Here is a 56,508-nt window from a genome sequence, read left to right on the forward strand (position 1 = left end):
AATCCGGCACACCGGCAGACAAGCAGGTCGAGGAGGTGGTTCCACTTCCCGAACTCGCTGCGGCATAATCAAAACCAGCTGACCCGCACGGTGTCGAGAAACTCCACCACTCAGCGGGACGTGACCATGACCCCTATGCGTTGCGAAGCTCATGGCACACCGCGAAAAGGACTTCGAGTTCGTTCGAGCACTGGTGGACGCCCGGCTGATTGACCCAGTAGTTCTGCAGCAGCGGCTGGCATCGATCGACTTGGCCCTTGTCCAGAGCGATCAGGACATCGATGTGCTGGACTACCGGCAACGGAACGCCATTGCCTGGGCAGCCGCCCTGACGAGCTGAAAATAAGGGCATATCTGACGCCTCAAGCGGTGCATTGCGTTGGAATAATGTCCAGAATCGATTTACTGACAGGTGCTGCGGATCATCTCAGATCTCAAGCTGACAGTCCGCAACCAACGCAAGCACGTTCATCGGCTCGAGAACGGTCGAAACAGGCCAAAGCATCAGGAAATGATGACAGCCACTCGGGACAAACGGCGCGATGCCACCTGTTGCGGCTCTGCCGGCGCAGGGCGTCAGACCCATCGACCGGGCACGGGGCGAGTCTTCCCATGTCGGACGGCTCCAACGTCAGGTTGGGGTGTACTCATCCACTTCACGTCACGCCGGGAGGACCGGGCGTGCTGAGCACCCGCACAGCAAGCCGCCCATTCCTGGTCTCAGGGTGTGCCGCGGACGGCGCGGAGCTGCCATCCGTCGCGCTGATGGAACACCTGCCTGCCCGTCCCGTAGCTCAGGCGTAGCCACACGACCTGTCGGTCAGACGTGAAGTCGTCGACTACACCGCGCGAGACTATAAGGTCGCTATCCAGCACCTCGATAAGTTGCCCATGCCTTAGTTCGGACCATCCGAGGGTATTGGAGGTTTCTGGTGCTTCGGGCCAGCCCATAATTCCTTTCCAAGCATCTGCTGCGGACCTTTCACCGACCAGCTGGTTACGGGTAAATACGCCATGATCTGCTCGGCCCACAGCCGATGCGGGATTCGCACGCGTTCCATAGTGGAAAGTATGTGAAGCGGTCCGTAAAGGCTTCGTTTGTTAGTTTGGGGTGTACCTAGCCCTGCCGGGTGACGAGATATACGACGCGCGGCCACCTTTAGTCATGGTCTGCGGTAGCCAGGGCGGGCCGTCTGGGGATTGGTACACCCCGTCGTCTATGCCTATGCCGCTTGCGCGAGGGCTTCCTCAACGATGTGTTCGGCGATGGCGAGGGAAGCCGTGGCCCCGGGGGAGGGTGCGTTGCGGACCTGAACGAGCCGGCCTGTGGAGCGGATGACGAAGTCGTCTACCAGGCTTCCGTCCGCGTTGAGGGCCTGCGCGCGGATTCCGCGCACTCCCTTGACCACGTCCGCTGCTTCGATGGCCGGCACGAATTTGCGGGCTTCCTCGACGAAGGCATTCTTGCTGACCGCTGTGCGGACCTGCTGGAGGGTCGCGGGAATGTTCTCGGCAGCGAACTTCCAGAAGCCCGGGTAGGTCAGCGTGTCCGCGAGGTCGCGGAGGTTGGGTGCGTTGTTCCGGTAGTTTTCGCGGGCTAGGGACAGGAAGGCGTTGGGGCCGAGCATGACTGCGCCGTCCACGCGTTTGGTCAGGTGTACACCGAGGAAGGGGTACTGGGGGTCCGGGACGGGGTAGATGAGCCCGTTGACCAGTGAGGAGCGCTCGGGCCGGAGCAGGAAGTAGTCGCCGTAGAACGGCACGATCTGGGGCCCGTCGTCTTTCTTCCGGGCGGTTCCTGTCCGGTCAGTGACTGCGTTGGCGAGCCTGTCAGACTGCAGGCCTGCGCACGTGATGACGAGGTCGAAGGCCTCTGAGTCGAAGCCGGTTCCGGAAACGCGGACCTCGGATTCGGTCACGTCCAACCCCGTTACCATAGCGCCGAGGCGTATCTGACCGCCGCCGGCTTCGACGTCCTTACCGAGTGACCGGGTCAGTGCGGGGTAGTCGATGATTGCCGTGTGTGGTGAGTGCAGGGCCGCGATGCCTCCGGTGCAGGCGGGTTCCAGCTCGCGCAGGCGGTCCCGGTCAATAATGGAGACGTCCGGGACGCCGTTGGCCTTGGCCCGTTCGAAGATGTTGTGAAGCCGGTCGAGCTCGAGGCTGTTGTGCGCTACGACAACCTTTCCGCATTCGTCGTAGGCGATGTTGTTCTCGGTGGCGTATTCGGCCAGCAGTTCAACCCCGCGGCGGCATAGCCGGGCTTTGAGAGAGCCGGGTTCGTAGTAGAGGCCTGCGTGGACGACGCCGGAGTTGTGGCCGGTCTGGTGTCCGGCCAGGTCGGACTCTTTCTCAATGAGGGTGATTTGGGCGCCGTCGACCATCCGGGAGAGTTGCCGGGCGACTGCGGTGCCGATGATTCCGCCGCCGATCACTGCGATTCGATTCGTTGTCATTACTTTTCTTCCGTTGCTGAAATGATGGTGAAGTGAAAAAACTGAGCCGTGGTATGTCCCTTACCGATCAAGCCGTGGAGCTTTTTCGTGAAGCGATCACTTCCGGCGAGCTGGTTGCAGGTGAAACGTATTCAGCCAACAGCCTGGGTGAGCGCATCGGCGTCTCCAGAACCCCGGCCCGCGAGGCCCTGCTTCAGCTGGCACGGGCGGGAATGATCCGGATTGACAAGAACAAGGGGGCCACGATCCTTGCGACCACACTCACGGATCTGGTGGAGGTCTTCCAGATCCGGCTGATGCTTGAAGTGCCCGCGGCGGCCAAGGTCGCCCGGACGGTTTCCGAGGCCGGAATGAGCCGCATCCTCGAGTGTTTCGCCCATATGCAGGCCGCAGCGGACGAGGATGACGCTGAGGCAACCCTTCGGGCCGACCGCGATTTCCACCTGCAGATTATGGAGAATGCGGGCAACACGAAGCTGGTCGATGTCCTTGAAAACCTCCGCAATCTGGTGCTGACGAGGGGGGTGGGTACCGCTCCGGCCGCACGATCCTGCCAGGACGTCGTTGATGACCACCTTGACATTGTCGAAGCGATCTCAGCGCATGACGGACCGGCCGCTGCAGGGGCGATGCGCCGCCACATCGTCAATACGGCAGAGCTGCTGATCGCGCAGGAGGCCGGGGACAACGGGGAGTTCGACGCCGACGCCGTCACCGAGGCCCTGCGCTGGCCCAACGACTATTCCTGAGCCGCTGTGAGGATCAGGGCTTGAGGACTGCCTTGGTGCACTGTCCCGCGGCGACGGTGTCCATTGCCTCATTGACGTCCTCGAGGGCGAAGACGGTCAACAGGGCGCCCAGATCATGCCGCTTGCGGAGCTGGGGCAGCGACTCCACATATTTCACGTAGTGGGCTTCGGCGAAGCCCCAGGAGCCGAAGATCTTGAGCTGCTTTTTGGTGATGTAGTGCGGGTTGATGGGTGTAGCCCCGTGGTCGGTGTACTGTCCCAGAATCAGGACCTGTCCGTTGGGGCGGGCAAGGTCGAGGCTTTCGGCCACCGCCGCCGGCACCCCTGCGCATTCGATAACGACGTCCGCGCCCCGTTCCTGCGCGGTCATCTGGCGAAGCTTCTCCAAACGTGCAGCGGGGTCCGTGTAGATGCCCATGTCGATAACCTCGTCGCAGGCGCCGATCTCAAGGGCGAGTTCGAGGCGGGACGCCGGTGCGCCGAGGAGGATGACCTGGTCCGCGCCCATTTGTTTGGCGTAGATTGCTGCGGCTAGTCCAACGGGGCCGCTGCCCTGCACTGCTACGGTGTCTCCCGGATGGATCGTAAGGTTTTCCAGCATCCCGTGCAGAGCGGTGGGGCCGGCGCAGCCCAGAGCGATCACTTCCTCGAAGGTCACGTCGTCGGGGATCCGGATGATCGCCGTGCCGGCTTCGAGGGCGATCTGGCCCGCCATCCCGCCGAGCAAATGCGGGGCCTCGCTGCTGGTCCGGTTGATGCCGTAGATTTTGCGGGATTTGCAGAGGGTGCGTTCTTTTAGGACGAGGCACTCATGGCACCGGCCGCAGGGAATGTTGTTGGACCAGACAACTCTGTCGCCCACGCGGAGCGGCGCACCATTGATGTCGGTGGACGGTGCCGGATCGAGAGCTGCGATCGTGCCGACTGCTTCGTGGCCCATGACGATGGGCATGGGAACAGAGAGATTCCCTGTTTTTAAGTGGATGTCGGTGCCGCAGATGCCCGCGTAGGCCACCGTGACCACGGCGCCTCCTGTAGACGGGGCAGGTGCAGGGAATTCCTGGATTTCCAGCGGCTTGTTCACAGCCGTGAGGACAGCGGCCTTGATGAGCTCGGTCACGAGATTTTCCTTTTCAGATCTTTTAGGTGTGCGTGAGTTCTTCGACCTTGGGGGCCGTGGCAGCTTTGCGTTCCTTGCCGAGGGTGATCGCGAGCAGCCCGATGAGGGCAGCCCCGGCGATGTAGAGCGCTATACCCCAGGACGCGCCTGTTTCGGTGTAAAGCAGGGCGGCCAGGAAGGGGGCCGGCGCCGAGGTGATGATTCCGCCGATCTGGTAGGCCAGTGAGGCACCTGTGAAGCGGACTTCCGGCTCGAAAAGCTCGGGGATGAAGCTGGCGATAACGGAGTATGCCATGGCGTGGGCCACGGGTAGGGCGAGGACCATGGCCAGGACGATCAGGAGTGTCTCGCCCGTGTCGACCAGCAGGAATACCGGGTAGGCCAGGACGGCGACGGCCAGGGCGCCGGCCTGGAGGATCTTCTTCTTGCCGAGCCTGTCCGCCACTGTAGCGACCAGGGGGATGGTGAAGACCTGGATAAAGGCGGCGAAGATAACGGAGAGGAAGATGACGTCCCGGCTGACCCCGACGACTCCGGGGCCGTAGCTGAGCATGTAGACCGAACAGATGTAGAAGATGATGTTCGGCGAGGCCATGGCCAGAGAGCCGAGGATGAGCGGCTTTTTGGCGCTCCGGAATACTTCGAGGACAGGCACCCGGACGTCTTTCTCGTCCGACTTCATCTTGAGGAACTCCGGCGATTCGGAGACGCGCAGCCGGATGAAGAGTCCCACCACGATCAACAGCGCAGAGAGTAGGAATGGGATGCGCCAGCCCCAGGTGTTGAAGAACTCCGGCGGGGTCTTCTGCATGAGGAAGAAGATGCCGCTGGAGAGCACGAGGGCCGCAGGTACGCCGCACTGGGTCCATGAAGCGTAAAAGGCGCGACGGTTTGCGGGAGCGTGTTCGAGTGCCATGAGCACCGCGCCGCCCCATTCACCGCCGACGGCAAGGCCCTGCAGGAAGCGCAGGGCGACGAGGATGATCGGCGCAGCGATGCCGATCGCGTCGTAGTTCGGGAGGAGGCCGACGATAAACGTTGATGCACCCATCATCAAGAGGGACCACACCAGCATTTTCTTGCGACTGTACTTGTCGCCGAAATGCCCGAAGATCGCGCCGCCGAACGGACGGGCAATGAAAGCGACAGCGAACGTGGCAAGGGACGCGAGGGTGGCCGCTGCCGGGTCGAGCGTGGGAAAAAACTGGTTGTTCAGGACCAGTACGGCGGCTGTGCCGAAGATGTAGTAGTCGTACCACTCAATGGTGGTGCCGATCATCGAAGCCGCTGCCACTCTCCGGGGAATAGCGCTGGCTGAACTTGTCTTGGTACTCATGGAGGCCCCGTTGCCTTTCGGTGCTGGAAAGTTAATTACCTCACACAGAATGACTGCATGTAACATGTAAGTCAACCGCAGCAGCATATTTTGGTGGCTGTGCGCCTTCAATTTGCAGACTTGACACCTTCAACAGGAGCAGAGGAATCACATGGTTGAGATCCCAAGCACCACCAAGCTCACCGCCGATCACGGTACTTTCAGCATCCCCACAGGCCTCTTCCTCAATGGAGAGTGGCGGCCCGCGCAGGACGAGGCACACATCCCGGTGGTGAACCCGGCCACCGGCGAAGAGTTCGCAGCCGTCTCGGACGCCTCACTCAAAGACGCGGCAGAGGCCCTCGACGCCGCCTCCGCGGCGCAGGAGGCGTGGGGACTGACCAAGCCGCGCGTTCGGGCCGAGCTCCTGCGTATGGCCTTTGACGCCGTCATCGCCCGCACGGAAGATTTCGCATGGACGATGGCGACCGAAATGGGCAAACCCTTGGCTGAGGCCAGAGGCGAAGTGGCGTACGCGGCAGAGTTTCTCCGCTGGTTTTCCGAACAGGTGCCGTCCCAGACCGGCAATTACGGGCCCGCGCCTGATGGTGATTACCGGATAATAACGACTTACCAGCCAGTGGGTCCGTCGTTGCTGATCACGCCGTGGAATTTCCCTCTCGCCATGGGAACCCGGAAAGTCGGAGCGGCCCTGGCTGCCGGCTGCACTGTGATCATCAAGCCGGCATCCCAGACCCCGCTGACGATGCACCTCTTCGTGGAGGTCCTGCGTTCGGTCGGTATCCCTGATGGCGTCGTCAACCTCGTCACCACCAGCAAGTCAGGGGCACAGTCTGCGGCCTTGATGAGCGACCGGCGCCTGCGCAAGGTTAGCTTTACGGGCTCCACCGGAGTCGGTACGGCGCTGTTGAAGCAGGCGGCGGACAACGTCATGGCATCCTCCATGGAGCTGGGCGGCAACGGGCCATTCCTGGTCCTCTCGGACGCCGACGTCGAGGCAGCCGCGGAGGGGGCGGTCACCGCGAAGTTCCGCAATGCTGGCCAGGCCTGTGTCGCGGCCAACCGGATCATCGTTCACAAGGACGTGCTGCCTGCCTTCCGGGAAAGCTTCCTGAAGCGTGTGGCCGAACTGCGTGTCGGCGCCGGCACGGCCGCCGGAACCATCGTGGGTCCGCTCGTCGACGGCAAGCAGCGGGACTCCGTGCTGGAACTCCTGGAAACGGCCAAGGGTGAGGGGGCAAATGTTCTCGCGGGCGGCCATGCGATCGAAGGGGAAGGCTTCTTTATGGAGCCCACCGTCATCGACGGGGTGGCCCCGGGCTCCACGATCGCGCGAGCGGAAATCTTTGGTCCCGTCGCTGTTCTCTATGCGGCCGAGTCCGACGACGATGCCATCGACATGGCGAACGACACCGAGTACGGGCTCGTGGCTTACCTTTACACCCAGAATCTCAGCAAGGCGATGCGGGCGGCCGAGCGCTTGGAGGCAGGAATGGTGGGCATTAACCGCGCGATTATTTCGGAGGCGGCCTCACCGTTTGGCGGTATCAAGTCATCAGGTCTTGGCCGCGAAGGTGGACCTACAGGGATCGAGGAATACCAGGACATGAAGTACATCGCCCTGACCCTCTAACACCACGGAGACAAGCCACGTGAACCCTTCACGACGCACCCCTGCATTGCCTAGGGCACGGCGGGCCTCCTAGTGGATCTCGGCATTCAGGGCAAGACAGCCTTCGTGGCGGCATCTACCGGAGGCCTGGGATTGGCCGTCGCCTCGGCACTGGCCGCCGAAGGCGCGAACCTGGTCATCACGGGCCGACGCGGCGAGGAGGCCACAAGGATCGCCGCAGAGTTACCATCTGCAGCGATCGGCGTTGAAACCGACCTATGCACGCAGGAGGGCCTCACCGCAGCTGTAACCGCCGCCAACGCGCGCTTTGGGTCCGTTGACATCCTCGTGCTCAACGGACCCGGGCCGGCACCGGGAACAGCGGCCGGCCTCAGCAGTGAAGATATGTCCTCCGCGTTTGAACTCTTGCTTCGGCCCCAGCACGCACTCGTAAGCAGCTTTCTGCCCGGAATGAGAAAACGTCGTTGGGGCCGGATTTTGGCAATAGGCTCAAGCGGTGTGGCCGCACCGCTGCCGAATCTGGCGCTATCCAACACCGGCCGTGCCGCCCTGGCCGGATACCTGAAAACGCTCGCGGCCGAGGTGGCATCGGACGACGTCACAGTCAACATGCTGCTTCCCGGGCGAATCGCGACAGAGCGAACCCGGGGCCTTGACCTTGCCGCAGCCCGACGACGCGGAGTCACGGTTGACATGATCGAAGCAGAATCCCGGACGTCCATTCCGGCGGGGCGTTACGGAAACACCGAGGAATTCGCAGCAACGGCCGCGTTTCTGTGCAGTGGCCTGGCCTCCTACGTGACGGGCACAGCGCTCCGCTGCGACGGGGGCTGGTCCGGACCCTCTGACTCCCGGCTGGGGAGCCTTAGCTGAAGGCCTCTGAATTGAGGGCAGAGAGAGACCATATCGGCAGATTTCGCATCCCCTGGCTACCGGGCAACGGGCCACTGGGCAAGCAAGGGGCTAAGCGATAAACACGAATTTCAGTCTCTCCCTCTGCATCAGTCGGATTTTTAGGGTAGGCAGCCGTTAGCTCTCAGGAGGGACACGTCGCGGACGGCACCCTTGTCCGCGGAGGTGGCCATGGCGGCGTAGGCGCGCAGCGCGGCAGAGACGTGGCGGTCCCTGTCCTTGGGCTTGTAGCCGCCGTTGATCAGCAGCTTCTCGCGGCGTTCGGCGAGGAGCTCCTCGGAGACCTCCAGCTGCAGGGAGCGCTGGCTGATGTTGATGCTGATGATGTCGCCGTCCTCCACCAGGGCGATGGTTCCGCCGGAGGCAGCCTCGGGCGAGATGTGCCCGATGGACAGGCCGGAGGTGCCGCCGGAGAAGCGGCCGTCCGTGATGAGCGCGCACTTCTTGCCCAGGCCGCGGCCCTTGAGGAACGACGTCGGGTACAGCATTTCCTGCATGCCGGGACCGCCCTTGGGGCCTTCGTAGCGGATGACCACCACGTCGCCTTCCTTGATCTGCTTGTTCAGGATCTTCTCCACGGCTTCGTCCTGGGATTCGCACACAACGGCCGGGGCCGAGAAGGTCCAGATGGATTCGTCCACGCCGGCGGTCTTCACCACGGCGCCGTCCACTGCCACGTTGCCGCGCAGCACGGCCAGGCCGCCGTCCTTGGAGAAGGCGTGCTCCACCGAGCGGATGCAGCCTTCTGCGGCGTCGGTGTCCAGGGAGGTCCACTCGTTCGACTGTGAGAACGCGGTGGAGGAGCGGACGCCGCCCGGGGCTGCGTGCCACAGGGCCTGTGCCTCTTCGGTGGCCTTGCCGCCGCGGATGTCCCAGTCGTCCAGCCAGCCGTCCAGGTCGGTGGAGTGCACGGAGTGGACGTTCTTGTGCAGGAGGCCGCCGCGGTTCAGCTCGCCCAGCAGCGCGGGGATGCCGCCGGCGCGGTGTACGTCCTCCATGTAATAGGTCTTGTTTCCGGCAACGTTGGGGGCCACCTTGGCCAGGCAGGGCACCTGGCGGGATTTGGCGTCCATCTCGGCCAGGCCGTATTCCACGCCGGCTTCCTGGGCGGCGGCCAGCAGGTGCAGGATGGTGTTGGTGGAGCCGCCCATGGAGATGTCCAGCGCCATCGACAGGTACATTTCGGGAATCGGCTACGTTTACGCTGCTGCGGACGGCTCCGGATTCCTCAAGATGGCTGGCAAAGCAGCCGACGCCTGGCGCGCCCGACAGTTCAAGATGCAGGAACTCTACCGCCAGGGCATCAAGGAGTTGGATGCCCTGTCCGAGCGTTTGTTCGGCGGGAATTTCGTGGACCTCATTGATGACCAGCAGGACCAAGTCTTCGTGGAGCTCTCCGGGGCGCCCAAACCCACCAGAGTCACACACGGAACGAAAGAACCCATAACCACCTTCCTGCAGGGCGTCTTCGACGAGGACCTGTCCTTCTTCGATACCTTGTGCCTGCACACCAGGCAGGGGTTCTACTGTGATCCCGTGTACGGCGGCAACAAGGATCGGATGGGGTGGAAAACCATCGGATTCCCTGGTCCCAAATCGCTCAAGGACACCATGGACGGGACTTACGACACCACGGAGTACTTCTATGACGGCGACTACGACTGGAACGACCTGATCCCGCACCTGCAGCAGTCAGTTCCCCGCGACAGCTAACCTCCCAACGCGGGCGCCGCGGCCCGGTAGTTACCTAACTGCCGGGCCGCCGCGGCCCAGTAGTTACCTAACTGCCGGGGCCGCCTTCCGCACACTCGCGACACCCGCGAAAGGACTGAAAAGTATGAAAATAACAGAGGTAAAGGCCTTCCCCGTCGGAGTGCCGCTGGATGAGCCCCTTCGCTGGGGTGCGATGGAAGTCAACGTCAAAGGCGGCATCATCGTCCGGGTAAAAACCGACGAAGGTATCGAAGGGATCGGTGAAGCCGGATTCTCGGCCGAGTACTTTCCCACCGTCGGTCCCATCATCAACCACCAGCTTGGTCCCATGCTCATCGGGCGTGATCCACTGGACATCGCAGCCATCTGGCAGGACATGCTCAACGCCACGCACATGTGGGGCCGCCGGGGGATCGAGACCTACGCACTCAGCGGTATCGATATCGCCCTGTGGGATCTGCTCGGCAAGGCAAGCAATCAGCCGGTTTATCGCCTCCTGGGAGCCTCCAAGTCAAAGGTGAAAGCTTACTACGCGCCGTCGCTGAAGCCGACCGAAGAAATAGTCGAAGAGTCCATAGCAGCTGTTGAGCAGGGCTTCTTTGCGATGAAGCTGCGCAACGGCCCGAGCCTGAGCAAGGGCGTGGACATGGTCGCCCGAGTCCGTGATGCCGTCGGTCCCGACATCGACATCATGGTCGATGCCAACATGGCCTTCGACCGCCGGGAGGCTCTCACCCTTGCTACCGAACTCGAGCAATTGGGCGTTTCGTGGCTGGAAGAACCCATTCTCTCCCGCAGCCTCACCCAGTACATTGACGATCATTCCTGGCTCTCTGACCGGGTGTCGCTCAAACTCGCCGGCGGCGAGTCACTGCTTACCCGCTACGAGTACCTCGACCTTCTCCGCAAGCGGACCTTCGATGTCCTCCAGCCGGACTGCACCAGCGTTGGTGGCATCTCCGAGTGCAAGCGGGTGGCCGATATGGCCAGTTCGTGGAACCTCCTGTGCGTCCCCCACATTGCCTGCTGCTCCGGAACGGGAGTGGCATTGGCCGCGGGCCTGCATACCATCCTGAGTTGCGAGAATGCTCCCATGATCGAGTTCGACGCCTACGGTGGGCCAGGCTGGGACGGGCTGCTCGAACAGCCCCTGACAGCCACTGGCGGATACGTCGAGGCGCGGGAAGTTCCCGGACTGGGCATCGATTTTGCAGATGGAGCACTGGAAAAGTACACGCTGACCGATTCCCGGTTCGCCGCGGCTGCGTGAAAGACATAAACGCCGGCCCCGGGCGTCGCGCTTCCGATCGCGCGGCGCCCGGTCCCTTCGTTGAAACGGCTGTTTGGAGACTTCGTCATCATGAAAAGCAGGCAGCTTGACATTGCCCTCGACGCCGACGCCGATCTTGCCGAAGGACCGTGGTGGGACGAGCAGCATCAAGAACTACTATGGGTCGATATCTTCTCCGGCAGGGTCCACTTCTTTGACCCCGGGTCAGGGGCGGACCGCAGCATTGACGTTGGCCAACCACTTGGGATGGTCGCGCGCCGACACTCGGGGGGACTAGTGTGTGCTGTGCGTGACGGGATCGGTTTCATTCATCCTGACGGGGATACCTTCGAGCTCGTCGTACCCATCGAGTCAGCCATTCCCGGCAACCGGATGAATGACGGCGCATGCGATCCCGCCGGACGTCTCTGGGCCGGGACGATGGCAACAGACCTCTCACCATCGGCTGGGAGCATTTACCGAATCAACAGCAGCCTCCAGGTTACGCCGGTACTTGAGAACGTTTCCATTTCAAACGGCCTAGACTGGTCCCCTGATGGTCGAACCTTATACTTCACTGATTCGACCACCAAAAGAGTGGATGCCTACGATTTCGATATCGACACAGGCAAGATCCACAACCGCCGACTTCTCGTTGATCTACCCGATCCCATAGCCACGCCGGACGGAATGGCGGTAGACGCCGAGGGAACCATTTGGGTAGCCATGTGGGACGGGGGTTGCGTCCGCCGCTTCAGCCCAGACGGCACACTGCTGGAAACACTCCTTCTGCCGGTCGCCAGACCCACAAGTGTCGCTTTCGGCGGGCCCACACTCAATCAGCTATTCGTCACCTCGGCCCGCAACGGCCTCACGTCCCGGCAGTTACAGGACCAGCGTCATGCAGGTGCACTCTTCGTCCTGGAGCCGGGCGTAACGGGGAGACCCCCTTACTTGTTCCGCGGATAGGCCTGCACACTAGTGGTCACTCGTGCGTCCGCAGGAATTTCGCAAACACGAGATGCACATAAACGACATGAAACCCACGGGCGGTCGACGTAGTAAAGGGGGGCCTGTGTCCTACGATCACGTATCGAGAGCCAACGATGCTTTCTCGCTAAGCGGCAGCGACCTCTTTCCGCGTCCGTCGCTTTCTCTTTCCGTTGAAGTCGTGACTCTGAAGGAGCGCCAGAGCAGAGACGAGGAGATTAGTCGCGCCGTCAGCCGACTTATACCTGCCGCTCTTCAATGTCGGCAGGGAATCCTGGTTATGCAACACAATCACGACAAGTACACGATCCGCATCGACCAGGAGGTACCGTTTGGCACAACACGGGAGGCCAGCGAGTGGGATCGTGCAAAAAGTGAACTAGCGGACACGACAACTTGGTTTTCGTGAAGAACATGCCCAAACCCAGGACGGATGCGGAAAACCGGGGGCAGTCCCTAATGAAATTGCGGCCACTTGGACCAATCACTCTAAGCCGGTCAGGTCCGGGTAATAGGCGTCCTGGTGGGTATGCAACGGGATCGTCCGCTAAGGCTGGTCGGCGCCGCTGTTACACCGGGTCAGCGGCGCCGCCGGCGGCTCGTCGTCCGATGCTTGTTTTGTTGAGGTGGCCATAGATCGTGGAGCGCGGGACCTGAAGCAGATCGGCGATGCGTTGGACGGTGTGGTCCCCTGCGTCGTAGAGCTGTTGGGCGTGGTGGGCCTGGTCGGGGGTGAGTTTCGGGCGTCTTCCGCCGGTTCGTCCGCGGGCGCGGGCGGCCGCGAGGCCGTCGCGGGTGTTGGCGATGATGAGTTCGCGTTGGAGTTCGGCCAGGACGGAGAGCATCCCGAACATCGCCCGCCCTTCCGCGGTCGTGGTGTCGATGCCTTGCTCGAGGACACGCAATCCCACACCGCGTTCCCGGAGGGCTGCGCCGAGGGTGACGAGGTGGAGTACTGAGCGTCCGAGTCTGTCCAGGCGGGTGATGACGAGCTGGTCGCCGGCCCGGTTGGCGGAGGCGAGGGCCTTGTCGAGCTCGGGCCTGCTGGCTTTGGCGCCGCTGGCGTGGTCGAGGTAGATGTTTGCCGGGTCGACGCCGGCGCGGGTGAGCGCGTCCGTTTGGTGGTCGGGGTTTTGTTCGGCGGTGGAAACGCGTGCATATCCGATCAACATGTGTCGATAATACCTCCACGGCAGGGTTTGCCGACGTTGATTTCCGGCGCGGGTTTCCGACATCGATTTCGCGGCGTGTCTGTATAAACGAAACCCGTTGGCGTGTCACCATTTTTCGAAGGACCATTCTCGGGCGTTCCAGTTCCTAGCCTAGCGTCCGTGGAATGTGGTCGTCCGGGATGCCGAGAGCGATCAGATCGTCGCGGGCACGCACGTTCGGAATCACGGACTTCCGCCAGCTCGTGGAGCACGTGGGAGATGTGGCTTCGCAAACAGACAAGGGCCTGCTCCTGGTCGAAAACGCGAGGGACTTCCTGCAATCACGGAGGGTTGCCTCTCCCGGGATCGCGATCATTGAACGGGCCTGCGCGCAGGCCCTGACCAAAGGGAGCCGGCGAATCCACGCCACCTTATGCGGCCACCTCTCGGTCGAGCACCGGCGGCGCCTAGACGGCTTGCTGCTTCGCCGCCCCGATAGTCCATTGACCGAAATCGGATGGTTACGGCAGGCCCCGCTGCGCCCCAACGCACGGGCGATGAACGAGCACATCGAGCGACTCACTACCTGGCGTGCCCTCGACCTTCCCTGGGCCGCCGGCAAACTGGTGCACCGGAACAGGTTGCTGAAGTTGGCCCGCGAGGGCGCATCCATGACCGCGGCAGACCTTGCCAAGTTCGAGCCCGGACGCCGATACGCAACCCTCTTTGCCCTGTCCGTGGAAAGCATGGCAACCGTCACCGACGAAATCATCGAGCTGCACGACCGAATCATGGGCCGAATCATCCGCACCGCCCAGAACAAACAAAACCAGAACACCCTGGCGTCCCGCACCACCGTCTCAGCCATGATGCGCCTGCACTCCAAACTCGGTGACGCCCTCATCGAGGCCAGGGAAAACGGCGAGGATCCCTTCGCCGCGATCGAAACAGCCATCGGCTGGGAATCCTTGGCCGAATGCAACGCCCAAGCCAAGGAGCTCACCCGGCCGGCCCTCGAAGACCACCTCGCCCTCGTCAGCGCCCACTTCACCACGCTGCGCCGCCACACCCCGGCATTCCTTGCAACCCTCCACCTCCAGGCAGCCCCCGCCGCACAAGACCTGCTGGCCGCGATCAATGTCATCCGGACCCTGAACACCACCGGCGCCCGAAAGATCCCGGACGATGCACCCACGTCGTTCATCCGGGCCCGGTGGAGGCCCCTGGTATTCACCGCCACCGGCACCGACCGGGGCTTCTACGAGTTCTGCGCCCTCGCGGAACTCAAGAACGCGCTGCGCTCCGGAGACATGTGGGTCACCGGTTCCCGCCAGTTTCGCGACTTCAATGACTACCTTCTGGCCGGCACCGACTACACGGTCATGAAGGACGCCGGGACCCTTCCCCTGGTCACGGCCACCGGCGGCGACCACTATCTCCAGGACCGACTTGCCCTGCTCAGTGAACGGCTGCACCAGGTCAACGGGCTTGCAGCCCGCGACGAACTGCCCGGGGTGCTGATCACCGCTAACGGCGTGAAGATCACCCCGCTCGAGACAATCGTGCCGCAAAATGCGCAACCCCTGATCGACCAGGCCAGCGCCATGCTCCCGCGGATCCGAATCACCGACCTGTTGATGGAAGTCGATGGTTGGACCGGGTTCACCCGCCACTTCACCAACCTCAAGTCCGGCCAACCTTCCAAGGACAAGCAGCTCCTGCTCACCGCGATCCTGGCCGACGGAATCAACCTGGGATTGACGAAGATGTCGGAGTCATGCACCGGCGTCACCTATGCCCAACTGGACCGCCACCAAGCCTCCTACATCCGGGATGAAACCTACAGCGCCGCGCTGGCGGAACTGGTGAACACCCAGCACGTTCATTCCTTCGCCGCGCACTGGGGGCGATGGCACCACCTCGTCCTCTGACGGGCAGCGCTTCCGTGCCGGCAGCCAGGCCGAATCCACCGGGCATGTGAACCCCAAGTACGGTGCCGGGCCCGGACGGCTGATCTACACGCATGTCTCTGACCAGTACTCGCCCTTCCACAGCAAACTCATCGACGTCGGGGACCGCGACGCGACCTATGTCCTGGACAGGCTGCCTTACCACGAGTCCGACCTCGCGATCCAGGAACACTACACCGATACCGCCGGGTTCACCGACCATCTCTTTGCCCTCATGCACCTGCTCGGCTACCGGTTCGCACCCCGGATCCGCAACATCGGCGACACCCGCCTCTACACGACCACCAAAGATTCTCAACTGTCGACGTTGTCTCCGCTGATCGGCGGCACCCTCAACACGAAAACCATCACCGAACACTGGGACGAGATCCTTCGGCTGGCCGCATCGATCAAGACCGGCACCGTGACGGCCTCCTTGATGATGCGCAAGCTCGGTGCCTACCCGCGCCAAAACGGGCTCGCCACCGCGCTGCGGGAACTGGGCAGACTGGAACGGACCCTTTTCCTGCTGGATTGGCTCCAAGATCCCGGCTTGCGTCCCAAGGTGACTGCCGGGCTGAACAAGGGCGAGGCCCGGAACACCCTGGCCCGGGCAGTGTTCTTCAACCGCCTCGGAGAGATCCGCGACCGGTCCTTCGAGCAGCAGCGCTACCGGGCTTCAGGGCTGAATCTTCTCACCGCAGCCATCGTTCTCTGGAACACCGTCTACCTCGACCGGTCCATCACTACCCTGAACAGCGACGGCAAGGCCACTGACCCGGAGCTGCTGCGGTTCCTCTCGCCCCTGGGGTGGGAACACATCAACCTGACCGGCGACTACACCTGGCCCCGCGCCAACCACATCAAACCCGGCAAATACAGGCCGCTACGACGCTCGGCAAAACCTTAGCGTCGGATATTTCACTTTTTCAGAAGCCGCCCCTAGTCCCGGGGAGGTCGGTGACCGCCACGGCGGTGGCCTGACCCCAAGCGCGCTGCGAGGTGGTCGAACATCGCCTTCCCCGGCGATACGCAAGTTTCTGGTCGCTCTGGATTTGGGTGCAGGAGTCATTACCCACGGGGATGCGTGGGGCCGCCGTTTAGTTTTTGGCGTCATCCGCGGTCAGGAGTTGCGCGATGCGGTAGGTGACGAGTTCACGCATGACAAGTCCGGTATTTGTGCGTTTGACGCCGTCAGTGCCGAGGATTCGCCCGGCGATGCGGTACAGATCGTCCGCGTCGCGGGCGACCACGTGGACCAGCAGATCGCTGACTCCGCTCAATCCCTGTACTTCCAGGACCTCTGGTATCTCGCCAAGGGCCTTGCCTACAGAGGCCAGTTTGCGTTGCGTGACCTTGGTAACGACGTAAGCACTCAGTGGGTAACCGAGGAATGCGGGGTCGATTCTGCGCTCGAAGGAGCGCAGCGCTGCTTCTTCCGCATATCGGGCGAGCCGGGAACGGACGGTATTGCGGGCGAGTCCCGTGGACTCGGCAACGGCGATGTTTGTGGCGTCAGGGTCGGCGATGAGCGCTTTTAGCAAAGCCGCATCGATGGGGTCAGCCTTCCGGTGTGTGGTCATTTTGCTTAGTCTCCTGAAACGGTTCGGGTGATCAAATGCGCATTTTGCTCATTTTACACAACACAGCTTGCGCAGAGTGTTTATGCATGGTGGACTTATGAGCAATCCCCGCCGCGGTATGAGCGATCACTGGCTATCTGCCACCGGTCAGCTGGGGGCAGCTTCACGAGAGCTGCCCCTCCCCGTCCACCCCCTGACGGGTCTTTCAAACCCCTCCTCGATTTCCCCCGAAAATTATTAGTTGAAGGCACTCTTATGAACCTGAGCCCTGTCAGTGAGGATGTGGCGGCGGATGCTGCTTCGTTCTACGGCGATCCGCGTTTGGATGCCTTGGCCGCGATCGAGCGTCGTGTGTTGTGGCTTTCGACCTCGATCATTCACCACGCGAATCGGGTGCGCCCGAACGTGTCCGGGATCAAGGTCGGCGGGCATCAGGCTTCGAGTGCCTCGATCGCCACGATCATGACCTCGCTCTGGTTCGGCCAGCTCCGTCCGGAGGACCGGGTGTCTGTGAAGCCGCATGCCTCCCCGGTGCTGCATGGGATCAATTATCTGCTGGGCAGCCTGGAGGAGAAGTACCTCACGACGCTGCGGGAGTTCGGCGGGCTTCAGAGTTACCCGAGCCGGTCCAAGGACCCGGACCCGGTGGACTACTCCACCGGTTCGGTCGGTATCGGTGCGACGGCGCCGATCTGGGGGGCGATCTCGCGGCGTTACACCGAGACGGTGAGCGGGGTCCCGAGCCGGGGGCGCCAGTATTCGCTCGTCGGTGACGCCGAGCTGGACGAGGGGGCTGTCTGGGAGACTGTCCTGGATTCCAATGTTGCCGATCTTGGTGAGATCGTGTGGATTGTTGATCTGAACCGGCAGTCCCTGGACCGGGTCGTGCCCAACATCGCCGCGGGCAAGTTCGAGCGTCTGTTCGCGGCTGCCGGCTGGCAGGTCATTACCGTGCGCTTCGGGCACCTCCTGGAAAGCCTCATGGCCCGCACCGGAGGCGATGCCCTGCGGGAACGCATTGTTGAGATGTCCAACCCGGAGTACCAGCGGCTCCTGCGTTGCTCCGCCGAAGAGCTGCGCCGCCGCCTCCCGGGTGAGGGCGCAGGGAGTGAGGCCATCGCCGGCCTCATCGCGGGCGTCGAAGATGAGGTGTTGATCCGGGCGATCAGGAACCTGGGCGGCCACGACCTGGCCGCGCTGCGCGAGGCCTACTCGCAGATCGATGACACCAAACCGACCGTCATCATCGCCTACACCGTCAAGGGCAACGGCCTGCCCACCGAGGGCCACCCGCAGAACCACTCCTCGCTGCTCACGGTCGAGCAATACCGGCAGCTCGCAGACCGGATGGGTGAGAACCCTGATGCCCCCTGGACGCGTTTTGACCCCTCAAGCCCCGAGGGGCAGCTGGTCCGGACAACGGCTGAAACCCTCCATCGCGACACCCAACCGGTCGTGGCGCCGCCGACAGTTCCGACTGATTTCGGCCGGACCCCCTCGGGCACGGCAACCACGCAGGCCGCACTCGGGCGGGCGCTGCTTGACCTCAAGCGGGCCGCGCCCGAGGTCGCCCGGCGCGTCGTGACCGTCAGTCCCGACGTGAGCTCCAGTACCAACCTCGCCGGCTGGGTGAACAAGGTCGGCGTGTGGTCCGTTGAAGAGCGCCAGAACTGGTTCAGTGACGACGCCGAGACCGTGATGCACTGGCGGGAAAATCCCACCGGACAACACATCGAACTCGGCATCGCCGAAGTCAACCTGGTAAGCCTCCTGGGCGAGCTCGGCGCGACCTGGAGCCGCTGGGGCCAGCCGCTTTTCCCGATCGGTGTGCTCTATGACCCGTTCGTCGAACGCGCCCTCGAACCCTGGTCCTACGGTATCTACGCCGGCGGGCAATCCATCCTCGTCGGGACACCGTCCGGTGTCACGCTAGCCCCCGAAGGCGGGGCACACCAGTCCATCAAGACCCCCTCCATCGGGTTGGAACAGCCCGGGTGCACCAGCTACGAACCGGCATTCGCCATCGACGCCGAATGGACGCTGCTCGCCTCCATGTCCCAACTCGGCCGACCCGAGGGCAAATCCGCATATCTGCGGCTCTCCACCAAACCGGTCGACCAGCAGCTGGCCGCCGTGCCCGAGGACCCGGCCGCCCGTGAGCGTCGCCGCCGCCAGGTGGTTGCCGGCGGTTACGTGCTGCGCGCGGCCACCGACCCGTCCGCGACGATCGTCACCATGGGAGCCCTGGTCCCCGAAGCACTGGCAGCCTCCGAACGCCTCGCGGCCCACGGCACCCCGGTCGACGTCGTATGTATCACCAGCCCGGGCCTGCTCTACGAAGCACTCCAGGGCCGCAACGGACAGAACCAGGACGCACCCTCCTGGATCCTGGACCAGATCCTGCCACCAGAACGTGCCGTTCCCATGGTCACCGTACTCGACGGACACCCCCACACACTCGCGTTCCTCGCCGGCGTGCACCAGGTCAAAAGCCGCAACCTCGGCGTAGACAGCTTCGGCCAGGCCGGTGACATCGACGACGTCTACCGCTACCACGGCATCGACGTCGACAGCATCGTCCGCGCCACCCTGGACCTCACCCAATGACAGACACGACGACAACGACGTTCACTCTGCCAGCGATGGGAGCGGGCGGAACGGTCGCGCCCCTTTCGCGCTGGCTGAAAAAACCAGGAGATCCGGTCACCGACGGCGAGCCGTTACTCGAGGTGGCGACGGACAAGGTCGATACCGAGATATCTGTTCCCTTCTCAGGCACGCTGGTCCGTATCCTCGTCCACGAGGAGGACGCCGTCGAAGAGGGAACCGAACTAGCTAGCCGTCATCGAACACCTGACGATCGCGCAGCCGGCTTCTGTTCCCCAGCCGCCGCCCGTGGCCGGCCCCTCCCAGGACAACCCGTCGGCCACCGCCAGGGCGTTTTCCCCGGAAGCCGGCCCCGGAGCTGGTGGTTCTGTCACCGGCCCCTCCCAGGGCATACCGGTTCCGTCCTCACTCGCCCCTGCGGTATCTTCCGTTTCTGTCGCCGTCCGGGCCGGGGAGCGCCGGGAGAAGCTCACGCCGATCCGGCGCGTGATCGCGGACAGGATGATGGAGTCAACAGCGCAGCTGACCACTGTCGTGGAGGTCGACGCGTCACCGCGGTTTCCAGGATGAGAAAGAGCTACAAGGCCGAGGGTCGCAAGATCTCCTACCTTCCGTTCTTTATCAGGCCGCCGTCGAGGCTCAGCAGGTCTATCCGGTGTTCAACACCACGACCGCGAACAGTGGCACGGAGCTCGTTTACTATGACTCGGTCAACCTGGGCATCGCAGTTGATTCGCGCAAAGGACTGATGGTTCCTGTGGTGCGCAATGCCCAGACGAAGGGCGTTGACGAGATCGCCGCGGCTGTGGACGATCTCGCCGGCCGGTGCGTACCGGCAGCATAACTCCCGGTGACATGGAGGGCGGGACTTTCACGATCACCAACACCGGCAGTAGGGGCTCGCTGTTCGATACCCCCAACCTTAACTACCCGCAGACAGCAATCCTCGGCACCGGGGCCGTTGTGGAACGCGTCGTGCCTCTCCCCTCAGAGGATGTCCGTATCGGGCATCAGATCCTTTGTCTACCTGGTCCTGACCCACGACCACCGGATCGTCGACGGAGCAGACGCCGCCCGCTTCCTCTCACAGATCAAGACACACATCGAAACAGGCGCGGCCGACGGAATCTCTAAGCCGTGGATCCGGTGTGGGCCAACGAGAGGCTATGGATTAAGCCAGCCGCCAGAGCGAAAGGAGCACCGGCATGAGCCTGCACCAACAGTCCAGGGACAGCGTCCTCCTCAACGGGCGGGGCTACAACCGCGTCGGCGAGGCCGCGAAGGAAACGTTGTTAGCCCTGACCATCCAGAATCCTACGGCTACCGGGGCCAGCCAAACGCTCCTCATGAAGCAGTGGAAGCGCCTCTGGCCGCAGGAATTTGTCGAGCTTCGCCGCGGTCTCCAGGTAGTTGGCACCGGATGGGTTGATGAAGTCACCCGGGACGGCAGTATCATCTGGATCCATCTGAGCGGCGGATGGGGTCGGGTGATGATCCACGAGGGCGGCGACGGGATCGACATGCCAAGATTTGAGATGGTAAATGTTCCTGCTGAAATGTCGGCCATGCCCAGCTTCCTGACACGGGCCTTCTCGACAGCTTCCTGCAGGAGCAGTCCGGCACCTAGCGTGGTCGGCACCGGAACCCCTAAACTCTGGGGACTGCATTGATGAATCCGGGCCCAACCGGGCGATGTTCGTGCGGGGTTGGAGGCCTTATCTCGGCAGCACAATTCCGAGCCGGGCCATCCGTCTGTAGATGGTGGCCCGGCTCAATCCAAGCTCGTCGGCCGCCATCCCGACGGTGATTCCCGGTCGGGAAAGGCACCGGACAATTTCGTCGCGTTCAAAGGACTCGATTCGCGTGAGATGAGGGCCGGGTGGCCCGGCTAGCGCGGGTGGCAGGTGCTGGACATCGATTGTCTCGGTGCGCAAGGACGCGGCATGAATCACACGGAAAAGCTCGTCGATGTTCCCCGGCCAGTCGTAGCCGGTCAGTACCCGTTCCGCTGCGGAGCTAACGTCCACCTCACGCAGACGGGTCTGGCGGGCGGCGTATCGGGCCAGTGGCATAATGTCGCCGCTGCGCTCCCGCAGTGACGGGACCGATACGACCGTGTCGACCATGGCGCCGAGTGGTTGCGGGATCGCGGCCAGGTCATCGGAAGTGACTGCCCAAACCAAGGCAGGAGGGCTGCCGTCGGAAGCCGGCCGCAGTGACCGCAGCGCAGCGGTGGCACGCTCGTGCAGAGCCTGGGCGCCCCACGCGGGGAGAGCATCGACGTTCTCTACGATGACAGCGGTTTCGGGTTTGGCCAGTTCGGGGGTCCAGAGGGACAGCCACGCTTCGACGTCCTCAGGAGCGGGCGCCGCGGCGCACAGGATGCGGCTGCGCGGGTGCGCTTGGCGCAGTGCCTGGCCCAGGAGGGTGGCACGTCCTGTGCCTGGCTCACCGACCGCTGCCACCACTCGGCCCGCTGCCAGGGCCCGTGTCGCCTGATCGAGTGCGTCGGTCCACACTGATGACATTGCTCGCAAAGTTCCCGAGCCGGGTTCGAACCGGCCCCGCTGAACCCGGAAGACCCCGCCGCGCGGTGCGGGTTTTCTTGATCGTCCCTGGGACCTGGCAAGCATAAGCGTGGACGTGTTGCTTGCCGCGGACTGTGCCAGGGCAAGCAGGAGTTCCGGTGAAGACTTGGACCAGGTGGTGATGTTGACGCTGCCTTCCAGGCGGCCGGTGACGGGATCCAGCACGGGAACTGCGGCGCACGTGTAGGTTCGTAGGCTGGCGCTGTAGTGTTCCTCGGCCCGCACGAGTGTGGGCGTGCGGTCGGCTAGGGCAAGCCCCAACCCGTTCGTTCCGGCGTCCCGTTCCGAGAACGCGAAGCCTGGTGCCAGGTACACCTTGTCCAGTGCCCGCAAAAGCGAGGTGTCGCCGCTGAACCGGTTGAGGACGAGCCCGTCTGCGTCGGTGAGCATGAGGCTGAGAGGTTCGTTAGCCAACGTGCTGTGCAGCCCGGTGAGGACTTCGCGCCCGCACTGGAAGAACAGCGAATCGCTCTCGATGTTACCGGCCCACGCCGGTTCTGCGGTTTCGGCCGAGACCCCATATTCTTCACTGCGCTGCCATGACGCGAGGAGTCGCTTGGCGGCAGTCATGATCTGGCCAGGTTGGGCCTCGCGGGCCAGCCTGGCGAGTCGTTCATCTTGGTTCGGCGCCATTGCCGCCTCCTTGGTTCTGTCACTCGAGAATACTGCGAGCCGGGAGTCCCGGCCGCATGGCGTGTCTCAAATTGAGACACCAGTCACACGCCTGGAGCCGTTGACCGGGCTTAACGTCATGGGGGACGCGACTATGGCAGTCGCGGAAGGAGAGACCAGACATGTACAGCAAAGACGGCGAAAACTACTTCATTGTGGACGCCCACATCGCCTTATGGGACGCCCGGCCGGAGAACCAGCGCAACATTCACGGCAAGCAGTTCATCGACTGCTTCTACGACTATCACCGCAATCTCTCCCCGGAGGCGGAGCAGTGGTCCTACGAGGAGTACCTCTACCAAGGCGGCGAACGCCTCATGAAAGACCTGTTCGACGACGGTTACGTGGATCACGCGATCTTCCAGCCGGCCTACCTCGGAGAGTTCTACAAGAACGGTTTCGCGCAGGTCCAGGAGGCCTACGGCCTCGCGGCCGCCAACCCGGACAAGCTCACCTACAACCACTGCTACGATCCCCGGCACGGGGAGGCCGGCCTCGACCGGCTGCGGGCCGACCACGAAAAAATGAACTTCACCGGCGTCAAGCTCTACACCGCCGAATGGCATGGGGAATCGCGGGGCTACAAGCTCTCGGACCCATGGTCGTACCGGTACTTCGAGGAGTGCCGCAAGCTCGGCATCAAGAACATCCACATCCACAAGGGGCCCACCATCCGCCCGCTGGACCGGGACGCCTTCGACGTCGCGGACGTCGACCACGCCGCCTCGGATTTCACTGACCTCAACTTCATCGTCGAACACGTTGGCCTGCCCCGGCTCGAAGACTTCTGCTGGATCGCCACCCAGGAGCCCAACGTCCACGGCGGGTTGGCCGTCGCGATGCCGTTCATGCACACCCGACCCCGATACTTCGCCCAGATCATCGGCGAGCTCATCTACTGGATCGGGGAGGACCGGATCCAGTTCTCCAGTGACTACGCACTCTGGACGCCACGCTGGCTGATCGAGCGGTTCGTCGATTTCCAGATCCCGGAGGACATGACGGAGTACGCGCCGCTCACGACAGTTCAGAAGAAGAAGATCCTCGGGCTCAACGCAGCCAAGATGTACAACATCCCCGTCCCCGCAGAGCTCCAACTACCGAACGCAGAAGAGACCGCAACCGGACCCCGCCAGCCGGAACGGGCCGACCTGGCCGGCGTCCGATGACTGCCGTCCACGCGGAACCTTGCGCGGCCCGGGCGACCAGCAGGGTCACCAAAGAAGACGTTCGCGTTGCGCTGGGCGCCGTTCTCGATCCAGAACTCGACGAGCCGATCACGGACCTTGGATTCGTCCGCTCGTTGGAGGTCACGGCCGGCAGTGACGGTGCCGTTGTGAGGCTTCATCTGCGCCTGCCCACCTCGTTCTGCTCACCGAATTTTGCCTACCTCATGGCCTCCGACAGCAAGGACGTCATCACGGCACTCAAAGGAGTGGCGAGCGTTACCGTCGAACTCGACGACCACCACGACTCCGACCTCATCAATGCCGGCTTAGCCGCCGACGCCGGCTACCGCGGCACGTTCAAGCACGAGGCGGAAGACAGCCTGGAGGAACTGCGATGGACATTCCGCCGGAAGGCACACACGGCCGCCATGGAACGATGCCTCACCGAACTCCTGCGGTCCGACCCCGACCTTTTGGAAACGGACATGGGGAACGTGCGTCTCTGGGACCTTCCGGAGGGGAGGAACAAAGAGGCACTGCTGCGCAGACGCACCGCCCTCGGCCTGCCGGGAGGAACGAACTCGATTGTCCTGGTCAACCACGAAGGCCACCCCTACCCCGCCGAGGCGGTGCCCATGGCATTGCGCCGTGCCCGCTCGACACGCATTTCCATTGACGGAAACGCCCACTTTTGCCGCGGCCTGCTCCGCACCCGCTATGACGGATCCGGCGCAGACCAGACCGCCCGGCCCGAAGGCGCCGAAGCCACCCCCAACCACGAACAACTTCCCTTTACAGTCAAGGAGACCCACCAATGAACACCATGCGAGCCGTCCAAGTGGTCGGCTACCACCAGGAACTCAAGATGGCCGAAGTGCCGGTCCCCAGCGTCACCGGCCCCCTGGACGTCGTGGTCAAAATCGGCGGGGCCGGAGTGTGCCGAACGGATCTGCACATCCTGGAGGGCCAGTGGGCTGACAAGTCCCACGTCCACCTGCCGTACACGATCGGCCACGAAAACGCCGGCTGGGTCCATGCAGTCGGGAGCGCCGTCACCAACGTGAAGGAAGGGGACAAAGTCATCCTTCACCCGCTCATCACCTGCGGCCTGTGCCGAGCCTGCCGCTCGGGCGACGATGTGCACTGCGAGGAGAGCAAATTCCCCGGCATCGACACCGGCGGAGGGTACGCCGAGTACGTCCTGACGTCCGCGCGCTCCGTCGTCAAAATCGACGATGCCCTGGAACCGGCCGACGTCGCCGCCCTGGCCGACGCCGGCCTGACGGCCTATCACGCGGCCGCTAAAGCAGCCAAGCGGCTGACAGCCCGGGACACCTGCGTGGTCATCGGAGCCGGGGGCCTGGGACACATCGGAATCCAGGTCCTCAAAGCACTCACCCCCGCCCGAATCGTGGTCGTCGACCGCAGCGCCGCCGCCCTGGACCTGGCAAGAGAGATCGGCGCGGACGCCGGCGTCCTCGCCGACGGGTCGCAGATCGACCAAGTCCTCGCACTCACCGGCGGAAAGGGCGCCCAGGCGCTGATCGACTTCGTCGGAGAAGGCGGCGCAACCGCTCAAGGGCTTGCAATGCTGCGCCAGGCAGGGGACTACTACGTCGTGGGCTACGGCGAGAACATCAACGTCCCCACCATCGACATCGTCTCAGCCGAGATTAACATCATCGGCAACCTCGTCGGCTCCTACAACGATCTGCAGGACCTCATGGCCCTCGCCGCACGCGGGGCCGTCACCCTCCATACCCAGAAATACACCCTGGACGACTTCCAGCACGCGATCAGCGACCTCGAAGCAGGCCTGGTGCGCGGCCGGGCCATTCTCGTGCCCTGAAAAGCTCACCCGGACTTCAACACATCACAAGGAGCATGAAATGAAACCGTACATAGGCGTGGGGTTATCTGTCGGCATACTGGCCGGCATCTGGACACAAGTAAGCATCGAACTGGGCCTCATCACCTGGGTGGCCTTCATAGCCTGGGCATGCTTCTTCGCCGCAGGCGGAGGAGCCCACGGATTCAGAAACGGCCTGGCGGCCAATCTGTCAGGAGTCGTCTACGGCTGGCTTGTCGCGCTGCTGACCACCGTGGCGGACTTCCCGGGCGTCCTGGCCGTCGGCGTGGGCGTTGCAGCCCTGGCCATGTGTCTGCAGGCAGGATGGGCCCCGCTGTCATTCATTCCAGGAGCTTTCGCCGGCACTGCTGCGTTTTTCGGCACAGCGCTCTCATTCTGGCCCACCGTAGCGGCGCTCGTGATCGGCGCAGGCCTGGGTTGGGCCTCGGCACTCATCGGCGACCGGCTGCAGCGACTCCTCATCAAACCAGAGGCTGCCGCAGGAGCCCGCGATCCTAACCATCCAGTGCAGACAGCCTGACCGTCATCTCGGCCGACCGGGCCGTCTCGATCCGGGCGGCCCACGAAGGAGCCGAAATTGATCTTCATCACCGCAAAATCCCAGGTCAAACCGGAGCACGCGGAGGCCTGGCCCGAAATCGCCAAGGACTTCACCGATGCAACCAACGCAGAATGCCCGTTCGGGTGACGGCCTGGCGGTCCCGGTAAGATCTCTCAACAAAAACAGCCATTGAAATGGTGCCGGTTCCTGTGAAAACCATGCGCCACCCCAACGGCCGACAGCTGCTATGTCAGTCGTTTCACCCCGGCCGCGGGGCTGAACGTAGTTCTGTTGCGAAGGAGAGCCACCCTCACTGGTGATCCGCGACGTGCAGCGGGTCTTAGGGCTGCTCTCCCACGGGCCCTCGCCCCTGGGGTAGCAGAACGATGCCTCCGGTGAATAGAAGCCCCATGTCACCTGAAGTGGGTCCGCAGGACGCAGCGCATAGACGGGATGGGTGGTGGGGTCAAGGAACTCGAAGCTGGTCACCCCCCAGCCTTCGGCCAGCGGAGCCTGGAAGGGATATATGCCGGTGGTCAATGTTTCTTCGACGCTGGCCAGGTAGCGGAGCTGGCCACGGCGGACGGCGGCGATGCCACCGCCCACAGCAACGGTCGTCCGAATGATCGGGGCACCGTTGGCTTCCTTTGTGGCAGTGAATGGTCTCGATCACCGATCCGTGCAGTCCGTCGAGAACGTCCTGGAAACTCTCGCCGGGTACGACGTGCACCCTCTTGACTCCGTGGGCGAGCAGGCTGTCGACAATGACATGTGCAGCAGTTTTGGACCAGGATGCTGATCGAAGTGGCCTGGTACTGCGTTCGACCGTCGTTTGGGTCATCGTCTGGTGGTGCTTTCTGTCGTTGGTGTCAGGGGCATCGCAGCGGACGTCGTTCTCTTGTCTTGCCAAGCGGAGTTCGGACGCCTCGCCCCATGCATTGTTCCGTGGTGGAGAGGCTGACGGAAAGGCTCCGGGCTTCACAGTGATTGAAGCCCGGAGCCTTAGATATCCGGTTGCTACTTTTCGTTCAGTGGGAGGGGATCGTTCTCAGAATTCACGTGCTCAACAGTGGTGAACACAATTTCGTTGTCGCCGACATTCTCGATGTCATGCAGCAGGTACTCTCCGGCACCGAAATGGAAGTGGCGGGTTTCTCCCGGCTGATAGGTTACATCGCGGGTGGTGCCGTCGAAGGTGTGCTGGCGGCTGCGACCGCCGTTGACTGCCGTCCAGAAGTAATCCAGGACATGGCGATGTACGTGCCAGCGCTCACCCGGGGCGAGCCTGATTTCCCAGACACGGACCCTGTCGTTTTCGCTCAGAAGCTTGGAACCGACGGCACCGTCGAATGCGTGCTCTTCGAACTCCTTTTTCAGTTCGTCGGACCACCCTTCGAAGTTGGTGCCGATGAGCTCACCGGCGAGGGGAAGATCGGAAAGGAATCGTGTTTCAGTCATGCGCTCAGCACCACTTTCAGGGCATCGGTTTCGGCTGCGTTTTTGAAGATTTTGTAACCCTTTTCCACGTCCGAGAGCTTCAGACGGTGGGCGATCAGGGCCGTAGGGCCAAAGGTTTCTGGGGAAATATCGTCTGGGATTATCGGGTCTGGGTGGTTGCGCCACTCGGCCTGCCCAGGTCCGAAATAAACGTGAGCCAGCATGGCTTCCCTCCGAGGTTGTGTTGAAGACTTGTGCACATAGACGCGGCGCGGGACGGGACTACTGTCCGGGTCCATAGAGGCCGAACCGGAGGTCCGGATCCCCAGGAGTCCACGTGTTTTGAAACTGGGAGCGTGCACCCATCCTGGTCACTCGGTCGATGAGGTCGCGGCCGACCTGAAGCTGTCCTGGTTCCCACTTGGCCAAGGCTGTTGCGACGTTGTCGTTTTTGCTCAGAGCCGCGGCTAGGGCCCAGGCGTCTGCGGCTGCTTTGGCGGCAGCGGCCGCGGCGTGCGGGCGGGCGGCGAAGGCGGCGTCACCGATCAGTGCCACACGTCCTTGAATCATGCGCGGTGTACGCACGTCCAGTACCGGCTGGATGTATGGCTCGGCGGTGAGATTGACCAGTTCTGCTGCTGCCGGTGCCAGCAGCTCGGCTGCTGCGGCTTTCATCTCCGTGATGTATCGGTCCTGCACCTGGCCGGGGTGAACGGAGACCGGCCCGGTGAATCCGCGCTTGTCGGTCAGGATTTCATCAAGCTCGGGGCCTTCCGCGACATTCCGGTACCAGACGTAATTGAGCAGGCGCTTGCCAACTTCGAAGCCGTTGTCCGGGCCCGGGATCGGGTACATGCAGATGTGGGTGTCCGGGCCCACCGAGTATGTCAAAGAGCTGCCCAGTAACTCTGCCGTTTCGGGGGAGACGTCGCTTTCCAGAACCGTGCCGCGCCAGCCGATGTAACCCGAATAGGAGAGGCCGGCGTCGGGGTAAAGGCGCTTCCGCCCTACGGAGGTGATGCCGTCCGCGAAGACCACGAGATCGGCGCGCTCTGTCCTGCCGCTGACGAAGCGGACATCGACCCCCTCGGGGTCCTGATCGAACCCGACGGCGTATTCGCCCAGGACGTAGCTTTCTCGCCCGAAGTCCGCCAGCAGCGAGTTGTACATGACACTCCAGGAGCTGTAATGCCACTCGGCCTTCTCTTCGAAGATGACCTTGTTTTCTGCTCCCAGATAGCGGAGGAACTGCGTGGAAGTGCTGACGTCCTCAGGGGTGATAGTGCTTCGTTCCCTGAACCATCGAAGGGTGTCAGGCTGAAGGACGATGCCGCCTCCACGATTACCCAACTCGGTGGGCGTCCGTTCGAAGATCGTGACATCAAACCCTTGTTCCTTGAGTAGAAGGCCTGCGGTAAGTCCGCCAATGGACCCCCTAGGACCAGCGCCCGCCTGCCGGAATGGGTACTCATTGAGTTAGCTCCTTTGCCAATTTCTTGCGTCATCGGTGACCGCAATCGCTACATTCAGTGTTGTCGGTGCAGCAGAGTGGGCATAGGTGTGACGAACCATAATTGTGGGCACTCCTATGTGTGGCTGCACAGGTTAATGTCCGAGTGCTTCAGAGTCCTGCCGCCGTGGGGGCTCTCTTGCCGGGCTGGTTCCTCGTAGAGAAGACCTGGCCCGGGCTCGCTCGCAGGAACGGAATCCAGGCATGCTGTTCTCTACGCTAAGTGGGGAATAGAGCGTCGGTGACATGTTAGCGGGATGCAATGCCTTAGCGGGATGCATTGCCGGTGGTTTTCAGGTGCCAGATCCTGAGGGTCAGATGGTTGTCGAGTTGACGTGTGGCGTCGAGCCAGTCTTCGCCGAGCAGGAGAGCGATGCGTTCGAGGCGCTGTTTGACGGTGTTGCGGTGGATGAAGAGGCTTTCAGCAGTTCGTGCCAGGTTGTGGTGTGTTTCCAGGAACGTCCAGGCTGTCCGGGTCAGTTTGGTGTTGTGTTCACTGTCGTGGTCGATGAGCGGCTGGATCTGTGAGTAGAGGCTCTCTTGGGCTCCGGTGGAGTGGACGGCGGCGAGCAGCAGTCCCAAATGCCCGAGCTGGTCTCCGTCCAGGAGCTCGCCGCGTCGTTCCAGGACCAGCAGGCTGGACAAGGCTAGTTCAGCCTGATGGTTCGCCCTTTTTACACCGGCCAGTCCGTCGGTAGTGCTGGCGTGTCCGGCGGTGGCGGGAATTCCACTTTCCTTCAGTTTGGCCATCACCGCTTCGGTGAGGGTTTTGCTGCCGGAGACCAGGACACATATGCGGGATCCTCGGCGGGCGATAAGTGCCTTTGCCGGGCCAAGGCCCTCACGGATGGTTTTCTCGACGCGGGCGTAGTCTGCGCCGGCGGAATCGAAGACGGCGACCGTCATTTCTCCGTTGGGCCGTACTCCAAAGCGTGCAGTCCTTTGCTGGATGAGGTCCAGTGGGACGTCTCGGTCAGAGAGGAGGTCATCGAGGACTTCGAACTGAAGCCGTTGCGCCGAATCGTGTGTGGCCTGGTCAAAGAGCCGTAGGACTGTGAGGAAGACTGCCAGTCTTTCGGCGATGGAGCGTTGGCTTCCGTTCAGCGGGCCGCGGGCGACGAGGGTGGCCAAATGCTTCGGGCCTGCTTGGGCTGGGACCAGGACCAGTTCTTCATTATTGGTGACGAAGATGTGTGGGCGCCCGGTGGCCACCGCTTGGGCAACAGTCGATTCGAACGTCGCTTGCTCACCCGCGCCTCTGAGCAGTGCACCAAGCGGGGCGGTACCCGGATGCAGCGATTCCAGGGGCTCTTCCTGCAGGATGCCGTTAGCAGGATCGAGTACCAGTATGTCTGTGCCCAGGATCTGCCGGGAGAGGGCGGCAAATCCTTCAAGGCCGCTCCCGCGGACCACGACCTCAATGAATCGTTCGTCGAGGTCGATGAGTCTCTGAAGGCCGCCCATCTCTTCGAGCCGGGTGCGGTTTTCGTTTCCCAGCCGTTGCAGGGCGGAGGTGGCTTCCGCGAAGCGCTGCGCATTGTCGATCGCGACGGCGGCATGCTTGCCGATCGCATCCACCAGGTCAACGAGCTCCGGCCCGTATACCCGGGGCATCCTGTCCGCGATAAGAAGTGCGCCGATGACCTTGCCGTAAAGGTGCAACGGAACCCCGAGTATCGCGCGCACTCCCTCTTTGCCGACGATGTTGTCGATATGCGGCAGATGCGAGATGGCGAGGTCGGTGAGGTAGTCCTCGGTCTGATACGGCGAGAGCCCGGCTGCGGCTTTCCCCAACACGCCGGTTCCAATCGGCATCCGGATGGTTCGGTAATCCTCAGTGGCAACGCCATCGGATTTCCTGATGTACGTCTCGTGTCGTTCGTAGTCGTTAAGACTGATGTACGCCATGTCGCTTCCGGCGAGGATGCGGGTGCGCTTCACGATCGCCAGCAAAACCGCCTCAACGTCCCTGATCCCCGTCAGATCCGTCGCGGTGTCATGGAGCGCCCGGAGCAGGTCCTCGCGTTGTCGCCGCTCACGGAGCCGGGCATTGATGCTCAGGGCAGCCCGTGCTGCGCTGTCGGTTACTTCATGCCTGTCGAGCGCCTCTTGCAACGCCTTCGCCAGGCTTTCATCAGTAATCCCTGCTTCGATGCGCTCCAGCCATATACCCATGGTCTTCATACTTGTGGGCCTCGTCCCTATCTTCCGATCACGGTACAAGATGCATGTGCACCAAGCACAACTTTCTCTTCGAACAATAGTCATAAGCGATATAGGTAGCGTGTGGCGCAGCCCATAGTCTCGATGAAACGGATTCCCTACAGAAAGGATCGTCATGGGCGACGATATGAAACTGCATGTACTCTCCAGCGGGGTGATGGAGACCGATCACACCTGGCTGTTGCTCAAAGGCGGGACAACAATCATGGACCGCAACCACAAGAGCGCACCTCCGGCCTGGGGTGATTGCCCCACCCACGCGGTGCTCATCGAGCATCCCGAAGGTCGGGTGCTCTGGGACACGGGAGTGCCCCGCGATTGGGAGACGCGCTGGGCGCCAACAGGGTTCCAGGACTTCTTTCCTGTCAAGGAAGACCCCTCCGGTCCGGGCTACCTTGATTCGGCACTGGCCGAGCTGGAACTGGAACCGAGCGACATCGATATCCTGGTCCTTTCGCATCTTCATTTCGACCACGCGGCGAACGCGAAAATGTTCGACAACGGCAAGACCCGGATTATCGCCAGCATCGATGAAATCGAGGGCGTCAAGGGCATCTCCGGCGCCTTCCAGGGCGCTCACCTGGTTTCGGACTTCGATGGTCTTAACCTGGAACCGGTTGCCGGCGACGCAGAGATCCTTCCGGGTGTGAGTGTGATCGCCACCCCTGGCCACACCTGGGGCACCATGTCGCTGCAGGTCGATCTTCCCAACGATGGCACCAAGATCTTCACCTCCGACGCCGTCTATCTCGGAGCCAGCTGGGGTCCGCCCGCTGTCGGCGCCGCGATCGTATGGGACAACCTTAAGTGGCTCGAATCCGTGGAAAAGCTGCGCGGCATTGCCGAACGCACCAACGCGGATGTCATTTTCGGCCATGATCCGGAGCAGCGAAAAACGCTCAAGTTCGCGCCCGACGGTTATTACTCCTAAGCGGCGGGCCATGATCCTTTACGACGTGAAATGCGCCGACGGCCACCGCTTCGAAGCCGCCCTGCAGTCGATGTTCGACGACACACCGCCCTGTCGTGAATGCGGCGCTGCGACAGGCAGGGTTCCGGCGGCCGTGAGGCTGTCCGGCACCGCAGACCCTGGTCCCTCCCGCGAACAGATGCCCAACACGTGGCACGGAATCCGGCGGGGAGACCCGGAGACGGTTCGCGGATGGCATGGGTTGATGTCCAAACGGGAAAAGCTCGAAGAAAAATACCCGGAACTGGCCGGGGACCGCAGACCCGTCCTCGCCCACGAAGGAGTATTCGCGAACGCCCCCTTGAGAGCTGGAGACCCTCTGGCAAGTCAAGTTGCGGAAGCAACCTTCAAACCCGCGGCGCCTCCGCGGAATGGGGCTGGACAAAGTAAACAGACAGACCGAAAAGAAGCGGACAAATGAAGATCACCGGCGCAGTTCTTGAAGAAATCGGCCGTCCCCGCCCCTTCAGCGAATCCCGGCCTATCACCATCTCCGAGCTGGAGCTCGGAGACCCCGGGCCCACCGAAATCCTCGTGCGGCTCGAAGCCGCAGGGATCTGTCACTCGGATTTGAGCGTTGTCGACGGTAACCGGGTTCGCCCAGTCCCCATGCTGCTCGGACACGAAGCGGCAGGACGTGTTGTGGAGGTCGGCTCGGAAGTCGACGACTTGCGGCCGGGCCAACGTGTGGTCATGTCTTTCCTCCCCAGGTGCGAGCAGTGCGCCAACTGTGCCGAAGATGGCCGGTTGCCCTGCAGCGAAGGCTCCAAAGCCAACGGTGAAGGTGTCTTGCTGCATGGATCCATGCACCTCACCCGGGACGGCGAGAGAATCTTCCATCACCTCGGCGTTTCAGGCTTCGCCACCCATGCCGTCGTGGACAGGGCCTCCGCCGTACCTGTCGCGGATGACGTTCCCCCGGATATTGCCGCCGTTCTTGGGTGCGCCGTCCTTACCGGCGGCGGCGCCGTGCTGAACGCAGCGCGCCCCAAACCTGAAGACAGCATCATGATCGTCGGCCTTGGTGGCGTCGGCATGGCCGCGCTGATCACGGCTGTCTCCCAAAGCGTCTCGCGCATCGTCGCCGTGGACACGCTCGAAGAGAAACTAGAGCACGCCCGCCGCCTCGGCGCCCACGAAACCTACACCCCACAGCAGGTGCTCGAGCAGGGAATAAAGGCCAAATACGTCATCGAATGCGCGGGTAATCCGAAGGCCTTCGAAACTGCATTTGCCGCAACCGCGGTAGGCGGAACGACCATCACTGCTGGACTGCCCTCACCGGACGCCCGCGCGCAGATCCCGCCCATGACCATCACCGCCGAAGCCCGGACGATCATCGGCAGCTATCTCGGATCCGCCGTACCGTCGCGAGACATCCCGAAATATGCCCAGCTCTGGCGGGAGGGAAAGCTACCCGTCGAAGAACTCATCACCACCCGCATCGCCCTGGCCGATGTCAACCAGGCCATGGACCAGTTGGCTGACGGGAAAGCAGTCCGACAGGTCATCATGTTCAACACCGATCACGACCACGCCAGCTAGAGGGCTCAGTCCCGGCAAAAACGACACCGGTCACCGGCAGGTCCCCCCTCCTGCCGGTGGCCGGTATTGGGATGCCACCAGTCCTCTGCGGCCATCAACGACAGGAAACCGACCGTGACATTCGAGCTCCGGACCTACAACGCCGCGGCGGGAAAGATGGGAGCGCTTCTGGAGCGCTTCCGCACCCACACGACCAGGCTTTTCCCCGTCCACGGCATCCAAGCTATCGGCTACTGGATATCCGACGAAGACCCGGACACCCTGATTTATCTGGTGCGACATGAGGGCGACCCCGAATCAAACTGGGAAGGGTTTAAAACCGATCCCAGGTGGGTGGCTGCGCGCGCAGCATCCGTCGCGAATGGCGAACTTACCGACAACATCTCATCCCTGTACCTGACCGCCACGGATTTTTCGCCGCTTGGCCCCGCACAGTAGAACAGGGCTCACCGCCGACGACCCACTCCGGTGTCAAGATCTTAGGAGACAACAATGACAACAACTCCCCAGCGTGAGGCCGAGCTGCTGGCCTCGGTGCCGACGGGTCTGCTGATTGATGGCCGGTGGCGTCCGGCCGTGTCCGGGAAGACCTTCGAGGTGGAGGACCCCTCGACGGGGAAGGTGCTGCTGAGCATCGCCGACGCCGGGCCCGAGGACGGGGCGGCCGCCCTGGACGCGGCGGCCGCCGCGCAGGAGTCCTGGGCGAAGGTCCCGGCCCGTGAGCGCGGGGAGATCCTGCGCCGGGCCTTCGAGATGGTCACGGCCCGCGCGGAGGACTTCGCGCTGCTGATGACCCTGGAGATGGGCAAGCCCCTGGCAGAGGCCCGCGGCGAGGTCACCTACGGCGCGGAGTTCCTGCGCTGGTTCTCCGAAGAGGCCGTGCGGGCCTTCGGCCGCTACTCGGTGTCCCCGGACGGGAAGTCCCGCCTGCTGGTGACGAAGAAGCCGGTGGGCCCGTGCCTGCTGATCACGCCATGGAACTTCCCGCTGGCCATGGCAACGCGCAAGGTCGCCCCCGCCGTCGCCGCGGGCTGCACCATGGTGCTGAAGTCCGCGAACCTGACGCCGCTGACCTCCCAGCTGTTCGCCGCCGTGATGATGGAGGCCGGGCTGCCGGCGGGGGTGCTGAACGTGATCCCGACGTCCACCGCCGGTGCCACGACGGGGCCGCTGATCAAGGACTCGAGGCTGCGCAAGCTTTCCTTCACCGGCTCCACCGAGGTCGGCCGCCGGCTGCTCGCGGACGCCTCCGAAAACGTGCTGCGGACCTCGATGGAGCTCGGCGGCAACGCCCCGTTCGTGGTCTTTGAAGACGCCGACGTCGACGCCGCCGTCGCCGGGGCAATGCTGGCGAAGCTGCGGAACATGGGCGAGGCCTGCACCGCGGCGAACCGGTTCATCGTGCACGACTCCGTCGCCGACGAGTTCGCGGAGAAGTTCGCCGCGAAGATGTCCGGCATGACCACGGCCCGGGGCACCGAGGCGGAGTCCAAGGTGGGCCCCCTGATCGACGCGAAGAGCCGCGACAAGGTCCACGAGCTCGTCACCGACGCCGTGGCCGCGGGTGCGGTCGCGGTGATCGGCGGCGCCGCCGTCGAGGGCCCGGGCTACTTCTACCAGCCCACGATCCTCAAGGGCGTCACCGAAGGCACCCGGATCCTGTCCGAGGAAATCTTCGGACCGGTCGCGCCGATCATCACCTTCTCAACCGAGGACGAGGCGGTCCGGCTGGCGAACAACACCGAGTACGGACTCGTCGCCTACGTCTTCACAAAGGACCTCAACCGGGGCATCCGGATGGGCGAACGCCTCGAGACCGGCATGCTGGGCCTGAACGCCGGCGTGGTCTCCAACGCCGCGGCCCCCTTCGGCGGGGTCAAGCAGTCCGGCCTGGGCCGCGAAGGAGGCCTCGAGGGCATCGAGGAATACCTCTACACCCAGTACATCGGCATCGCCGACCCCTACGCCGGCTAGTCGTCAGCAGCCAATGGGAAAATGACCGCCCCTGCCACCCCGAGGATTCTGGCACAGGCGCTCCGTCGTCATCCTGCCGGAGTCACGGGTTGCCCCGGCGCCCCGCAAAGTGGACTTGTCTGTAAGCCGCTTCTGAGCCGGACCAAGGGGGTCAGATGAGGAGCGGCACTATTCCCCCTGCGATGGTCAGTGCAGCAAAACCGGAAGAGAGCAAATGCCCGCATTGCCAAGTCGACCGTGTTGTCGCGAGGTCTCATTACGGCCCAATGGAGCGGGACTGGGGAAGTTGGGTCGTACGTGAGTACGAAGAAACCCTGCGGCGGAAACTTTCGTGCAACCTTGAACGTGCACTCTGTGAGAGCGGAACGCTTCGGAAAGGATGCGACTCATGACCATGAATGAAGAGACTGTTGATACCTGCCATGACCTCGCTGCCGGGGATCTCATCGCCGCCCGGTACAAGGGCTCCCTCGTCCACCGCGGGCGCGTGACCGAAAGGGTCCCGGATCACGGCCTGTTCTGGATCATGGACGAACTGACCGGCGGGCGGCGCTTGCTGGACATGGCTGATCTTAAGATCGGCCGGGTTAGCAGCGCCGGCATCGGATCGACCCCTGCCTGATCTACGCCACGTCGTGGAGCACAAGTTGGCGGCGGGGTCCTGCCCTGCACTTTGTCAGGTGAGAGGCGTCAGTTGAGTTCTGCTTGGCAAACCCGAACCCAGCCAACCAGCCCGTCCGTGCTCCTACTGGCATCCCTGCGGATTCAAAGTGAGCGTATTCATCCTGCGGTAGGGCCGCTTGGTCAGTGGAAATAGCAGCCGAAGAGCCAATCTCCCTACCGAACTTTGAGCACGCGATCGGGTTGTTTGGAGGGAAGGCGCAACGACCGGCCACTTCGGGCAATTATTTTTCCCGAGTCTTGCAGGCGCCATGTTGACTCCTTGGCCTGTCCACCCTGTAGCCAATCAAGCCGTTCCACGGGGCGTTTAAGCTGACGTTCCAGCCAGTTGGCTGCGAAGTGGCCGTAGGTATCCGGCGCTTCCTCCAAGCCGATAATTGTGAGGCCATCTCCGTCGTAGACATGGTTGTCCAAGACGTGGCTATCTCCCCATCCAAAGACGTGAAGTCCTGACGTACCGTCGTAAGCGGCGGGAGAAAGTAGTCGGATCCTTCGATGTCGTCGAAGCCGACGATACTGACGTCTTCCGGAACGCGGACTCCGTTCTCGGCGAAGGCACGAATGAGGCCAAGCGCAGTGTGGTCACTGGCAGCAAAAATTGCTTGGGGTACCTTGTTTTCCTTGACGAGCTGCAGGCCCGTTTCGTATGCCCACTTTGGGCTCCAGTCGCCTTCAAGGCACACCCCTGGTTCGAGGTCGGCGTCCTTGAGCGCTGCTTCCCACCCGCGCTTTCGCACGCGCCCGTCAAACCACTCCATGGAACCTGCGATGTGGGCGATGTCTGTGTGTCCGAGGTCGATGAGGTGCTGAGTTGCCAGCCGGGCCCCGAGTTCTTGATTTTCAGAGTAAGTGAAGACATCCGGAGTGGAAGAAACACCCGCTGCGACCATTTCAAGAGGCACCCGACGCGTTGCGCGCCAAACGGCAGCAGCCATGGACACCAGCGGCGCGATGACAATTATGCCGTCGACTCCGAGGTCTTCCAAGGTGTTGAGCGCGTTCGGGATCGATTCCTCGTACGGGGGTCGGACAGAAGCTACAGTGGTTGAGTATCCCTTTTCCCTGGCTACGTTCTCCAGCGCCAGAAGCGTTCCGACCGGCCCAAAACGCGGGGACCCATCGGTTACGATGCCGATGGATGTCGAGCGACTGGTCACAAGAGTGGTAGCGGCCCTATTGCGGCGATACCCAACATCCTTAATGATCTGCAATACCCGCTGCCGGGTAGACTCGTTGACTTCGGGATGGCCGTTAAGAACTCGGGACACGGTTCCGTATGAAACGCCTGCCATCTGTGCGACTTCTTTAATAGTCATCCGCCGCTGGGACGGGTTCGAGCCGGAGCCGTTGACCTCCGGGTGCGTCGCTGCTCCTGCCACAGCCGCGCCTCCTAACTCTTTCCCCGGACCAACCGTCCTGTATCCGCAATCAACACTACGCGGCCAAGCCATCACCGTACGCGCCCATTGCCAGCACCAGAGCACTGTGCTTCCAAATTTCGCCGTGCTTCAGGTGATGAGGCAGAGGGCGGACTCCTAATTTGGGCCACTTTTACACACGGGGCCAAAGTACCGATAAGATAGGTTCTGTCAAGCTGGCGAGTTGGGGGAGTGTTCGAAAGGGTCCACGGCCGGTGAACGGACTGCCTTGCGGTCTACGCCGCTAGTCTTCCTTCGCTTCCTCCAGGACTGCACGTGCGGCTGCGGCGTCGTGAAGGTCGGGCAGGTACTTTTCCTGCTCTTCGATCTTGCGGCGGTAGAAGTCGTGGGCGGCTTGTTTGGTGATCCCCAGCGCTTCGCCGATCTGGGCCCACGTCGCGCCGGCCTCCCGGGCGGATTTTATGACGTACCAGCGCCGGGCGGTGAGCAGCTTGACAGCCTTCGCGTTTGCACGCAGCGCCTCCAGCGCTGCGACTTCTCTTACCTCCGCGAGGAACTGCGCGGCCGCCACCCGGGCTTCGTCACTGCCGGTGGCAGAAACCTCGCGCCAGGTCTCACCGCGGTTGAAGTCTTCCCATACTCTAAGAAGCTCGTGGACATCTCCGCCGCTGAGGGCTTGCTCGACCGACCCGGCTCCATCGTTCATGAAGTCAAGCTAGCTTGACGGCTCCGGCCGGTCAAGGGGAGCGCGCGTGGTTCTGTGCTGCCCGGCAGGGGGTGCGTTTGTAGAACGGGGTCGCGCCGAATCACTCCGCATCTTGCGGCAGGGCCCGGAATGGCGAAACTCCGGCCAAATAGCGGTTGGCCGAAGTTCCATTCCACATCCTGCAGGCTGAACCTTGAAGTTGGCTGGGAAGGGTGAACGGTTCTCGAGGGCATCACGGACCGTCATCCCGGTCGATGCTTCCGCTTTTGATGCTTAGGCTTTGGGCATGAGGGTTGCAAAGACCGACACCGTGGCCGGGCTGCCGGCCGGGCTGGCCCGCTCGATTGTCCGCAAATTCAGAGGCTGTGAGATGGTCGCAGAGGCCGTGGCGGATCTGCTCGACGGGACCGGATACGAACATGAAGCCGTTCTCGCGGAACTGGAAGCTGCCGGGTACATGGCGAAGGTCCGGGTCGACACTCAGGGCGACGTCTGGTGGGACTCGACCATCCAGGGCAATGCCCTGGCAATGGCAAGCTTCGGAAAGCCCATCAGCAGAAAAACCGCAGACCGCCTGGTAGCAGGGTTGGTGGAACGGGCGCACGCCTACAACGGCGATCCGGGCAAACCCCTGTTCATCGGCACGCTCAGGATTTTCGGAAGCTACCTCAGCCCGGGCATCGATCCACTCGGCGACGTCGACATCGAGCTCACGTACGGCAGAAGAATCACAGACCGGCAGGCGCTCTCGGACTACACCAAGGCCACCGGACGATCATTCAACACCTACATGGACCAGCTGATGTGGCCGCAGACCGAACTGGTCCGGCACCTGAAGAAACGGTCCGCGTCCATCAACATCACGCTTGAGGACATCACCAGGATTACTGACACCTTCGACACCATCTACAGCATCGACGCGGACCTGGGGGCAGTCCCGCCGCCTGCCGACAGATCCCTCATCGGCAGGTGAAAAACGCCAATAACTGACCTGTCGCCAAACTAGGCGACCCCGTGGGTAGAGGTCACTCCGACTTACAGGTAGGGCAGCGGCCCCTGTAAGAATGGATTTCATGGACATCTTCAACGCCGAGGCGGGGGCTGACCAGGAATCGATTCTGGAGGTGCGCGTGGTGCTGATCGACAGCGAGCCTGAGATATGGCGTGTATTCCAGCTTCGGAGCTCCTTGGCTCTGAACCAGGTGCACCAGGTCCTGCAGACAGCCTTTGGCTGGGAGGACGCGCACCTGCACAGGTTTGTAGCAAGCGACCCGTTTGCGCCGCTGCGGCCGGTTGACGGCCAATTCCCGGAAGTCCTGCAGTGGCTTCCAGGGCAGGAATGTGAAGAACCGGGGGACAGGCCTGAGGAGGATTGCTCCCTGGATCAGTTGCTCGCGCTGGGTTCTGCCGAGGCGTTTTACGAGTACGACTTTGGTGACAGCTGGCTTCACCGGCTTGAGCTGGTATCCCGCCGGCCAGCGGACAAAGATAGTCCGCCGGCCCGGTTGATTGACGGCGCGCGGCGCGGCCCGCTGGAAGACTCCGGCGGTTTTCCCGGGTACGAAGAGATCATGGATGCGCTGGCCGACCCGAGGCATCCAGACCACGCCGAGCACTCAGCCTGGGTCGCTGACATAACCGGCTCCGACGCGCCTTTTGACCCTGCATTTCTCGACATTCCCACCGTGAACCGGACGCTGGCTGAACAGTTCCGACGTACGCGGTCTGGGGAAAAACGCGCTAAGTGACGGGGCAGAAGCCCCTTTTCGGGGCACTCCCCCGCCAATTTTAAAGGGCCGATAATGGACGTTCCGTCAACCTGATCTGCTCGGTCGTTGGATTATGTCGGAGCCGTGGCTCGCGGTCTTGGCCTGCGGTAGGGAATTTCCACTGTCGCGGGGAGCGCATTGTTTTCGCCTTGCGGGGACAAGAATTACGGCATGTCGATCGGTAGGGCTTTGTAAGCCGTGTTCTTGTTCATGTTCCATCCTGCGACGATGCCGGAGCCGACCATTTGGTCGCTGAGGCGGGCGAGACGGTAGGCGGGGTCGGTGTCGAGGGCGAGTTGGAGGAATTGGTGTGCTTTGCTGCCTTTGCCTTCCCACCAGTTGATGTAGCCGATGGCGGTGAGGACCGGTGCTGCGTGTTCGGGCGAGGTGCGGGTGTACGCGTGCAGGAGTAATTGTTGTGCCCATTCGATGCGCGACCATGCTGGCGGCTGTGTGGTTTGGGCGAACAGGATGTTCTGCATGGGTTCGTCCATTCCAGGGATGTCGGCTATGAGCCGGTCGCGGATGGCGGGGAATTGCAGGTTCGCGACGAGTGCGTGGCAGTGGTCGTCGCTGGGGAAGGTTGTGGAGGCGAGTATGTCTGACCAGAGTTTCCGGCCTTGCTGGAGCGCGGTGTCGGTCGCTTGCGACCTAATGTTTTCCATGGAGCGTTCGACGGCGGTCGCTTTGGCTGCTTCCTGACCGGTCGTGGGGAGGGTGACGCGGTCGCTGGCTTCAACAAAGCTGCCGCGGTAGATGAATTCGGCGTTGATGGCGCTGGTCTGGGTGGAGCTGACGGGCAGGGCGAGGCTGGTGCCGGGTTCGCCGTCGAAGGGGGAGAAGGTTTCGTCGCCGACGAAGAGTCCGTCCCGGATGGTGATGCCCTGTTCGGCGAGGACTCCGGTGAGCGCGGCGATGGCCCCGGCATGCGGTCTGGGCTGTCCGGGTTGGGCGGTTTCGCTGGTGTAGACGGCGAAGAGAACGGACGTGGCCGTGGTGTCGCTGGTGAGGTAGTGGGCGACGGTGCGTGCGTAGGGGAGTTCCTGTCCGGGGTGGCGGGGGAGGTCGATGCGGAGGGTCGCGCCGATGCTGTTGTCGTGCATGGTGATGCAGACCAGGCTTTCCTGGGGCCAGAAGCCGAGGGTGTGGCCGATGAAGCTGAGGACATCTGATGGTGTTTTGATTGTGAGCTTTTCCATGATTCCGTGTTTCCTTCACCCTGGTTATTGCTGTTTCTTCTGCGGTTGTTGGTTGTGGGCGTCGTTCTGGTAGGGGACCGTCCGCTGGGTTGAGGGGCCGGAGTGCAACTTGGGGGACCGGCGCCGGGGCCGAAAACTTCGACTCGGAGCCATCCGGCTCTGGCCTGGGAAGTTTTCGGTTCCGGGGTCGGCGCGTAGCGCCCTGGTTGCGCGGAGGGCCCGCCCAGCGATCATGGGAGGTATCAGAATGACAAGCAGTTCGTACTTCTGCTTGTCCATCGGCGGACAGGGACCGAGCGGCATGACTGGGCGCGATAAGGCCGGTTCGGGATGGCTTAACTGATCACGGCTCTGCGACCTTGTACAGGACGGGACGGGGTGCTGTACACAGGTGGATTCAGGTCCCGTGTCCCCGGGTGTCGCAGGCAAGAAAATGAGGACCCAGCTGAGTGCCGAAGCAGTCAGGACAAAGAAGAACCGCACTCCTTCTTCAGGGTGCGATCGTTGGATCTGAGTTTCTGAAGGGGGCCCGAACTGCGGCGTGTACATTGTCCACACTCTTGGCGCCGGATGAAGTCTTACATCCCTCGTACTGCTCCGGTCTCCGCATGTTTTCGCGGGTTCCCACTGTTTTCAAGGGCTGGAATGTAGTTCGAGTCCCACCTCGGGCACAGTGTTTTCCCTCGTCAGAGGCTTTTTTGCTTTGATGTGTTGACAAAGCTTGCGCTGGGGCGCCTCTGACGCTACGGGTGCGGGCTTTGGCTTGGCTGCCGCGGAGCTTATGCAGGTGTGTGGGGTGGCGGGTTCAAGTCCCTGGCTGGGGAGACTTCCGGTTGCTGTGACTGATTTCTTGTGGTCCTCGTTCCGGTTCTGTCGGTTTGGCCGTGGTTGGCCTACACCTATTCATGCCGCGGGGGAGTGGGGACAACATGACTTGTCCGCACCTGCACTCCTGCGCTGCCGCAGGCCGGCCTGGGGGACCGGTGAAGAGGGTGGCCGCGGGAGTTTGTCGTGTCAAACGGAGTGTGGACAGTGTCCACACTTATATCTGCTTTTTCAAGGACGAAGTTATTGAGCTTGCGCCATCCCTGACAGTTCTGATCACTGCACCAGCCGTCCAGCTTATAAACAGCTATGACCTTGAGTTCGCAGAGCCTTTGATTATTGCGAACCGAGCCAGAAGACCTGCCGGAACTCAGCGTGGTTGTTGTCGTTTTCAGAAGCTGATTGCACAACTTCCCGCTAAATTCCGGGCCTTGTGAAGTCGGGTTGTGATCAGGGGCTGCCCGCTACTCTTGTGCACAAGTGCCCCTTTGCTCTCCACTCGTGTTCACAAATCGCTACGTCGATTCGCCCGCCGCCCTCGAAGGATCCAACACCGGACGCGCCGTGAGGAAAACGTGACTAGCCCTAGTATTGTGGCGCTCTCTCTCACGGCATACTCTTTGAGCCTGATCGGGAATTGGGGTGCGGTCAAATGGCCGGAAAAATCAGACTCTCGCTATTGGCCGTTACGCTATTGGCCGTCCTGGTTGCATGCGCAGGTCCTGCCACCCCCATTACCCAAGCCTCCTCGGAGCCGCCGGCACCCACCGCTTCCGGCATGCCAACTATGCTTTACACCCATTGCGGAATCAAGGAATTGCGCGTCGACGACACATTCTTCCTCGCCGAATCACCACTGGACGACGGCCAGGGCAATCCCCCTCCGGGGTGGGGAAACCCTTATCAGGCTGGCACTGTGACCGTGTCCGGCTCAAAAGCTGTATTTCGGGATGACAATGGCCACGTCATCACTTTCCTTGCTCGTCCGGGTGCCACAGGTTTTCTCAACATCTGTTCCTAGGAGCCGGTGGGCTGCACGGTAATGGATCCTCTACCGGGCTATCGCGGGCACGACAGGACGATCCGCTGAAGTGGCGGAACTGGCCGGGAACCTGCCAGAGGTGGCTGGCGAGAGTGACCGCGACAGGACGACCGGTGAGGGGTCCGAGCGCCCGCTGCGCCGGTGGTTTCGCCCTGCTCGCGATACTACGGGGACTCCGGTTCGGACGGGCGGGTCGGTGAGTTGAACCGGACTGATCGAGGTGCTGGGGGCTTTAGTGTGCGGACCGGATGTCCACGGGGTCCGTGTGAAGGAACATGCGGCGCGGGGCTATTCCAGGCAGCCGTACCCAGAGGATGGACGCGTCGGTGGTCACGGCGTCGATGGTGCCGGTGCGGGCCGGATGTCCGTTTTCGGCCACCGTGACCGGCTGGCCGGGGCGAAGATGAGTCCAGTCTGCTGCGGGACGCGCGGGCAGCATTTCCGTGTCGTCCATGGACTTTTTCATGCTGGTGAGCTTACGGGTCGGGGGTAAACGTCGGGTGAACAGGATCGGCGTGTGATCGAGGCCGGCCGGGGCCAAAAATAGTTGACAGAATCAGGAGGGCATGGTTCAGGCTCGTGAAGCTGATTTGGCCGTGTGCGGGATGGGGGCGTGCGCGGGGTGCATGGATGCTACGTCCACCGCTGCCTTTACGGGCAAGAGCTCTGGTCGGGCGGGTCTTAGGGGTTCGGGCAGGCGTTGTCGATGAGGAGCCGGGCAAGGTGGAGGGCCCGCTGACCGTAAGTGGCGCCGTCGAGGACGGCCGCGGTGGCATAGGCGCCGTTGAGGATGATGAGCAGTTCGTCCGCGAGCCGGTCCGGGTCCGGGACACCGGCGTCGACGGCGAGGGCCCGGAACCAGTCCCGGACTTGCTGTTTATGCTCGACGGCGACCAGATGCGCCGGGTGTCCGCCTTCCGGGAACTCGGTGTTGGTGTTCAGCATCGGACACCCGCGATACGTGGGTCCGGCCGTGTCCCCGGCGAGCACTTCGAAAACAGCCATCAGCCTGCCCGCCGGAGAGGATGATTCCCCGGCGGCCTGCTCCATGCGCTCGAACCAGGCATCCGCGCGCCCCTGAACATAGGCCGTGGCCAGGGCGTCCTTGGTGGGATACTGGCGATAGATCGTGGCGTTGCCTACGCCGCACTCCTTGACCACGGTGTCCATCCCGACCGCCCGGATCCCTTGCTCGTAGAACAGGCGTGTCGCCACCTCGAGTACATTGCGCCGGTTTTCCTCGCCGCTCCTGCGTGCCACGGAAACCACACTCCTTCTGAACATTTACTGTGTTTTCTGCATCCAGTTTGACAGACGGATCGTTCCGTCACAAACTGTTTGAGAACGATCCGTCACATCGGATCTACCCCCTACTTTCGGGAGAACCCATGAGCTCTTTCAACTTTGCCGGGAAGCACGTCCTCGTCATCGGAGGCACCTCGGGCATCGGACGCGCCGTCGTCGAGCACGTAGCAGCAGCCGGCGCCCGCGTCACCGCCGCCGCCCGTACCACGGAGGGCGTCAACCTCCCTGCGGGAGTCGGGCTTGAGCGTGTGGATCTGACCTCCACGTCCTCGGTGGAGTCACTGTTTGACCGGATCGGCGCCTTTGACCACTTGGTGCTCTCCGCAGGCCCGGGCGCCATGGGCGGAGTCCGGGACTTGTCCACCGATCAGGTCCGGCCCTTCATGGACACCAAGTTCTGGGGGTACTACGAGGCAGTCCGCGCAGCGGCAGACCGGATCGCCCGGGACGGGTCCATCACCCTTGTCGGCGGGGGCGCCAGCCGCAAGCACGCCCCGGGGCGTCCCATGATGGCCGCGATCAACGCCGCGCTTGAGGCTTTCGGTAAGGCCAATGCGATCGACCTCGCCCCGGTGCGGGTCAACGTGATCGCCCCAGGTCTGGTGGACACCCCGGCCTACGCGGGAATGCCCGAGGAGATGCGCCAGGGCATGCTCGCCGGGTACGCGGCGAACGTGCCGGCCGGCCGCGCCAGACTGCCCTCTGACGTCGCCACCGCGGCCGTGTTCCTGATGGGAAACACCTTCATCACCGGCACCGTCCTGGACGTCGACGGCGGGGTCCAGGTCAGCTGATGACTAAGCAGCACCTGGAGGAATCCCGGATGAACAGCATCCGCGTCGCGGTCATCGGCACCGGCATCATCGGCCGGACGCTGGCCACCCGCTTTGCCGAAGCCGGCCACGCCGTCACCGTCGGTACCCGCAACCCGGGCCGGGACGGTCTGGATGACGCCCGCCACACGGGAGCCCGCCTTAGTAGTATCCAAGAAGCCCTCGACTCCTCCGAGGCCGTGGTGTGGGCGATCAACGGCGCCGCCATGGCGGACGCCATCCCCGCCTACGGCCGAGACCTGGCGGGCAAGGTGGTTATCGACGCTACCAACAACATCGGCGCCCCGACCATGAACAGTCTGGCTCTGATCGCCGAACACGCCCCCACAGCCCGGGCGTACCGGGCGTTCAACAGCCTGGGTTGGGAAAATTTCAAGGACCCTTGCTACGGTGAAGAAACGGGCGACCTCCTCTACAGCGGGCCCGCGGGCCCTGGCCAGACGGTCACGGAAGCCCTTATCGCAGCCACCGGGCTGCGCCCGATCCGAATCGGGGACAACGACAAAGCGAAAACCGTCGACGACTTCGTCACCCTGTGGTTCACCCTGGCCTTCGAAGCCGGGTACGGGCGCAACCTCGGATTCAAAATCCTCACCCGCTGACCAGTCCTGCAGTCACATCCCTCTAGCTAAATCCCGCAGTCGATTCCTGTACCCGAATCCGTACTGAACTATCCGCACTGAACAAGGAGATCCATCCATGAAGACAGCAGTCCTCGGAACCGGCACCGTAGGCCGGACCATCGCACCCCGCCTCGCCGAACTGGGCCATATCGTGACCGTAGGCACGCGCGATCCGGAGGCGACACTGGCGCGCACCGAGCCGGACGCGATGGGCAACGCACCATTCGGGGCCTGGGCCGCGGAAAGCCCCGGGATCACCCTGGCAGGCTTCGCCGATGCCGCCGCCGGTGCGGACCTCATTGTGAATGCCACGAACGGCGGCGCCTCCTTGGACGTTTTGGCTCAGGCCGGGGCCGAAAACCTTGACGGCACGATCATCCTGGACATCGCGAACCCGCTGGACTTCAGCAAGGGGATGCCGCCTACCCTGCTCGTCAAGGACACCGATTCCCTCGGCGAGCAGATCCAGCGCTCCTACCCGCAAACGCGGGTAGTGAAGTCCCTGAACACCCTCAACGCCGACCTCATGGCCCATCCGGACCGGATCAGCGACCCCGGCACGCTCTTCGTTTCCGGTAACGACACCGACGCCAAGGACACCGTCACCGCGCTCTTGAAAGAGTTCGGGCACCGTGATGTGATCGACCTCGGCGACATCACCACCGCCCGCGGCACCGAAATGCTCCTGCCCGTCTGGCTGCGCCTCTGGGGCGCCCTCGGCACACCCGACTTCAACTTCAAAATCGTCCGCTAAACCTCCAAGCCCCAACCGCGCCCCCACCCCGTGGAGGCGCGGACGACCGTACGCCACCGACGACGAAAGAGACCATCACCATGAAAGCAGTTCAATTCGCCAACCCCGGCACTTCCCTCGAGGCCGTCGAGCTCGACGTTCCCGAAGTTCCCCGCGGGCATGTCCTGATCAAGGTCGCGGCCAGCGGCATCTGCCACAGCGATTCCATGGGCGCGGCAGGCTTCGCCTCTTCCTACCCGCGGACACCCGGCCACGAGGTCGCCGGCACCATCGAGACCGTCGGCGAAGGCGTCACCCGCTGGACACCGGGCCAGCGCGTGGGAGTGGGCTGGTTCGGCGGCGCATGCTTCGAATGCGAGTCCTGCCGGGACGGGGACTTCATCTCCTGCAAGGTCGGAAAAACCACCGGCCTGACCTCCGACGGCGGCCACGCCGAATACCTGGTCGCCCCGGCCGACGCGCTGGCACTGATCCCTGACGCGCTCAGCTTCGCCGACGCCGCACCGCTGATGTGCGCCGGCGTCACCACCTTCAACGGACTGCGCAACAGCGGCGCACGCCCCGGAGACCTGGTCGCGGTTCTGGGCCTCGGCGGCCTCGGCCACCTCGGCGTCCAGTTCGCCGCGAAAATGGGCTTCGAAACGGTAGCCATCGCCCGAGGCGAGGAGAAGGAATCGTTCGCACGCGAGCTCGGCGCGCACCACTACATCGACAGCACAACCACCGACGTCACGGCCGAACTCAAGCGCCTCGGCGGCGCCACCGTCGTCCTGGCCACCGTCACCGACGCTGAATCGATGGCCGTAACCGTCCCGGGGCTGAGCGCCCGCGGACGACTCGTCGTCCTGGGCGTCCCGCACACACCGCTTGCCGTCAGCGCGGGCGACCTCGTCGGCGGCAGCCGCACCGTCGCCGGCCACGCGTCGGGCACCGCGAAAGACTCCGAAGACACCCTCCGCTTCGCCGCCCTGACCGGCGTACGGCCGATGATCGAAACCTACCCGCTGGACAAGGCAGCCGAAGGCTTCGACCGCATGATGTCCGGCCTCGCCCGCTTCCGCGTCGTCCTCACCGACGACTAACGAAAGAACCCATATTGTTGGCGCCCGTGTCCGCTTAGGACACGGGCGCCAACCGTGCAACCAACAGCTCCATGCTTCGATTGCCGGTTTATCCGGAGCTGCAGGCTCGGCCCTAGGCAAAATTCGGCATTTTCCCGGACTTCCGCAACGGCGGCGTCCAGTTTCAGGTCCATGCTTTCCCAGTCGACCGCGATCACTCCTATGCGCTGCTCTAACCTGCCGGTCTCCATGCGTCTTCCGCCTTCTCGAAGCCGTCTCTTGAAAATGCATCCCGCTCACGGCGCGTCTGCCGTACACACCTACAACGCCTGACACGTAGGTGCCTGGGCTGGCCGCGGTTTCCATCGCCGTGATGGATGGCAGCGGCTACGGGGTTGGATCGGGTCCGCGGAGATTTAGTTGAGGGTCCTCGGAGTGGGCTTCGGAGGCTACGCGGTTTGCTGGCCGCTTCGGCGGTATTTGCGCCGTTGCCAGCCTGCGGGGTCCGCTCCAGAGCGCCGGGGGCGCGTCGATAATGTAGGCCAGCCGGTAGGCGACCGCTTCATAGTTCAGCCGCCACCCGCGGAAATGCGGCCAAGCCTGTTCGGCTGTGTGTTCCACCGGGTACCCGGCTGAGCGAAGCAACGACACTGCGTGGCTGAACTCAGAAAATGTCAGTTCCGTCTCCCCGTCCGGGTCGACGTCCTCGACCACTGGAACGGACAGCGCCTCCGCTATCTGATTTAGGCATGTAAAGCCCATCCGAAGGAGCAGCCGCGCTCTCAGAGTCGGAGCAATGCCTGGGCTCAGAGAGAGCTGCAGCGCGGCACTGTCCATGACGCTGAGTAGCGCAGTCAGCCAGTTCGACTCCGGCAGCGGCGACCGAAGCGTGCATAGGGTCAAGTACGTGCTGTGAGACTCGGCGACCTCCGCGGCCCACTGTTCCCACGTGGCGTAAAGCGTCCCCAGCTCCGCGGTCGTGTCCACGGTAGACAGGCCGAAACGGGTACGGATCAGAAGCTCCGGCCCCCACGCTGGGGAACCGGCACGAGACACAAGAAGGGTAACCTCGGATTCCCGACGGTTAAAAGCTGCGTAGAGCGCGGGCAGGTACCCGACCTGCAGTGCGATGACGACGAGTCCGGTGAAGGCCGCCAAATACACCAGCAAAGTGTTTCCCGCTTCGTCCGGGGGCGCGTAGCCCAGGGTGAACAAGGCTGAACCTGCCTCAGTTAGCGCCCGCTGGGCGTCAGCGTGGACGGACGGAAGCAGCATCAGGGCAAAGGAGAAATAAAACAACAGCATCCACATGCCGAGCCTGATAAACAAAGACATGGGTGCCTGCCACGCCAGCAGCCGGTCCAAACGCCGATAAGTCCTGATCGGGCGCCGGGCCACAGCAAAAACTCCCTTAGCAATCAGGCCGGCCGCCGCGGAAAGCCGGTCTTTGTGCTGTCGGGGCACGATGAGGGTCCCGATCACACTCGTCCAGGTCCAGATCGCCAAGAACACGCCGACCGAAAAGCACGCCCATTCAACAGCTCCGGTCACGCCATTCCCTCAACCATCCTTGTTACTGTGCAACGAACCTTCAGCACAAACAAACCGTCGCGGCCCGCCTCCACCTTACAGGCCGCCGGAACCTTGGTTTTGGTGACCCCACCCGGGACTGTGGAATTAACGGTGTATCTGGCTCGACACGCTGGGCGGTGAGCCTAGCGCACCGGGACGCTCTCAGGCAGATGACACCGCCGCCGGGCATGCGATCAACACTAGAGGCGGTTCCTGAACAGTGGCTGACCGTCGGGGGAGCCGGCTGCGATTGGGATGGGCGTTCCGCCTCTTAACGACGCCGTCGCCACCTGCTCCATGCTCTCTGCACATCACGATAAGCCCCGATTTGGGCTCAGCTAGAACGAGAACTGGGTCGTGCGGGAACAAAGAGTGTTGGGCTGGTGGAAGTTGGCAGCGGCTGGGGGAGGCGCCCGCGGTCTCAGGTGGTCCGCCATCACCGCAGACTCCACTGGCAGAGTAGGTGTTCCACTTGGCACAAGCCCAGCATTCAGTGCGTATTTGCTGTATTCCGTAGCGATGGCCCATCATCCAACCCGCGGCGGCGAAGACCATGAGCAAGCAGCCCAGCAGAGCCCCCAGAATTGCGCCCAGCTGATGCGCCGGATGATCCGTTGCCGTACCGCCGCCGTGGGCAGCTGAGAACAGCACCCAGACCGCCAGTACCGTCACTCCGGCGCCATAAATCCCCGGAAACAGGCCAGGGCTTTCTGGGGCGCCTTTCCGAAAGGCGATACTCGTGGCGAACCCTGCCAGCACGACAGCGAGCATCATTTCAAGCCGTCCCGTCACCAACGGCGCCCAGCCCAGCCCTACCGCGACCATGACCAATGCCAAAGCCACGGCTGCAGCGGCGTCCACGCGCCCGTAGAGGCTCTTTGCCCGGAAAACGGCCGCGGCCGCTAATAACGCCGCGGCTCCAAAAAACACGATCAGCGCGTCCATGACTAACCAATTGTGGAGCACATCGATCCTCTTTTCCTACCCCCGTTTCCCGGTGAAACCCATCTGCAGTACTACCACTTCCGCATGGGAAGGCCCTGGGTCTTGTTAGCCGGTGGTGTTGGCCGTCTGGCAGGTCACGTCGCTGCCGGTCTGTGCCACCTCGGTGCCCGGGGAGCCGGCCGGCGGGGGTGGGGTGGCCGGTTTGGTGCCGGTTGCGAAGTCTGTGCCGGCGTAGAGCTGGACTCCTTGGATGTTCGGCACCTGTTGGACGCGGCCGGAAGGTAGTCCGAACAGGGCGGCCACGTCGGCGGCGACGTCTTTGTACCCGGCACTGTAGNACGATGGATACCGGCTGCAGCGACTTCTCGTACGCAGGTGCCGGGGGTGTTGCCGGGGTCTGCGTAGGGGCCGGGGGAGCGGGCTGGCTGAGGTCCGGGCTGCGGCGCAGCGCCGCAAACAAGTCCGAGGCCGCCGGTTCCTCCAGGGTAAGCCGGTTGGGGTCCTGCGGTGCGGGAACCGTTGGAACGGTGATGAAGTTAACGCTTCCGGGGTCGATGTTCTTCAGCCGGTTCGAGATGGTCAGCAGTGAGGGAAGGGAGGACAGGCCCGAATCGACCATGAGGTTCTTGGTCACCACATCCTGGGCGTCATCACCGTCGATGACGCCCTCGAAGCCGCCATCCCCCCGGACTGGGCACACCGGGAACCCAACCGAAACACAACCAAGACGGGCCAGCCTGCACCGTCAAAGTGAAACGAGCACAAACAACGAGGTGCCATGACTGACTATCCAGCGGATCTGGCCCCCGGCGGGAGATCCCGGCCCGACCGGGACCACCGATCCGGGCTGCGCACCCTCCTGGTGCCCCGACTCCTCTCCCGCGGGCTCACCCCGACCCAGGCCGCCCAAACCACCGGGGTACCGCTGCCCTTGGTTACCCTCATCACCGAGGAATTCACAGCGCCCGTTTCCTCGTGCAGCCATACCGGACTTTACGGAAGCCAGCACACTTCCGGACACATGCCGGTGCGGGGACGACGCAGCGCAACGTGGGCGCGCCTGCTGTTCATTGCCGCCATCGGGGCCGGCTGCGCCGGCAGCATCCTCTGGCACGAACCCTTGCTCCCGATCGTCCTCGTCAGCGCAGGATCTCTGGCCGGGAACCACCTCAGAACCCGCCTCCCGGCCGGCCGGCGGCACGCGCCCCGCCCCCTCAACCGCGCGTAAGCATCGCTTTTGTCGTCACAAGCCCGCACCCATCCGCCGACGAAACCCACCTCCGGATCCAGTCGATCAGAACGGCGAGCAGATCTGCCTACCCGGGCCGGGCAGGTAGCCCAAGCCGACGCAAAATCTCGTCAGCCGGCGTCCTGGCACGGCGGTGGCCGGCTTTACTGACCGTTCCCGGGTCATGGGGAGGATAATCCGAACCACCACGAGACCGTCGGACACCCGGCACGACTGGACACCGAGTACGAACAGACCATGAGGAGCATCATGACCAAACACGAGGGACCTTCCCACGCCGACCGCGACACCGACCCGCCAGTGAAGTGGCTAGACAAACCTGAGAAGCACGACTATCCGGCGGCGGCCTCCTACCTCTCCCTGATCGCCGGCCCCAAAGCCGTCAACCGGGCAGTCAAGGCCCTGAGGGAAGCGGACACCGTCTCGTTCAAGGCCAAGGACCTTCTGCGGGCAGCCGGCCTGCCCCTGCTGCCTGCCGATGACCCCGACGTTGCCAAGGAACTGGGCCGGGTCAGGGCCGGCACGGCACTCTCGCCCTGCCTGATCATCTGCGGAAACAATAAGGCCAGGACCGCTGCCCGGATCGCCGACGGGTACCACCGGGTCTGTGCGTCCTACCATCTGAGCGAAGACACCGTCGTCCCCGCGCGTATCGCCGGGTTCTAGGCAGGACAGATGCCGACACCAAGCACGGCAGGGCGGCGGCACCCGGGGCTCTCGGCACAGGACCACCGCCTGATCCGGGCGTTCAACAAGCCCGGCAACAGATTACGCAGGCTTTTCGGTGAGTTCCTCGGGACCTACCTTCTGGTACTGGCTGCGGCGGGCGCCGACGTCGTAAATACCGCCAACCACGGTGGGATCGGGCACACGGCCACGGTGATGGCACCGGCGCTGACGATCATCGCCGTCGTCCTGTTCATCGGCCCCACTTCGGGGGTCCATCTGAACCCCGCCGTGACCCTGGCGTTCGCACTGCGCCGGGACTTCCCCTGGAGGAGAATCCCTGGCTATGTCCTGGTCCAGGCTGGCGGGGCGGTGCTCGCCTCCGCCACGCTCCTGGCCGTGTTCGGTCATCACGGCACGGACGGGATGACCATTCCAGGCCCGGAATTCACCGACTACCAGGCCCTCATCCTGGAAGTGGTATTGACCGCGGGGCTCGTCAGCACCATTCTCGCCGTCGCCTCCGGGACGCAGAATGTGGGCGCCCTGTCTGCATTCGGGATCGCCGCGTACATCGTCATGGCGGGCTCCGGGCAGGCCCCGTGAGCGGAGCCTCAATGAACGGCGGCAAGGTCGCTTGGCCCTGACCTGATCACCGGGGATTTCAGCCGGTTCTGGATCTACGTCGCCGGCCCGCTCGCCGGCTCCCTCCTTGCAGTGACCATAGCGCACCTGTTGCGCGGCCCTGGCGGCCAGGCCGCCGCCAAACAGGCCGCCCAAGGCTAACTCCCCAGCTGAACCAGGGATCCAAACCTGAAGATCTTTAACCTGTCTCTCTGACTGGTGACGACCGCCCGAGGTCGGGCACCAACCCGAGGACGGGGCCGAAATGGGTTCCCGTGAGCCCAAGATCCCTTTGCCAAGCGGCCGTGCGGGACAGTGACCTGCTCCGCACGGGCCCCGGGTCCTTCCCTACCTTGTGCGAAGAATTCAGAAGCCTCCCTCATCGCCACCACCAAAGCCGCCCGCGTCTCCTCCCCCGAAGCCGCCGGTGTCGCCACCGAAGTCGTCATCGCCGCCCAGGGCGTCAAAATTGCGTCTCTCGCCGCCGTCCCGGTCTTCGAAAAGCCCTCCGAAGAGCATGTTTCCCGCGATCCCGCCAAGCGCTCCGGCGCCGAGCCCGCGGGCAAACCCACCACCGTTCCCGGAACCGGGGCGGCCCCAAGACCCACCGTTATTTCCGTGCATGCCGGCATTAGCGTCGGCCTGGGCCATCTGCCCGGCCCGGGTAGCCAGCTCTGCTGCCATCCGCGCGTTCGCCAGGGCGGTGACCGGATCAGTAGTCTGCGCTGCCATCGCTGAGCGGAGGCAGCTCTCAGCCTCGGCGATGTCTTGAAGCGCCCCCGGCCCGACCGGGACCGGAAGTGAACCTATGTAGTTCCTGGTCCCTTCGATCCGGGCCTGCGCCGTCGACATGGCCTGTGGTAGGGCAGAGGTTGCCTGGCGGACGCGCTGCTGCGGGTCCGGAGAACCGGTGAACGCGTCCATCGCGGCGGTGATCCGCTGCTTCAGACTCTTGATAAATGGCATGTGGAACCCTTCCGGAAGATCCTCGGTGCAGTAGTACCGCCTGCACCGCCAGACTACAACCGGATCACAGTCCCAGTGTCCGGGGCCAAAATACCGGCACGATGCCGGACACTATATTCAACAGTTCCGCCGCGTCTCAGGAGAGGCAACACCGCCATGAATGCTTCGATCACTCTTATTGCGGCGACCGGACCAGGAAGCACCGTGCCGGCCCGCGTCCCTTTTCGGCAGTTGGAACCGGCGGATCTCCCTCAACTCGCGCGGCTGCATCGGCACGCCTACGCCGGACAATCCCGGCAGCGAAATCTGGGCCGGGCTTCCGCCTCAACCGATGAGCGCCGCACCCGCATCGCCGAGGCGGCGTCCCTCGTCACTTACGGACCCGAGGGACAGATCACGGCCGCGATCATCGTCACCGAACGCGACGGTGAAGCGGTCATCGATGAACTCTTCACCCACCCGGATCACCGCCGCCAAGGGCTGGCCGAGGAACTCCTCCGACGCAGCATGCACATCCTGCACACCCTAGGCCGTGCCACGGTCGCCGTCACCGTTGAGGACAGCAATTCAGCGGCCCTGGCCCTCTATCTCTCCAGGGACTTCCGACGCGTCCCGGAAGGTGACAATGATGACGCCTAAACACCCGGACCCGCTTCCCTATCATTTCAGGAGGCGACGCCGAGCGAACTTCCGGCAATCTGCCATAACCGGGAGTCCGGCGCCGCTAGAGGAGACGGCCGCACCGATGGCAAGTGGGCGGGACCCGACCGACCTCGACGGGCTCATCGCTCCGCACGCCCGGACACCCCAGGGCGCCCGGGTCGTCCTTCCGGGCATCAATGAGGCCACCAAGGTTGGGCTGGACGGCCACGGCTACTTCGGACTCCTCGCCGCCGCCCATCGGCTGTTGCCGGAACTGGCCCCCGAGCGGGTTGAGGCCCGCGACCAGCTGGCCGCACGAGCACGCAACGAGACGGCGACGTTTTAGGCCACAGAAAACCCGGCCTGCCCTCTGGCCCAAACTGGAGATCGGGAAAAGTTCGGTAATGCCCTGAAGGAAACCCAGGACGGCGGCCTGAAGACTATTGATCATGCCCGGAGGGTAACCCTGCGGACCTTGACCATCGGTGAACACCAAGTCACCAACGGTTGGTTCACCCTCGGCGCCCGCTCTGGCGGGAACGCATCGTTCTATGCGACCTCCACGTGTCTATTCATCGTCGCTCCATGGCCCGGATTTCTGGAGGGGCCGAGCGGGGTTAGGTCGTGGAAGGATTGGTGCAGGCGGATTGGATGGGAAGCCGGTCGGCTTGAATGCGAGTCCACATTGGAATTGGAGCCGCCATTCCACGATGACCGGAAGTCGCCCCCCTTTTACGGTTCTCGCCGCCAATTTTGAGCGCCGATAATTGGTCTTTCCCTCTCCGTTAACTTGGGTGGGGAGTGAGCCCCTTGACGACGAAAGGGTGGGGCATTCCCAACGGCAGCAGCTATCGCTTTTCGTATGCACGATTGACGCCTTGCTTGCTCAGGCCCGGCACACCCCGATTGCCGCCCAGGAAAGGCTGGTCGATGTCACAGGGCGCGGACGATCCGGTCCAGCCCCCATGCCCATGAGCAGTCGACATCTCCGCCCATCTGGAAGGACTCAGCCAGCTCCATCGTGATGAATCCGTTGGCCCACGCCGTGACGAGCCGTGCAGCGTCAAGAGCCCGCTGCTCGCCGACCAGCGCCGAACACGAGGAAAGAAGCGGTGCGACCGCACGATCGCGTGCGGCACGGGTGCCCTCGCTTGCTTCGCGCGCTGGGCCGAAAATCAGCTCAAAGCTCTTCGGCCTTCCATGCCCGAAGGCGCGAAGCGTTCCGGCAGCGGACTTCAGCTGGTCCCGAGGGTCATCGATGCCAGCAATCACGTCCCGCAACGCTTGGGCCAGATCTGCAATCGTTGCCGCCACCACGAGGTCCATGAGCTCATCACGGTTGCGCACGCGTTTATAGAGCGATGGTGCCCTGACGCCAACCTTCTCTGCCACGGCTTGCATGGTGAGCCCAGCGATGGCATCCCGTTCGACGAGCTCGCGGCCTGCGGCCACGATGGCCTCTTGGGAAGTCTTCTCCGGAGCGGGCATCTTGACCTCCTCTCGATGGCTAATTATCGTAGCCTTCATGGAACTTGCGCCGCAACTCCGCCGCATCGGCAACGACATCGTCGCGGCCCATCTCATCGTGACCGACGAGGGCATCACCCTTGTCGACGCCGGCCTGCCCGGGCACTACCGGGATCTCCAGCGCGAGCTGCAGGAGCTTGACCGTCCGATCACTGATATCAAAGGGATCGTG

The 56,508-nt window shown here is 63.1% G+C and carries 52 protein-coding genes and 6 pseudogenes (1 of these 58 only partly in view); 37 read left to right on the forward strand and 21 right to left on the reverse strand.

The features are described 5' to 3' along the window. Positions 1-151: 151 nt before the first annotated feature. Positions 152-340: a hypothetical protein gene (locus IEW19_RS17715; protein ID WP_188572919.1), complete on the forward strand. Its 189-nt coding sequence runs from the start codon at positions 152-154 to the stop codon at positions 338-340. A gap of 883 nt (positions 341-1,223) precedes the next feature. Here IEW19_RS17715 and lhgD read toward each other — a convergent pair. Then, positions 1,224-2,456: an L-2-hydroxyglutarate dehydrogenase gene (gene lhgD, locus IEW19_RS17720; protein ID WP_188572920.1), complete on the reverse strand. Its 1,233-nt coding sequence runs from the start codon at positions 2,454-2,456 to the stop codon at positions 1,224-1,226. Between the two features lie 32 nt (positions 2,457-2,488). Here lhgD and IEW19_RS17725 point away from each other — a divergent pair, with 32 nt between their 5' ends. After that, positions 2,489-3,205, forward strand: coding sequence for a GntR family transcriptional regulator (locus IEW19_RS17725; RefSeq protein ID WP_229748552.1), 717 nt, complete (start codon positions 2,489-2,491; stop codon positions 3,203-3,205). 13 nt (positions 3,206-3,218) lie between these two features. Here IEW19_RS17725 and IEW19_RS17730 read toward each other — a convergent pair whose 3' ends face one another. Both IEW19_RS17730 and IEW19_RS17735 read right to left on the reverse strand, forming a co-directional pair. Next, positions 3,219-4,325: a zinc-binding dehydrogenase gene (locus IEW19_RS17730; RefSeq protein ID WP_188572922.1), complete on the reverse strand. Its 1,107-nt coding sequence runs from the start codon at positions 4,323-4,325 to the stop codon at positions 3,219-3,221. Between the two features lie 22 nt (positions 4,326-4,347). After that, positions 4,348-5,661 carry an MFS transporter gene (locus IEW19_RS17735; RefSeq protein ID WP_188572923.1) on the reverse strand — a complete coding sequence of 438 codons (1,314 nt, stop codon included), beginning with the start codon at positions 5,659-5,661 and terminating at the stop codon, positions 4,348-4,350. A gap of 151 nt (positions 5,662-5,812) precedes the next feature. On the opposite strand from IEW19_RS17735, the gene IEW19_RS17740 reads away from it, so the two are divergent. Together IEW19_RS17740 and IEW19_RS17745 are read left to right on the forward strand one after the other, a co-directional pair. Continuing rightward, on the forward strand, positions 5,813-7,294 hold the full coding sequence (locus IEW19_RS17740; RefSeq protein WP_188572924.1) for an NAD-dependent succinate-semialdehyde dehydrogenase: 1,482 nt from the start codon (positions 5,813-5,815) through the stop codon (positions 7,292-7,294). A 72-nt stretch (positions 7,295-7,366) separates the two neighbouring features. Beyond that, positions 7,367-8,167 carry an SDR family oxidoreductase gene (locus IEW19_RS17745; RefSeq protein ID WP_188572925.1) on the forward strand — a complete coding sequence of 267 codons (801 nt, stop codon included), beginning with the start codon at positions 7,367-7,369 and terminating at the stop codon, positions 8,165-8,167. A 140-nt stretch (positions 8,168-8,307) separates the two neighbouring features. On the opposite strand, the pseudogene IEW19_RS17750 reads toward IEW19_RS17745, so the two are convergent. Then, positions 8,308-9,378: pseudogene (locus IEW19_RS17750) on the reverse strand (dihydroxy-acid dehydratase domain-containing protein); the annotation flags it as partial. Between the two features lie 61 nt (positions 9,379-9,439). Here IEW19_RS17750 and IEW19_RS17755 point away from each other — a divergent pair. From IEW19_RS17755 to IEW19_RS17770, 4 genes are all read left to right on the forward strand, one after another. Further along, positions 9,440-9,919, forward strand: coding sequence for a gluconate 2-dehydrogenase subunit 3 family protein (locus tag IEW19_RS17755; RefSeq protein ID WP_373283621.1), 480 nt, complete (start codon positions 9,440-9,442; stop codon positions 9,917-9,919). A gap of 124 nt (positions 9,920-10,043) precedes the next feature. Further along, entirely contained in the window at positions 10,044-11,189 is a 1,146-nt protein-coding gene (locus IEW19_RS17760) for a mandelate racemase/muconate lactonizing enzyme family protein (RefSeq protein WP_188572927.1), read from the forward strand. Positions 11,190-11,279: 90 nt separating this feature from the next. Continuing rightward, the gene (locus IEW19_RS17765) at positions 11,280-12,158 is read left to right on the forward strand and encodes an SMP-30/gluconolactonase/LRE family protein (RefSeq protein ID WP_188572928.1); all 879 of its coding nucleotides are present in this window, start codon (positions 11,280-11,282) and stop codon (positions 12,156-12,158) included. 106 nt (positions 12,159-12,264) lie between these two features. Next, a complete protein-coding gene (locus IEW19_RS17770; RefSeq protein WP_229748553.1) occupies positions 12,265-12,588 on the forward strand; it encodes a hypothetical protein in 324 nt (107 codons plus the stop codon). 160 nt (positions 12,589-12,748) lie between these two features. Here the strand turns inward: IEW19_RS17770 and IEW19_RS17775 are convergent, their stop codons facing one another. Then, a complete protein-coding gene (locus IEW19_RS17775) occupies positions 12,749-13,351 on the reverse strand; it encodes a recombinase family protein (RefSeq protein ID WP_188572929.1) in 603 nt (200 codons plus the stop codon). 215 nt (positions 13,352-13,566) lie between these two features. Here IEW19_RS17775 and IEW19_RS17780 point away from each other — a divergent pair. Next, a pseudogene (locus IEW19_RS17780) lies at positions 13,567-16,189 on the forward strand (Tn3 family transposase); the annotation flags it as partial. 190 nt (positions 16,190-16,379) lie between these two features. Here the strand turns inward: IEW19_RS17780 and IEW19_RS17785 are convergent. After that, positions 16,380-16,862: an Lrp/AsnC family transcriptional regulator gene (locus tag IEW19_RS17785; RefSeq protein WP_174182094.1), complete on the reverse strand. Its 483-nt coding sequence runs from the start codon at positions 16,860-16,862 to the stop codon at positions 16,380-16,382. A gap of 255 nt (positions 16,863-17,117) precedes the next feature. Here IEW19_RS17785 and IEW19_RS17790 point away from each other — a divergent pair, with 255 nt between their 5' ends. From IEW19_RS17790 to IEW19_RS23640, 6 genes and pseudogenes are all read left to right on the forward strand, one after another. Next, a complete protein-coding gene (locus IEW19_RS17790; protein WP_174182092.1) occupies positions 17,118-19,469 on the forward strand; it encodes a thiamine pyrophosphate-binding protein in 2,352 nt (783 codons plus the stop codon). Then, positions 19,466-19,687, forward strand: a pseudogene (locus IEW19_RS24260) (lipoyl domain-containing protein); the annotation flags it as partial. The gene IEW19_RS17790 and the pseudogene IEW19_RS24260, both read left to right, overlap by 4 nt. A 70-nt stretch (positions 19,688-19,757) precedes the next feature. Beyond that, positions 19,758-20,039 (forward strand): dihydrolipoyllysine-residue succinyltransferase component of 2-oxoglutarate dehydrogenase complex, encoded by a 282-nt coding sequence (locus tag IEW19_RS23630; RefSeq protein ID WP_229748554.1) that lies wholly within the window; start codon positions 19,758-19,760, stop codon positions 20,037-20,039. A gap of 85 nt (positions 20,040-20,124) precedes the next feature. Then, positions 20,125-20,411 (forward strand): annotated as a pseudogene (locus tag IEW19_RS23635) (2-oxo acid dehydrogenase subunit E2); the annotation flags it as partial. Between the two features lie 52 nt (positions 20,412-20,463). Then, positions 20,464-20,532: pseudogene (locus IEW19_RS24265) on the forward strand (hypothetical protein); the annotation flags it as partial. A 142-nt stretch (positions 20,533-20,674) separates the two neighbouring features. After that, complete coding sequence (locus IEW19_RS23640; protein WP_217432814.1) at positions 20,675-21,139, forward strand: hypothetical protein; 465 nt, start codon at positions 20,675-20,677, stop codon at positions 21,137-21,139. Positions 21,140-21,184: 45 nt separating this feature from the next. On the opposite strand, the gene IEW19_RS17800 is transcribed toward IEW19_RS23640, so the two are convergent. Further along, positions 21,185-22,690 (reverse strand): AAA-type ATPase lid domain-containing protein, encoded by a 1,506-nt coding sequence (locus tag IEW19_RS17800; protein WP_188572930.1) that lies wholly within the window; start codon positions 22,688-22,690, stop codon positions 21,185-21,187. A 161-nt stretch (positions 22,691-22,851) separates the two neighbouring features. Here IEW19_RS17800 and IEW19_RS17805 point away from each other — a divergent pair, with 161 nt between their 5' ends. Genes IEW19_RS17805 through IEW19_RS17820 form a run of 4 tightly spaced genes read left to right on the forward strand, consistent with a single transcriptional unit; the run spans position 22,852 to position 26,288 of the window. After that, the gene (locus IEW19_RS17805) at positions 22,852-23,898 is read left to right on the forward strand and encodes an amidohydrolase family protein (RefSeq protein WP_174182088.1); all 1,047 of its coding nucleotides are present in this window, start codon (positions 22,852-22,854) and stop codon (positions 23,896-23,898) included. Then, positions 23,895-24,716, forward strand: a complete 822-nt coding sequence (locus IEW19_RS17810) for an iron-sulfur cluster assembly protein (protein ID WP_188572931.1) — start codon at positions 23,895-23,897, stop codon at positions 24,714-24,716. Before IEW19_RS17805 ends, IEW19_RS17810 begins: the two co-directional genes overlap by 4 nt. Further along, positions 24,713-25,747, forward strand: a complete 1,035-nt coding sequence (locus IEW19_RS17815) for an NAD(P)-dependent alcohol dehydrogenase (protein WP_217432810.1) — start codon at positions 24,713-24,715, stop codon at positions 25,745-25,747. The genes IEW19_RS17810 and IEW19_RS17815 overlap by 4 nt, the downstream gene beginning before the upstream one ends. Positions 25,748-25,787: 40 nt before the next feature. Then, complete coding sequence (locus IEW19_RS17820) at positions 25,788-26,288, forward strand: DUF1097 domain-containing protein (protein ID WP_174182084.1); 501 nt, start codon at positions 25,788-25,790, stop codon at positions 26,286-26,288. Between the two features lie 1,038 nt (positions 26,289-27,326). Here the strand turns inward: IEW19_RS17820 and IEW19_RS17830 are convergent. From IEW19_RS17830 to IEW19_RS17845, 4 genes are all read right to left on the reverse strand, one after another. Next, on the reverse strand, positions 27,327-27,767 hold the full coding sequence (locus IEW19_RS17830; protein WP_188572932.1) for a cupin domain-containing protein: 441 nt from the start codon (positions 27,765-27,767) through the stop codon (positions 27,327-27,329). After that, on the reverse strand, positions 27,764-27,970 hold the full coding sequence (locus IEW19_RS17835; protein WP_174182078.1) for a hypothetical protein: 207 nt from the start codon (positions 27,968-27,970) through the stop codon (positions 27,764-27,766). Before IEW19_RS17835 ends, IEW19_RS17830 begins: the two co-directional genes overlap by 4 nt. A 58-nt stretch (positions 27,971-28,028) precedes the next feature. Beyond that, a complete protein-coding gene (locus IEW19_RS17840) occupies positions 28,029-29,174 on the reverse strand; it encodes an FAD binding domain-containing protein (protein WP_188572958.1) in 1,146 nt (381 codons plus the stop codon). Positions 29,175-29,523: 349 nt separating this feature from the next. Next, positions 29,524-31,431: a helix-turn-helix domain-containing protein gene (locus IEW19_RS17845; protein WP_188572933.1), complete on the reverse strand. Its 1,908-nt coding sequence runs from the start codon at positions 31,429-31,431 to the stop codon at positions 29,524-29,526. A gap of 163 nt (positions 31,432-31,594) precedes the next feature. Here IEW19_RS17845 and IEW19_RS17850 point away from each other — a divergent pair, with 163 nt between their 5' ends. From IEW19_RS17850 to IEW19_RS17870, 5 genes are all read left to right on the forward strand, one after another. After that, entirely contained in the window at positions 31,595-32,410 is an 816-nt protein-coding gene (locus tag IEW19_RS17850) for an N-acyl homoserine lactonase family protein (protein WP_229748556.1), read from the forward strand. A 456-nt stretch (positions 32,411-32,866) separates the two neighbouring features. Next, positions 32,867-33,994, forward strand: a complete 1,128-nt coding sequence (locus tag IEW19_RS17855) for an alcohol dehydrogenase catalytic domain-containing protein (protein WP_188572934.1) — start codon at positions 32,867-32,869, stop codon at positions 33,992-33,994. A gap of 114 nt (positions 33,995-34,108) precedes the next feature. Next, a complete protein-coding gene (locus IEW19_RS17860) occupies positions 34,109-34,432 on the forward strand; it encodes an NIPSNAP family protein (protein WP_188572935.1) in 324 nt (107 codons plus the stop codon). 54 nt (positions 34,433-34,486) lie between these two features. Continuing rightward, positions 34,487-35,968 carry an NAD-dependent succinate-semialdehyde dehydrogenase gene (locus IEW19_RS17865; protein ID WP_174179813.1) on the forward strand — a complete coding sequence of 494 codons (1,482 nt, stop codon included), beginning with the start codon at positions 34,487-34,489 and terminating at the stop codon, positions 35,966-35,968. A 388-nt stretch (positions 35,969-36,356) separates the two neighbouring features. Continuing rightward, positions 36,357-36,590, forward strand: coding sequence for a hypothetical protein (locus IEW19_RS17870; RefSeq protein ID WP_229748557.1), 234 nt, complete (start codon positions 36,357-36,359; stop codon positions 36,588-36,590). A 283-nt stretch (positions 36,591-36,873) separates the two neighbouring features. Here the strand turns inward: IEW19_RS17870 and IEW19_RS17875 are convergent, their stop codons facing one another. Further along, a complete protein-coding gene (locus IEW19_RS17875; protein ID WP_229748564.1) occupies positions 36,874-37,965 on the reverse strand; it encodes a LacI family DNA-binding transcriptional regulator in 1,092 nt (363 codons plus the stop codon). 346 nt (positions 37,966-38,311) lie between these two features. Next, positions 38,312-38,734 (reverse strand): hypothetical protein, encoded by a 423-nt coding sequence (locus IEW19_RS17880; protein WP_188572936.1) that lies wholly within the window; start codon positions 38,732-38,734, stop codon positions 38,312-38,314. Positions 38,735-39,020: 286 nt separating this feature from the next. Here IEW19_RS17880 and IEW19_RS17885 point away from each other — a divergent pair, with 286 nt between their 5' ends. Together IEW19_RS17885 and IEW19_RS17890 are read left to right on the forward strand one after the other, a co-directional pair. Continuing rightward, positions 39,021-39,707, forward strand: coding sequence for a hypothetical protein (locus tag IEW19_RS17885; RefSeq protein WP_188572937.1), 687 nt, complete (start codon positions 39,021-39,023; stop codon positions 39,705-39,707). 100 nt (positions 39,708-39,807) lie between these two features. Then, positions 39,808-40,482 (forward strand): plasmid pRiA4b ORF-3 family protein, encoded by a 675-nt coding sequence (locus IEW19_RS17890; protein ID WP_229748558.1) that lies wholly within the window; start codon positions 39,808-39,810, stop codon positions 40,480-40,482. Positions 40,483-40,667: 185 nt separating this feature from the next. Here the strand turns inward: IEW19_RS17890 and IEW19_RS17895 are convergent, their stop codons facing one another. After that, positions 40,668-41,702, reverse strand: coding sequence for a DUF4192 domain-containing protein (locus tag IEW19_RS17895; RefSeq protein ID WP_188572939.1), 1,035 nt, complete (start codon positions 41,700-41,702; stop codon positions 40,668-40,670). 1,477 nt (positions 41,703-43,179) lie between these two features. Between IEW19_RS17895 and IEW19_RS17900 the strand changes: the two genes are divergently transcribed. Beyond that, complete coding sequence (locus IEW19_RS17900) at positions 43,180-43,548, forward strand: hypothetical protein (RefSeq protein ID WP_229748559.1); 369 nt, start codon at positions 43,180-43,182, stop codon at positions 43,546-43,548. A gap of 253 nt (positions 43,549-43,801) precedes the next feature. Here the strand turns inward: IEW19_RS17900 and IEW19_RS17905 are convergent, their stop codons facing one another. Then, positions 43,802-44,035 (reverse strand): hypothetical protein, encoded by a 234-nt coding sequence (locus tag IEW19_RS17905; protein WP_188572941.1) that lies wholly within the window; start codon positions 44,033-44,035, stop codon positions 43,802-43,804. A gap of 215 nt (positions 44,036-44,250) precedes the next feature. After that, entirely contained in the window at positions 44,251-44,829 is a 579-nt protein-coding gene (locus IEW19_RS17910) for a TetR/AcrR family transcriptional regulator (protein ID WP_229748560.1), read from the reverse strand. A 128-nt stretch (positions 44,830-44,957) separates the two neighbouring features. Here IEW19_RS17910 and IEW19_RS17915 point away from each other — a divergent pair, with 128 nt between their 5' ends. The 4 genes from IEW19_RS17915 to IEW19_RS17930 all read left to right on the forward strand — a co-directional run bounded on the left by IEW19_RS17915 (position 44,958) and on the right by IEW19_RS17930 (position 48,166). Then, positions 44,958-45,668, forward strand: a complete 711-nt coding sequence (locus tag IEW19_RS17915; protein ID WP_188572943.1) for an SDR family oxidoreductase — start codon at positions 44,958-44,960, stop codon at positions 45,666-45,668. Next, the gene (locus IEW19_RS17920; protein ID WP_188572944.1) at positions 45,668-46,309 is read left to right on the forward strand and encodes an NADPH-dependent F420 reductase; all 642 of its coding nucleotides are present in this window, start codon (positions 45,668-45,670) and stop codon (positions 46,307-46,309) included. The genes IEW19_RS17915 and IEW19_RS17920 overlap by 1 nt, the downstream gene beginning before the upstream one ends. 97 nt (positions 46,310-46,406) lie before the next feature. Then, a complete protein-coding gene (locus tag IEW19_RS17925) occupies positions 46,407-47,084 on the forward strand; it encodes an NADPH-dependent F420 reductase (RefSeq protein ID WP_188572945.1) in 678 nt (225 codons plus the stop codon). Between the two features lie 80 nt (positions 47,085-47,164). Further along, positions 47,165-48,166 (forward strand): alcohol dehydrogenase catalytic domain-containing protein, encoded by a 1,002-nt coding sequence (locus IEW19_RS17930; protein ID WP_188572946.1) that lies wholly within the window; start codon positions 47,165-47,167, stop codon positions 48,164-48,166. 366 nt (positions 48,167-48,532) lie between these two features. Here IEW19_RS17930 and IEW19_RS17935 read toward each other — a convergent pair whose 3' ends face one another. The 3 genes from IEW19_RS17935 to IEW19_RS24140 form a co-directional block, all read right to left on the reverse strand. Beyond that, positions 48,533-49,480 (reverse strand): hypothetical protein, encoded by a 948-nt coding sequence (locus tag IEW19_RS17935; RefSeq protein WP_229748561.1) that lies wholly within the window; start codon positions 49,478-49,480, stop codon positions 48,533-48,535. 399 nt (positions 49,481-49,879) lie between these two features. Further along, positions 49,880-50,662, reverse strand: coding sequence for a hypothetical protein (locus IEW19_RS17940; RefSeq protein ID WP_188572948.1), 783 nt, complete (start codon positions 50,660-50,662; stop codon positions 49,880-49,882). Positions 50,663-50,767: 105 nt separating this feature from the next. Further along, a complete protein-coding gene (locus IEW19_RS24140; protein ID WP_308420015.1) occupies positions 50,768-50,923 on the reverse strand; it encodes a hypothetical protein in 156 nt (51 codons plus the stop codon). Between the two features lie 517 nt (positions 50,924-51,440). On the opposite strand from IEW19_RS24140, the gene IEW19_RS17950 reads away from it, so the two are divergent. The 3 genes and pseudogenes from IEW19_RS17950 to IEW19_RS17960 all read left to right on the forward strand — a co-directional run bounded on the left by IEW19_RS17950 (position 51,441) and on the right by IEW19_RS17960 (position 53,363). Next, positions 51,441-51,890 (forward strand): hypothetical protein, encoded by a 450-nt coding sequence (locus IEW19_RS17950; protein ID WP_188572949.1) that lies wholly within the window; start codon positions 51,441-51,443, stop codon positions 51,888-51,890. 270 nt (positions 51,891-52,160) lie between these two features. Further along, entirely contained in the window at positions 52,161-52,577 is a 417-nt protein-coding gene (locus IEW19_RS17955; protein WP_188572950.1) for a hypothetical protein, read from the forward strand. A gap of 9 nt (positions 52,578-52,586) precedes the next feature. Beyond that, positions 52,587-53,363, forward strand: a pseudogene (locus tag IEW19_RS17960) (MIP/aquaporin family protein). A 204-nt stretch (positions 53,364-53,567) separates the two neighbouring features. Here IEW19_RS17960 and IEW19_RS17970 read toward each other — a convergent pair. Next, positions 53,568-54,167 carry a hypothetical protein gene (locus IEW19_RS17970; RefSeq protein ID WP_188572952.1) on the reverse strand — a complete coding sequence of 200 codons (600 nt, stop codon included), beginning with the start codon at positions 54,165-54,167 and terminating at the stop codon, positions 53,568-53,570. 156 nt (positions 54,168-54,323) lie between these two features. On the opposite strand from IEW19_RS17970, the gene IEW19_RS17975 reads away from it, so the two are divergent. Together IEW19_RS17975 and IEW19_RS17980 are read left to right on the forward strand one after the other, a co-directional pair. Beyond that, positions 54,324-54,806, forward strand: a complete 483-nt coding sequence (locus tag IEW19_RS17975; RefSeq protein WP_188572953.1) for a GNAT family N-acetyltransferase — start codon at positions 54,324-54,326, stop codon at positions 54,804-54,806. Between the two features lie 106 nt (positions 54,807-54,912). Then, positions 54,913-55,155: a hypothetical protein gene (locus tag IEW19_RS17980; RefSeq protein ID WP_188572954.1), complete on the forward strand. Its 243-nt coding sequence runs from the start codon at positions 54,913-54,915 to the stop codon at positions 55,153-55,155. 587 nt (positions 55,156-55,742) lie between these two features. On the opposite strand, the gene IEW19_RS17985 is transcribed toward IEW19_RS17980, so the two are convergent. Further along, the gene (locus IEW19_RS17985) at positions 55,743-56,297 is read right to left on the reverse strand and encodes a TetR/AcrR family transcriptional regulator (protein ID WP_188572955.1); all 555 of its coding nucleotides are present in this window, start codon (positions 56,295-56,297) and stop codon (positions 55,743-55,745) included. Between the two features lie 37 nt (positions 56,298-56,334). Here IEW19_RS17985 and IEW19_RS17990 point away from each other — a divergent pair, with 37 nt between their 5' ends. Further along, positions 56,335-56,508, forward strand: the 5' end (the start) of a protein-coding gene (locus IEW19_RS17990; protein WP_188572956.1) for an MBL fold metallo-hydrolase. 561 nt of this gene lie beyond the right edge of the window; only the first 174 of its 735 coding nucleotides appear in the window; its start codon is at positions 56,335-56,337; its stop codon lies off the right edge, out of view.

It is taken from the genome of Arthrobacter liuii, from assembly GCF_014639275.1.
GTDB lineage: Bacteria > Actinomycetota > Actinomycetes > Actinomycetales > Micrococcaceae > Arthrobacter > Arthrobacter liuii.

Excerpts from the sequence above, each read along its gene's own strand:
- IEW19_RS17715 (WP_188572919.1), top strand. The coding sequence starts at position 152 with ATGGCACACCGCGAAAAGGACTTCGAGTTCGTTCGAGCACTGGTGGAC.
- lhgD (WP_188572920.1), bottom strand. The coding sequence starts at position 2,456 with ATGACAACGAATCGAATCGCAGTGATCGGCGGCGGAATCATCGGCACC.
- IEW19_RS17735 (WP_188572923.1), bottom strand. The coding sequence starts at position 5,661 with ATGAGTACCAAGACAAGTTCAGCCAGCGCTATTCCCCGGAGAGTGGCA.
- IEW19_RS17740 (WP_188572924.1), top strand. The coding sequence starts at position 5,813 with ATGGTTGAGATCCCAAGCACCACCAAGCTCACCGCCGATCACGGTACT.
- IEW19_RS17755 (WP_373283621.1), top strand. The coding sequence starts at position 9,440 with ATGGCTGGCAAAGCAGCCGACGCCTGGCGCGCCCGACAGTTCAAGATG.
- IEW19_RS17760 (WP_188572927.1), top strand. The coding sequence starts at position 10,044 with ATGAAAATAACAGAGGTAAAGGCCTTCCCCGTCGGAGTGCCGCTGGAT.
- IEW19_RS17765 (WP_188572928.1), top strand. The coding sequence starts at position 11,280 with ATGAAAAGCAGGCAGCTTGACATTGCCCTCGACGCCGACGCCGATCTT.
- IEW19_RS17775 (WP_188572929.1), bottom strand. The coding sequence starts at position 13,351 with ATGTTGATCGGATATGCACGCGTTTCCACCGCCGAACAAAACCCCGAC.
- IEW19_RS17785 (WP_174182094.1), bottom strand. The coding sequence starts at position 16,862 with ATGACCACACACCGGAAGGCTGACCCCATCGATGCGGCTTTGCTAAAA.
- IEW19_RS17790 (WP_174182092.1), top strand. The coding sequence starts at position 17,118 with ATGAACCTGAGCCCTGTCAGTGAGGATGTGGCGGCGGATGCTGCTTCG.
- IEW19_RS23640 (WP_217432814.1), top strand. The coding sequence starts at position 20,675 with ATGAGCCTGCACCAACAGTCCAGGGACAGCGTCCTCCTCAACGGGCGG.
- IEW19_RS17800 (WP_188572930.1), bottom strand. The coding sequence starts at position 22,690 with ATGGCGCCGAACCAAGATGAACGACTCGCCAGGCTGGCCCGCGAGGCC.
- IEW19_RS17805 (WP_174182088.1), top strand. The coding sequence starts at position 22,852 with ATGTACAGCAAAGACGGCGAAAACTACTTCATTGTGGACGCCCACATC.
- IEW19_RS17810 (WP_188572931.1), top strand. The coding sequence starts at position 23,895 with ATGACTGCCGTCCACGCGGAACCTTGCGCGGCCCGGGCGACCAGCAGG.
- IEW19_RS17815 (WP_217432810.1), top strand. The coding sequence starts at position 24,713 with ATGAACACCATGCGAGCCGTCCAAGTGGTCGGCTACCACCAGGAACTC.
- IEW19_RS17820 (WP_174182084.1), top strand. The coding sequence starts at position 25,788 with ATGAAACCGTACATAGGCGTGGGGTTATCTGTCGGCATACTGGCCGGC.
- IEW19_RS17830 (WP_188572932.1), bottom strand. The coding sequence starts at position 27,767 with ATGACTGAAACACGATTCCTTTCCGATCTTCCCCTCGCCGGTGAGCTC.
- IEW19_RS17835 (WP_174182078.1), bottom strand. The coding sequence starts at position 27,970 with ATGCTGGCTCACGTTTATTTCGGACCTGGGCAGGCCGAGTGGCGCAAC.
- IEW19_RS17845 (WP_188572933.1), bottom strand. The coding sequence starts at position 31,431 with ATGGGTATATGGCTGGAGCGCATCGAAGCAGGGATTACTGATGAAAGC.
- IEW19_RS17850 (WP_229748556.1), top strand. The coding sequence starts at position 31,595 with ATGGGCGACGATATGAAACTGCATGTACTCTCCAGCGGGGTGATGGAG.
- IEW19_RS17855 (WP_188572934.1), top strand. The coding sequence starts at position 32,867 with ATGAAGATCACCGGCGCAGTTCTTGAAGAAATCGGCCGTCCCCGCCCC.
- IEW19_RS17865 (WP_174179813.1), top strand. The coding sequence starts at position 34,487 with ATGACAACAACTCCCCAGCGTGAGGCCGAGCTGCTGGCCTCGGTGCCG.
- IEW19_RS17870 (WP_229748557.1), top strand. The coding sequence starts at position 36,357 with ATGACCATGAATGAAGAGACTGTTGATACCTGCCATGACCTCGCTGCC.
- IEW19_RS17875 (WP_229748564.1), bottom strand. The coding sequence starts at position 37,965 with ATGACTATTAAAGAAGTCGCACAGATGGCAGGCGTTTCATACGGAACC.
- IEW19_RS17880 (WP_188572936.1), bottom strand. The coding sequence starts at position 38,734 with ATGAACGATGGAGCCGGGTCGGTCGAGCAAGCCCTCAGCGGCGGAGAT.
- IEW19_RS17885 (WP_188572937.1), top strand. The coding sequence starts at position 39,021 with ATGAGGGTTGCAAAGACCGACACCGTGGCCGGGCTGCCGGCCGGGCTG.
- IEW19_RS17890 (WP_229748558.1), top strand. The coding sequence starts at position 39,808 with ATGGACATCTTCAACGCCGAGGCGGGGGCTGACCAGGAATCGATTCTG.
- IEW19_RS17895 (WP_188572939.1), bottom strand. The coding sequence starts at position 41,702 with ATGGAAAAGCTCACAATCAAAACACCATCAGATGTCCTCAGCTTCATC.
- IEW19_RS17900 (WP_229748559.1), top strand. The coding sequence starts at position 43,180 with ATGGCCGGAAAAATCAGACTCTCGCTATTGGCCGTTACGCTATTGGCC.
- IEW19_RS17905 (WP_188572941.1), bottom strand. The coding sequence starts at position 44,035 with ATGAAAAAGTCCATGGACGACACGGAAATGCTGCCCGCGCGTCCCGCA.
- IEW19_RS17915 (WP_188572943.1), top strand. The coding sequence starts at position 44,958 with ATGAGCTCTTTCAACTTTGCCGGGAAGCACGTCCTCGTCATCGGAGGC.
- IEW19_RS17920 (WP_188572944.1), top strand. The coding sequence starts at position 45,668 with ATGACTAAGCAGCACCTGGAGGAATCCCGGATGAACAGCATCCGCGTC.
- IEW19_RS17925 (WP_188572945.1), top strand. The coding sequence starts at position 46,407 with ATGAAGACAGCAGTCCTCGGAACCGGCACCGTAGGCCGGACCATCGCA.
- IEW19_RS17930 (WP_188572946.1), top strand. The coding sequence starts at position 47,165 with ATGAAAGCAGTTCAATTCGCCAACCCCGGCACTTCCCTCGAGGCCGTC.
- IEW19_RS17935 (WP_229748561.1), bottom strand. The coding sequence starts at position 49,480 with ATGTCTTTGTTTATCAGGCTCGGCATGTGGATGCTGTTGTTTTATTTC.
- IEW19_RS17940 (WP_188572948.1), bottom strand. The coding sequence starts at position 50,662 with ATGGACGCGCTGATCGTGTTTTTTGGAGCCGCGGCGTTATTAGCGGCC.
- IEW19_RS17950 (WP_188572949.1), top strand. The coding sequence starts at position 51,441 with ATGACTGACTATCCAGCGGATCTGGCCCCCGGCGGGAGATCCCGGCCC.
- IEW19_RS17955 (WP_188572950.1), top strand. The coding sequence starts at position 52,161 with ATGACCAAACACGAGGGACCTTCCCACGCCGACCGCGACACCGACCCG.
- IEW19_RS17970 (WP_188572952.1), bottom strand. The coding sequence starts at position 54,167 with ATGCCATTTATCAAGAGTCTGAAGCAGCGGATCACCGCCGCGATGGAC.
- IEW19_RS17975 (WP_188572953.1), top strand. The coding sequence starts at position 54,324 with ATGAATGCTTCGATCACTCTTATTGCGGCGACCGGACCAGGAAGCACC.
- IEW19_RS17980 (WP_188572954.1), top strand. The coding sequence starts at position 54,913 with ATGGCAAGTGGGCGGGACCCGACCGACCTCGACGGGCTCATCGCTCCG.
- IEW19_RS17985 (WP_188572955.1), bottom strand. The coding sequence starts at position 56,297 with ATGCCCGCTCCGGAGAAGACTTCCCAAGAGGCCATCGTGGCCGCAGGC.